Below are 53,528 nucleotides of genomic sequence, written 5' to 3'. Positions count from 1 at the left end.
AGTTTGTGCATGTGGGAGGCCTTTGGCTGCGCTTGCGAAACCTCGCATTCTAAAATCCCCGGTTTGCCATTCAAGGAACCCCCGTGAAATTGATCGAATTCGTCACCGCGAACTGGATGCTGATCCTGATCGCGCTCAGCTCGGGAGCCATGCTGGCCTGGCCGCTGGTGCGGGGGGCGAGCGGCGGAACGCTCACGGCGCAGGGTGCCGTGCAGCTCATCAACCGCGAGCGCGCGGTGCTTGTCGATGTGCGCGAGGCGGAAGAATTCGCCACCGGCCACATGATCGGCGCCAAGAACATTCCCCTGAACCAGCTCGAGGAAAAGCTCACCGGCGCGGTCAAGAACAAGACCGTGCCGCTGCTGCTGGTATGCGCCACCGGCGCCCGCGCCCAGCGCGCCGTGGCCATGGCCAAGAAGCTGGGCTACGAGCAGGCCCAAGCCGTGGCCGGCGGGCTGAAAGCCTGGAAAGACGCTAACCTGCCCGTTGAAAAGGCCTGAAATCTCCCCGAGATAGAGCGTATGCAAGCAGTCAAGATGTACACCACCGCCGTTTGCCCCTATTGCACGCGTGCGAAGCAAATCCTGAAGTCCAAGGGCGTCGAGCAGATCGAAGAGATCCGCATCGACACCGACCCCCAGGCCCGCAACACCATGATGGAAATCACCCAGCGCCGCACGGTGCCGCAGATCTTCATCGGCGATACCCACGTGGGTGGCTGCGACGACCTGATGGCCCTCGACAGCCGCGGCGGCCTCGTGCCCCTGCTGCAGAGCGCCTGAAACACAAAGCAACCGGCGTCACGGAAGTGGCGCGGTCGCCGGGCGATAATCGTTCGCTCATCCATCTGCAGCCCGCTGCGGGAACCTCTCCCCGGCGGGCATTGTTTTGATCCTCGAAAGTTCAGCCATGGCCGACCAGCAAGCCCAAGATCCCGTTTTCCAGATCCAGCGCGTCTACCTCAAGGACCTGTCGCTCGAACAGCCCAATTCGCCCGCGATCCTGCTGGAGCAGGAGCAGCCCACCGTCGACATCCAGCTCGGCGTGGACGCCCAGCCCGTGACCGACGGCATCTTCGAGATCACCGTGTCGGCCACCGTGCAGACCAAGATCGGCGACAAGACCGTGTTCCTGGTCGAAGCCAAGCAGGCCGGCATCTTCGAAATCCGCCACCTGCCGGAAGAGCAGATGGGTGCCATCCTGGGCATCGCCTGCCCGCAGATCGTCTACCCGTACCTGCGCGGCAACGTGGCCGACGTGATCCAGCGCGGCGGCTTCCCGCCCGTGCACCTGGCTGAAATCAACTTCCAGGCGATGTACGAGCAGCAGCAGGCGCAGGCCGCTGGCCAAGCTGCGCCGACCCTGGCGCAGTAAACAGCGCCCAACGCCCTCGATGTCGCCAACGCCGATGAAGATCTGCGTTCATGGCGCCGGTGCCTGGGGCACGGCAGTCGCTGTCAACGCGGCGGCTCGCCACGAGGTCACGCTCTGGGCGCGCGATGCCGCCCAGGCCGACGCCATGTCGGCCGCGCGTGAAAACACCCGCTACCTGCCCGGGCTGGCACTGCCGGCCTCGCTTGCCGTGCGCGCGGGCGACATCGGCCAGGCGCAGGCCGGCGCCGACCTCGTCATCGTGGCCACCCCCATGGCTGCCCTGCGTGAACAGCTCATTGCACTGCGTGGCACCACTGCGGCGGTGGCGTGGCTGTGCAAGGGCGTTGAGCCCGCACTTGACGCCTCACCCGCATCCTTCGGCCTGCTCGCCCATGAAATCTGGGCGCAGGTTGCTCCTGATTTGAGAGCGGGCGTGCTCAGCGGCCCCAGCTTCGCGCAGGAGGTTGCCGAAGGGCGCCCGACCGCGCTGGTGGCCGCCAGCCCGCATGCCGCCGTGCGCGACACGCTGGTCGACGCCTTCCACGGCCCCGCGCTGCGCGTCTACGCCAACGAGGACATCGTGGGCGTGGAAGTGGGCGGCGCGGTGAAGAACGTGCTGGCCATCGCCACCGGCCTGTGCGACGGCCTCGCGCTCGGGCTCAACGCCCGCGCGGCGCTCATCACCCGGGGCCTCGCAGAAATGACGCGCTTCGGCCTCGCGCTGGGCGCCCGCGCCGAAACCTTCATGGGCCTTTCGGGCCTGGGCGACCTGGTGCTGACCTCCACCGGAGACCTGTCGCGCAATCGCAAGGTCGGCCTGCTGCTGGCCCAGGGCCGCACGCTGGCGCAGGCCGTCGATTCGCTGGGCCATGTGGCCGAAGGCGTGTACTGCGCCCGCACCGTGGTGCAGCGCGCGCGTGGCCTCGGCATCGAGATGCCGATCGCCGAAGGCGTGGTCGCGCTGCTCGACGGCCGCGTGAGCCCGCAAGACGCGGTGGCCGCCCTGACCGGCCGCGACCCGGTGCCGGAATCCGTGCCGCCCGGCGCTGCGGCTTCTCCTCGCCATTCCTCTTAATAAAAAAACGCAGAGACAAAGAGCCATGAGCCTTCGCTTTGATTTTTCAGCGTCGGCCGTGGCCGCGCTGGCCCTGTCCGATGCCATCCGCGCATTGCAGGAAGACGTCGCCGACGGCGACCTCACCGCGTCGCTGGTCGACCCGGCCCGCACCGCCCGCGCCCGCGTGCTGGCGCGCGAATCCGCCGTCGTGTGCGGCGCGCCCTGGGTCGAGGCCACGCTGCGGCAGCTCGATCCGCAAGTGCGCATCCACTGGCTGTGTGCCGAAGGCGAGCGCTGCGCGGCCGACCAGACCGTGCTCGAAATCGAAGGCGCCGCCCGCGCGCTGCTGACGGCCGAGCGCACCTCGCTCAACTTCCTGCAGTTGCTGAGCGCGGTCGCCACCAAGACCGCCCTCTACGCCGACGCCGTGCGCGGCACGCGCGCCCGCATCGTCGACACCCGCAAGACCATTCCGGGCCTGCGCCTCGCGCAGAAGTACGCGGTGCGCACCGGCGGTGGCCTGAACCACCGCATCGGCCTGTACGACGCGGTGCTCATCAAGGAAAACCATATCGCCGCAGCCGGTGGCGTGGCCGCGGCCCTGCGCGCGGTGGCGCCGGTGGCCTCGCAGGCCGCCTTCGTCGAAGTCGAGGTCGAAACGCTGACCCAACTGCGCGAAGCGCTGGAAGCAGGCGCGCGCATGGTGCTGCTCGACAACATGGACCTGCCCACGCTGCGCGAGGCCGTGCGCATCAACGACGAAGCCGGCGAAGACCGCAAGGCCGTGCTGGAGATATCCGGTGGCGTCACACTGGACGGTCTGCGCGCACTGGCCGAAACCGGTGTAGACCGTATTTCGGTCGGCGCATTGACCAAGGATGTCAAAGCCATCGACTACTCGATGCGTTTCCAGGAAGGCTGATCCGCCCATGTCGTCTCCGGTCATCGACGTCGACTACGAGCAGCCCGCCGCAAAGGCCGGCGCCGTCTGCGACACGCGCCACGCCTGGGCCCGAGTGCCGGCCGAGCCTTCGCCCGATGAGCGCATCGCGCTGAAGGAGCGCATCCGCCGCCTGCTGCGCGAACGCAACGCGGTGATGGTGTCGCACTTCTACGTGCACCCCGACCTGCAGGACCTTGCCGAGGAAACCGGCGGCATCGTGAGCGATTCGCTCGAAATGGCGCGCTTCGGCCGCGACCACGCCGCGCAGACGCTGGTGGTGTCGGGCGTGCGCTTCATGGGCGAGACCTCGAAGATCCTCTCGCCCGAAAAGCGCGTGCTGATGCCCGACCTCGATGCGAACTGCTCGCTCGACCTGGGCTGCCCGGTCGAGCAGTTCAGCGCCTTCTGCGACCAGCACCCCGACCGCACCGTGGTCGTCTACGCCAACACCAGCGCGGCCGTGAAGGCGCGCGCCGACTGGCTGGTCACCTCCAGCTGCGCGCTCGACGTGGTGAACGCGCTGCACGCGGCGGGGCAGAAGATTCTCTGGGGCCCCGACCGCCACCTGGGCGACTACATCCAGCGCCAGACCGGCGCGGACATGGTCAGCTGGAACGGCGCCTGCATCGTGCACGACGAGTTCAAGGCGCTGGAGCTCGAACTGCTCATGAAGGAGCATCCGAAGGCGAAGGTGCTGGTGCACCCCGAGTCCCCGTCTGACGTGATTGCGCTGGCAGACGCGGTGGGCTCCACCTCGGCCATCCTGAACGCGGCGCAGCGTATGGATGCCAGCGAATTCATCGTTGCCACCGACAGCGGCATGCTGCACAAGCTGCGCACGCTGAACCCCGGCAAGACCTTCATCGAGGCGCCCACGGCCGGCAACGGCGGCACCTGCAAGAGCTGCGCTCATTGCCCGTGGATGGCGATGAACGGGCTGGTCGAGCTGGCGAATGCGCTGGAAACGGGCGCGGGCGAGATCCATGTCGACCCGGCGCTGGGCCTGCGGGCGCGCGTGCCGATCGACCGGATGCTGGCGTTTACTGCCGGGCTGAAGAACGGGCAGGCGCCCGGCAGCTTGGTAGCAGGCATCGGCGCCGCCTGACCCTGTCTTGCTCCTTCCCCCTCTGGGGGAGGGAGAAAAACCTAGAAGTCCACGGTGCAGCTGTCGCCCAGCGCCTCGCGCCACACACGCACGCGGGCCAGCGAGGGCCGCAAGTCCGGCAGCGCATCCGCAATGAACACGCACAGGTTCTCCAGTGTCGGCGGATGCAGTCCGGCCACGTCGTCCAGCAGGTGATGATCGAGCTGCTCGCGCACATCTTCCAATCGCCGGCGCAGTAGCCCCAGGTCGATCACCATCCCCGTCACTGGATCGCGCTCCCCTGCAAGCCACACCTCCGCGTGGTACGTGTGGCCGTGGATACGGCGGCTGCCTTCGACTTCGATCTCGCGCTTCAGTGTGTGGGCGGCGTCGAAGAAAAAGCGTTGGCTGATGGTGAATCGCATCGTCAAAAAAGAAACTCAGAGGAAAAAGGGCTGCAGTGTCAGCGGATCCCGGTGATCTTGTGCGTCTGCACGCTCAGGCGCCAAACCGGCTGCTTCATGCATTCGGCAATGCAAAGCTCGGTGTTCGCGACCCGATCGGGCCCGTCCATCGGCTGCAGGAAGCGGTGCGTGAACTCGCCCGTGCGCGCCATCGTGTCGAGGTCGAACTCGGTCTGCGGCCACACCAGCTTCAGCTCCTGGCCGCGCTGCTGCACCCATGGCGCGCCGGCCTTGGGGCTGATGCACAGCCAGTCGATGCCTTCGGGCGCCTCGACCGTGCCGTTGCTCTCGACTGCGATGCGGAAGCTCCGCGCGTGCAGCGCGTCGACCAGCGCGGCGTCTACCTGCAGCAACGGCTCGCCGCCGGTCAGAACCACGAGGCGATGGTCGGCATCTGCGGCTGGCCATTGCGCGGCGATGGTGTCGGCAAGCAGGTCGGCGGTCTTGAACTTGCCGCCCAGCGTGCCGTCGGTGCCCACGAAGTCGGTGTCGCAGAAACGGCAGACGGCGGAGGCTCGATCTTCCTCGCGGCCCGTCCAGAGGTTGCAGCCTGCAAAGCGACAGAACACGGCCGGCATGCCCGCCTGGCCGCCTTCGCCTTGCAGGGTGTAGAAGATTTCTTTGACGCTGTAAGTCATGAGGCCGGTGTGTCGATCTCGAGGTTGTCGATCAGCCGCGTGCTGCCCAGGCGTGCAGCAGCCAGCGCCACGAGCGGTTCACCCGCGGCCGGTGCCTGCAGGTCGGCGCGGCGCCGCAGCACAAGATAGTCCGGCTGCCAGCCGCGTTGCGTGAGCATCTGCATGGCCCGCGCTTCGATCGCGGCCAGGTCGCGCTCGCCCGCGCGCACCGCCGCGGCCATTGCCTTCAGCGCCTTCGACAGCTGCACGGCCTCGGCGCGTTCGCTCTCGCTCAGGTAGCCGTTGCGCGACGACAGCGCGAGGCCGTCGTCGGCGCGGAAGGTCTCGCCGCCCACGATCTCGATGGGCAGCGCGAACTGCCGCACCATGTGCCGGATCATCATCAGCTGCTGGTAGTCCTTCTTGCCGAACACGGCCACGCGCGGCTGCACGCACTGAAAGAGCTTCATCACCACCGTGCACACGCCGATGAAGAAGCCGGGGCGGAAATGCCCTTCGAGGATGTCGGCCAGCGCCGGGTCGGGGTGCACCTTGCAGGTCTGCGGCTCGGGGTAGAGCGCTTTCTCATCCGGCGCGAACAGCACGTCGCAGCCGGCGGTGCGCAGCTTCTCGCAGTCGCTGTCCCAGGTGCGCGGGTAGGTGTCGAAGTCTTCGTGCGGCAGGAACTGCAGGCGGTTCACGAAGATGCTGGCCACCGTCACGTCGCCCAGTGGCTTGGCCTGCTTCACCAGGGCCAGGTGGCCGTCGTGCAGGTTGCCCATGGTGGGGACGAAGGCGGGGCGCTTGAAGGCGGCCAGGTGGTCGCGAAGTTCGGCGATGGTGTGTGCGATGTACATGAGGGTTTCCTTCCTTACCAGGCGTGGAGTCGGTCGTCGGGGAAGCTGCCGTCCTTGACGGCCTGCACGTAGGCCTTGAGGGCGGGCAGCACGCCCGGCGCGTCGGCCATGAAGTTGCGCACGAACTTCGGCATCTTCCCGAGGTTGATGCCAAGCATGTCGTGCAACACCAGCACCTGCCCGGCGGTGGCCTTGCCGGCGCCGATGCCGATGGTGGCGCAGTGCTTCAGTTCGGCCGTGAGCTCGGCGGCCAGCGCGGCCGGCACCATTTCGAGCACCAGCATTGCGGCGCCCGCGTCCTGCAGCGCGTGGGCCTGCTGCTTCAGCAGCGCGCCGGCGGCGTCGCCCTTGCCCTGCACGCGGTAGCCGCCCAGTGCATGCACCGTCTGCGGCGTCAGGCCGAGGTGGGCGCACACCGGGATGCCGCGCTCGACCAGGAAGCGCACCGTGTCGGTGGTCCAGCCGCCGCCTTCGAGCTTGACCATGTGTGCGCCGGCCTGCATCAGCACGGTGGCGCTGCGCAGCGCCTGCTCGCGCGATTCCTGGTAGCTGCCGAAGGGCAGGTCGGCAATCAGCCAGGTCGTGCCCTGCACGCGGCGCAGGCCGCGCGAGACGCTGTCGGTGTGATAGCGCATGGTGTCCAGGCTCACGCCCACCGTGCTGTTCAGGCCCTGGCAGACCATGCCGAGCGAGTCGCCGACCAGCAGGCAGTCGATGCCCGCGGCGTCGGCCATGGCCGCGAAGGTGGCGTCGTAGGCTGTGAGCATCGCGATCTTCTCGCCGCGCGCATGCATGTCGGCCAGGCGCGGCAGGCTCACGGGCTTGCGCGATGCAGGCGGGGAGGCCGGCGGCAGCGTGCCGTAGGGCGAAGCGGGCGGCGTGTCGGTGATTGGGGGCGTGATGTTCGACATGGTTGGGTTTCTCCCTGCGGGCGTCGGTGGCCGGGCATCCTTGAGTGAAGAAAACGAAGCGGGTAGGGCTATCGGCCGTCCGGCGGCACCAGCACCGTGGGTGCGGTGGGCTCGGCGAGCGAAGGATAGTCGCGGCTGAAATGCAGGCCACGGCTCTCGTGGCGGGCCTGCGCGGAACGAACGATCAGCTCGGCCACCTGCACCAGGTTGCGCAGTTCGAGCAGGTCGCGCGTGACGTGGAAGTTCGCATAGAACTCCTGGATCTCGGCCTGCAGCAGCGCGATGCGGTGGCTCGCGCGCTCCAGGCGCTTGTTGGTGCGCACGATGCCGACGTAGTCCCACATGAAGCGGCGCAGCTCGTCCCAGTTGTGCGAGATGACCACGGCTTCATCGGCGTCGGTGACGCGGCTGTCGTCCCAGGCGGGCAGCTCGGCGAGCTCGCGCACCGGCGCCGATGCGATGGCGCTGGCCGCGGCGCGCGCGAACACCATGCACTCGACCAGCGAGTTGCTGGCCAGGCGGTTGGCGCCGTGCAGGCCGGTGCAGGCGGTCTCGCCGATGGCGTAGAGGCCCGGGATGTCGGTGCGCCCGCTCAGGTCGCTGAGCACGCCGCCGCAGGTGTAGTGCGCGGCCGGCACCACGGGAATGGGCTCGCGCGTGATGTCGATGCCCAGCTCCAGGCAGCGCGCGAGGATGTTGGGAAAGTGCTCCTTCAGGAACGCGGCCGGCTGGTGCGAGATGTCGAGGTGCACGCAGTTGAGGCCATGCTTCTTCATCTCGAAGTCGATCGCGCGGGCCACCACGTCGCGCGGCGCGAGTTCGGCGCGCTCGTCGTGCTTCGGCATGAAGCGGGTTCCGTCGGGAAGTTTGAGCAGCCCGCCTTCGCCGCGCACCGCTTCGCTGATCAGGAAAGACTTTGCATGCGGGTGATACAGGCAAGTCGGGTGGAACTGGATGAACTCCATGTTCGACACCCGACAGCCCGCGCGCCACGCGGCGGCAATGCCGTCGCCGGTGGCGGTGTCGGGGTTGGTGGTGTACAGGTACACCTTGCCCGCGCCGCCGGTGGCCAGGATGGTGTGCGGGGCGCGGAAGGCCAGCACCTCGTCGGTCTCGTCGTCGAGTGCGTAGAGGCCCAGGCAGGCCGGGTCATCGAGCCCGATCTTGGGCCCGGTGATCAAGTCGACCAGCGTGTGGTGCTCGAACAGCGTGATGTTCGGCGTGCGCCGCACCCGCTCGATCAGCACCTGCTGCACGGCCGCGCCGGTGGCGTCGGTCACGTGCACGATGCGGCGCTGGCTGTGGCCGCCCTCGCGCGTCAGGTGCAGGCCGCCGTCTTCCTCGGAAAAGGGCACGCCCAGCTCGCGCAGCCAGCCGATGGCCTCGGGTGCGTGCTCGACCACGAAGCGCGTGGCCTCGGGGTCGCACAGGCCGGCGCCGGCCACCAGCGTGTCTTCCACGTGCGCATCGAAGCTGTCGCCCGCCGCCAGCACGGCCGCGATGCCGCCCTGCGCCCAGGCGCTGGAGCCGTCGTTCAGCGCGCGCTTGGTCAGCACGGCCACGCGGTGCGTGGGCGCCAGGTGCAGCGCGGCCGAGAGGCCGGCCAGGCCGCTGCCGACGATGAGGACGTCGAAGTCGCGCACGGCGGAAGTCACTGGGTATGGGGACCGGTTGGGTCAGGCTGGCGAATAAGCCAATCTGACGTAGATAGGGGCGAAGGCCTCGGCCTGCGTGATTTCGATCAGCGTTTCCTTCGCGAGCTCCAGCATCGCGATGAAGGTGACGATGAGCACGGGCGTACCGCGCGACACGTCGAACAGCTTCTCGAATTCGACGAAGCGCTGTCCCTGCAGGTGGCGCAGCACGATGCTCATGTGCTCGCGCACGTTGAGCTCTTCGCGCGAGATCTTGTGGTGCTGCACGAGCTTGGCGCGCTTCATGATGTCGGCCCACGCATCGCGCAGCTCGACCACGTCCACGTCGGGGAAGCGCGGCTTCAGCGACTGCTCGATGTAGACCTGCGCCTTCCAGAAGTCGCGTCCGTACGTGGGCGTGGCGCTGAGGGCGGCGGCCTGCAGCTTGGTCTGCTCGTATTCGAGCAGGCGGCGCACGAGCTCGGCGCGCGGATCTTCGGCCTCTTCGCCGTCGGCCACCTTCTTGGGCGGCAGCAGCATGCGCGACTTGATCTCGATCAGCATCGCGGCCATCAGCAGATATTCGGCCGCGAGTTCGAGGTTGGTCTGGCGGATCTCGTCGACGTAGCTCAGGTACTGCCGCGTGAGCCCCGCCATCGGGATGTCGAGGATGTTGAAGTTCTGCTTGCGGATCAGGTAGAGCAGCAAGTCCAGCGGGCCTTCGAAGGCCTCCAGGAACACCTGCAGCGCCTCGGGCGGGATGTACAGGTCCTTCGGCATCGCGAACAGCGGCTCGCCATAGAGCCTCGCGAGCGCGACCTGGTCGACCACGTCGGGCATGTCGACCACCAGCGTGCCGTTGTCCTCGTCGCTCTTCATCGGGTCATTGCTATCGTTTCAATAGCGACCAGCGCAATGCGGACGGGAGCGTGCTGCCAATTCGGCATCGGGAAATCGGCATCGGGGAATTACTTGGCCTGGGTCTGGTAGACGTACGGCTGCATCGGTACGCGGGCTTCGCTGTACTCCTCCAGCAGGCTGCGGTCGAGGTGCTTGTCCCAGAGGAGGGCGCGGCCGGCGCGCTGTTCGGCTTCCAGCGTTGGCTTCTTTTCCTTCATCTCCTCGATGAAGTTCGTGATCTCGGAGGTGTAGTGGGGGCGGCGGAAGATGGACATAGACTGGACCTTTATGACGCGAATTTTACCGGGGACGGCATGAAGCAACGGCGAGGATGGCAGATCGGCATGGCAACAGGGTTTCTGGCGGCGGTGATGGCTCTCGTGGGATGCGACTCGAAGAACATCTCCGAGCTTGAAGAGGGCGTGTCCACAGAGGCCGACGTGCGGGCCCGTTTCGGCCAGCCCGAGAACGTCTGGGACGCCCCAGGCGGTGGCCGGGTGTTCGAGTACAACCGCCAGCCGGCGGGCCAGAAGAACTACATGATCACCATCGGTGCCGACGGCAAGATGAGCGCGCTGCGCCAGGTGCTCACGCCCGAAAACTTCGCCAAAGTGCAGCCCGGCATGATGATGGAAGACCTGCGCAAGATGCTGGGCAAGCCCGCCAAGGTCACGCCCTATGCGCTCAAGCGCGAGACCGAATGGGAATGGCGCTGGGTGCAGCCGCCGAACTCGGCCATGGTCTTCACCGCCACGCTGAACGACGACCAGCGCGTGGTGCGCAGCGGCTCTTCGCCTGACCGGGGTACCGAAGCCCCGTAGTCTCCATGGCGGCTACGCGCCGTGCGACGCGCCGGGCTGGCCCGTCGTCAATTCCTCGGCAAAGCCCGAACGCACCAGCACCTCGAGCGGCTGCGGCTGCAACGACTCGATGCGCAGCAACCCGTCGCGCGCCAGCACCGCCCGGTGCAGTTGCCGCAGCGCATCGACACCGGTGGCGTCGATGTAGATCAGGTGCGTGGCGTCCAGCACCACCGTCATGCCGCGCGGCGCGCGCTCGGCGGCGTTCACCGCCTCGTCGAGCTTGGCCGCCGCGCCGAAGAACAGCGCGCCGTATAGGCTGTAGGTGAGCACCGGCGGCTGCAGCGTGACCAGTTCGACGCTGAACAGCCCGTTCATGCGCCGGATGAAGAGGGCGCAGGCCAGCACGATGCCCACCTGCACCGCCACCGTCAGGTCGAACACCACGGTGAGGAAGAAGGTGCCCAGCATCAGAAGCCGGTAATGCCGGCTGAAATGCCGCAGCTGCGTGGGCGTGAACTCGCGCCATTCGCCCATGTTCAGGCCCACGAACACCAGGATGCCTGCCAGCACCGCGAGCGGCACGTGGCGCGCCAGCGGCGCGGCCAGCAGCACCACCGCCAGCAGCGTGATCGCATGCACGATGCCCGCGATCGGCGAGGTGCCGCCCGAGCGGATGTTGGTGACCGTGCGCGCGATGGTGCCGGTGGCCGGCATGCCGCCGAAGAAGGGCGTGACGATGTTCGCGATGCCCTGCGCCATCAACTCCTGGTTGGGGTCGTGGCGCGGCTGGCCGCTGAGCTGGTCGGACACGCGCGCGCACAGCAGCGACTCGATGGCGCCGAGCAGCGCGATGGTCAGCGTGGGCGTCACGAGCTGCTTCACCGTCTCCCACGAGAAATCGGGCAGCGCGAAGGCCGGCACGCCTTCGGGAATGCCGCCGAAGCGCGTGCCGATGGTTTCCACCGGCAGCTCGAAGCCCCATGACACCAGCGTGAGCGTGACCAGCGCCACGATGGGCCCCGGCATGCGCGCGCCCACCTGCACGGCGCGCGTGCGCGCCACCCGGCCAGCGACGCGCAGCACCGCGGTGCCCACCTTCGAGTCGCTGCTCAGCAGCAACGGCCACAGCAGCAGCCCGGCCACGCAGGCAATGCCGAGCCCGAAGGCATAGGGGTTGAAAGTGCTGATTTGCAGCGCCATCGCATGCAGCTGCGAGAACACGTCGGCCGGCATCTTCGCCACCGTCAGCCCGAGCAGGTCTTTGAGCTGCGACAGCAATATCAACACCGCGATGCCATTGGTGAAGCCCACCACGATCGACAGCGGCACGAAGCGCACCAGCCGCCCCAGCCCGAACAACCCCGCCATGAACAGCAGCACGCCCGCGCACGCGGTGGCAATCAGCAGGTTCGCCACACCATAGCGCTCGACGATGCCGTAGACGATCACGATGAACGCCCCCGCCGGCCCGCCGATCTGCACCGCCGAGCCGCCCAGCAGCGAGATCAGGAAGCCCGCGATGATCGCCGTCCAGATGCCCGCCTCGGGCTTGAGCCCCGAGGCGATGGCAAAGGCCATGGCCAGCGGCAGCGCGACGATGCCGACCGTGGCGCCCGCGCCCAGGTCCTTGAAGAAGCGCTCGCGGTCGTATCCCGCGAGCGCGTCCATCAGGCGTGGGCGGAAGCGGGTGAGGTTCAGCGGGGAATGCATGAGTCGTTCATTGTGGACTGCCCCCTGCCGTGCGGCAGGCCGCAGACGGGTGGGTCATGCCGATGCGAACTTTCGCTCAACTTATCCGGAACAAAGGATCCCGATACATTTTTGACATTCATTGACATTTGGTCACCGAAATTACCGAGGTCCGTCCGATGCACATCCTGCTTGTCGCAAGCGCGTTCAACAGCCTGACGCAACGGGTTCTCGCCGAACTCCAGGATCGCGGCCACACCGTCGGGGTGGAGCTGGCCCTCGGCAATGACGAGGCCCTGCGCGAAGCCGTGCGGCTGCATTCGCCCCAGCTCATCGTGGCGCCGATGCTGACCACCGCCATTCCCCAGGACATCTGGACCGCCCACACCTGCCTGATCGTGCATCCCGGCCCGCCGGGCGACCGGGGGCCCTCGTCGCTCGACTGGACGCTGCAGGGCGGCGTCGAAAGCTGGGGCGTCACCGTGCTCGAGGCCGTGGCCGAAATGGATGCGGGCGATGTCTGGGCATGGTCGCCGCTGAAGGTGCCGCCGCTGGCCGGCAAGAGCGACCTCTACCGCGGCGAGGTGGCCGACGCCGCGCTCGATGCGGTGCTGCTGGCGGTGGAGCGCTTCGCCTCGGGCAAGTACAAGCCTCAGAAGCAGAAGACCGCAGCCCTTGCCGCCGGCTGGCGGCCCTTCATGAAGCAGGCGCAGCGCCGCATCGACTGGGCGACCGACACGACCGAGTTTGTGCTGCGCCAGTTGCGCGCGGCCGATTCGCAGCCCGGCGTGCTCGACGAATTGCTGGGCGCGCAGTGGTACCTGCACGGCGGCCATCCCGAAGACGAGCTGCGCGGCAACACGCCCGGCGAGCTGATCGCCACCCGCGCCGGTGCCGTCTGCCGAGCCACTGTCGACGGTGCGGTATGGATCGCGCAACTGCGCCCCTGGCGCGAGTCCGGCTCACGGCTGCCCAGCTACAAGCTGCCGGCCGTGCAGGCGCTCGGCGAGCTGCTGCCCTTCGAAGTGCCGGAGGTGCCAGCACCGCTGCAGTTGCCGGCCGGACGCCGCACCTGGTCCGACATCCGCTACAGCGAGCATGGCGCGGTCGGCGTGCTGAACTTTTCATTCCCAGGTGGCGCGATGAGCACCGTGCAGTGCCGCCGGCTGCTGCAGGCCTATCGCTTCGCCTGCACCCGTCCGACCTCGGTGCTGCTGCTCGGCGGCCTGCGCGATTTTTTCTCCAACGGCATCCACCTCAACGTGATCGAGGCGGCCGACGACCCGGCCGAGGAGTCGTGGGCCAACATCCACGCAATGAACGACCTGGTCGAGGCGGTGCTGAGCACCACCGACCGCCTCACCGTGTCGGCACTCGGCGGCAATGCGGCGGCTGGCGGCGTGATGCTCGCGCTGGCGGCCGACGAAGTGTGGTGCCGCGACGGCGCCGTGCTCAACCCGCACTACACGCTGATGGGCCTGCACGGCTCCGAATACTGGACTTACACCCTGCCGCGCCGCGTCGGCGCCGCCGAGGCGCAGCGTTTGACCCAATCGGCCCTGCCCGTGAGCGCCAGGCGCGCCGTCGAACTCGGCATGGCCGAGCGCGTGCTGCAGGCCGCGCCGGAAGAGTTGGGCGATGAAGTGACGCGGCTGGCCGCGCAACTGGCCGCCTCGCCGGACCTGGCCGCGCGCATCGCGAAGAAGCAGGCGGCGCGCGCGCAAGACGAAGCCGCAAAGCCGCTGCAGCAGTACCGCGATGAAGAACTGGCGCACATGCGCCGCAATTTCTTCGATGCCAGCGAGCCGCACCGCGCATTGCGGTCCGCGTTCGTGCGCAAGGAGAAGGCGCTGCACACGCCGCCGCATGTCGCCCGATTGGGGCTCGCCGCGGACTGAGCGGGCGCAGGCCGCGGCCTTCCGTCGTCAGGGTTGCGCCAGCTCCGCAAGAATCGCTTCGCGGTCCTGGTCCAGCCGTGGCGGCTGCCGCAGCACCTGCGTGCGGTGGCCACCCACGTGCACCGGGTTGCCCGCCACCGTGAGCGGCCGGCCGCTCTGCGTGCGCACCTGCACCAGCATCTCGCGCGCCTGCACCTGCGGGTCGTTCACCACCGCGGCCACGTCGTTGTAGCCGCCCGTGGGAATGTTGTGCTGCATCAGCAGCGCCTGCCAGTGCGCGCAAGTCGCCGACGCCAGGCGCTCTTCGAGCAACTGCTTCAGCACCTCGTGGTGCTGGCAGCGCCCGGGGTTGGTGGCAAAGCGCTCGTCGTCCTGCAGTGCCGGCAATTCCAGCACCGTGCACAGGCGCTGGAACAGCGCGTCGTTGCCCGCCGCGATCACGAACCAGCCGTCGGAAGCACGGAACACGTCGAAGGGCGTGATCGACGGGTGCCGCGAGCCGATGGGCCCCGGCGCGCGGCCATCGGCCTCCATGCGCGAGATCGCGTTCTCGAGCAGCGCGACCTGGCAGTCGAGCATCGCCACGTCGACCCTGTCTCCCAGGCCGGTGCGCCCGCGCTGCAGCAATGCGGCCTGCGTGCCGATGGCCGCATACAGGCCCGCGCCCAGGTCGCCGATCGAGACGCCCACGCGCGTCGGCGGCGCGCCGGGGTGGCCGGTCAGGCTCATGATTCCGCCCATCGCCTGCACCACCATGTCGTAGGCGGGGCGCCTGCTGTAAGGCCCCGTCTGTCCGAAGCCCGAGACCGAGGTGAACACCAGTTTCGGAAAGCGCGCATGCAGCGTCGGCCAGTCGTAGCCTAGCTTTTCCATCGTGCCGGGTCGGAAGTTTTCGACCAGCACGTCGGCCGTGGCCAGCAACGACTCGAAAACCGCCCGGTCGGCCGGCGCCTTCAGGTCCAGCGCAATCGACTCCTTGTTGCGGTTGACCGACATGAAGTAGGCCGAGTCGCCCTCGACGAACGGGCCGATCTGGCGGGCATCGTCGCCCAGCCCCGGCTGCTCCACCTTGATGACGCGCGCGCCCAGGTCGGCAAGCAGCAGCGTGCAGTACGGGCCCGCGAGCACGCGCGTCAGGTCGATGACGGTAAAGCCGTGCAGCGGGCCCGCCGTGGCTGCGGCTGTGGCTGCGGACGCGTTGGAAGAAGTGCCCGGCATCATTCGACGGTCGCGCCCGAGCGCTCGGTGAGTTCCTTCGATTTCGCGCCTTCGGCCGTGGCCCAACTGCGGAACTCGGCGAGCGATTTCGATGGCGCCGATTCGTTGCCCGACTTTTCCATCCGCGCCTTCACGTCGGGGTCGTTCAGTGCCGCCACGCTGGCGTCGAACAGCTTCTGCGCCATTTCAGGCGGCAGGCCGGCCGGTGCGAACAGGCCGAACCAGAAGGTGTAGTCGTAGCCCTTCACGCCGGCCTCGGCAATGCTCGGCACATCGGGAAAGAGCGGCGAGCGCTGGCCTGAGGTCACGGCCAGCACGCGCAGCTTCTGGCCCTGGGCCATCGGCAATACCGACGGCGGCGTGCCGAAGGTCAGTTGCACATCACCCGCGGCAACTGCCTGGATCGACGGGGCGCCGCCCTTGTAGGGCACATGCAGCATCGTCACGCCGGCCGCCTTTTCGAACGACAGGCCCGCAAGGTGGGTCACCACGCCGGTGCCCGACGACGAATAGGCCAGCTTGCCCGGGTTCTGCCGCGCTTCGGCAATCAGTGCCTGCACGGTCTTTGCGCTCACGTCCTTGTTGACGGCGAGCAGCATCGGGGCCGAGCTCCAGCGCGAGATGGGCACGAAGCTCTTCGCGCCGTCGTACTTCACGGCTTTGTAGAGCAGCTTGTCGCTGCCGTATAGGTTGGCGCTGCCCAGCAGCAGCGTGTAGCCGTCGGGCGCCGCGCGCGCCACCTGGTCCGACGCGATGGTGGTGCCCGCGCCGGGCTTGTTGTCGATGATCACCGGCTGCCCCAGCAGCTTGGCCATCTTGTCGCTGACGATGCGTGCCACCGTGTCGGCCCCGCCGCCGGCGGGAAAGCCCACCACCAGCGTGATCGGCCGCGTGGGGTAGCTGTCCGCCAGGGCGCCGGCCGAAGCCAGCAGCGCCGCGGCGGCGAATGAAATGGCGCGAAGTTGTTGCTTCATGTCTTTGTCTCCGGTTTCTTGTCGTATCGATGGAGAGGGCGGCGCCCGGTCAGCGGCCCTTGAAGACCGGCAGGCGCTTCTCGCGCCAGGCACGGCCGCCCTCGGCCAGGTCTTCGGAAGCGACGGTGCGCTGCACTTCGCGCTGGATCGAAGCGGCGTCGGCACTGCCGCGCGCAATCTGGTTCAGGTGCTTCTTCATGCCGAGCAGCGCCAGCGGCGCCATGCCGGCGAGCGTGGTGCGCAGGCGCAGTACTTCGGCGTCGAGCGCCTGTGCGTCGTCGACCAGTTGCGTGAGAAAGCCGCAGTCGCGCATGGCGGGACCGTCGAGCTTTTCGGCGGTCAAAAAGAGCCGCTTGGCCGTGTCCAGCCCGAGCCGCGACACATAGCGCTCCATGCCGCTCTGGTAGTAGTGCAGGCCGAGCCGGGCGGCGGGCATGAATGTCTCGGCGCCGCGCACGCCCACGCGGAAGTCGCAGGCCAGCACCAGGTCGGTGGCGCCGCCGAAGACGCCGCCATGCACCGCCGCGATGGTGACGGCGCGGCAGTTTTCGAGCGCATCGACCATGTCGCCGAAGCTGCGCCCCTCGGTCTGGCTGCTGGAGGCCACCTCTGATATATCGTAGCCGCTGCAAAAGTACTTGCCCTCGGACCGGAGGACCAGCACCAGCACTTCAGGTGAGCGATTCACCGTCTCCACGAGGCGAACCAGCTCGGGCAGGTCCTCCGGCACGAGCTTGTTCGCGGCCTGCGGGCGGCGCAGCGTCAGGAAGGCGACCGGGCCTTCGATGTGGAGTGTTGGGAGCATTGATGTACCAAATGACTGAATTGATATATCTGTAAGGTTAGCTAATATCGCGATTCCCATGCAACCCGCGAAAACCCTCGACACCCCCAGCCTGCAGGACCAGATCCGTGGCCGGCTCGAAAAAGACATCCAGCAAGGCACGCTGTCGCCCGGCATGCCCATCGACGAAAAGGCGCTGGCGCTGAGCTTCAACACCTCGCGCACGCCGGTGCGCGAGGCGCTGCTGCTGCTGAGTGCGCGCGGCCTGGTCGACATCGTTCCGCGCACCGGCATCTACGTGCGCCAGCTGCGGGCGAACGAACTGGTCGCGATGATGGAAGCGCTGGGCGAGCTTGAAGGCGTGCTGGCGCGGCTGGCGGCGTTGCGCATCGGCCCGGCGTTGCGCGACGAGTTGCTGCGCGCGCTGGCCGGCACCGCCGCGCAGGCGGAGGCGAACGACGCGGAGGCCTACCAGCAGGCCAACGCCGTGCTGCACGACGTGATCTACCGTGCCAGCGGCAATCCGTTCATCGTCGAGCAGGCGCAGACGGTGCGCCTGCGCATCGCGGCTTACAGGGGGCGGATGTTCGAGAAACCCGGGCGCCTGGCCGCTTCACAGCGGGAGCACGAACGGGTGGTGGAGTGGATCCTGAAGGGCCACGCGGACAACGCCGCGGAGGCGATGCGCGACCACATCTCGGTGGGCGGCAAGGTGTTTGCCGACCTCGTGCTGAACAACAAGTTCGGCTAGCCCGGCCAGTCGCCCGGCCGGACCTGTTTTTCTTTTTCTTCTTCTCTTTCAGCGAACGCGCATGCCCGGCGTCGCGCCCGGCCACGGCTCGAGCACATGGATGCCCGGGTGGGCCTTTTCGTCGCCATGGCTCGCAGCCAGAACCATGCCTTCGCTGACGCCGAACTTCATCTTGCGCGGCGCGAGGTTGGCGACCAGCACCGTGAGCTTGCCCACGAGTTGCTCGGGCTGGTAGGCCGATGCGATGCCGCTGAACACGTTGCGGGTCTTGCCCTCGCCGGCGTCGAGCGTCAGGCGCAGCAGCTTGGTCGAGCCTTCGACCTTCTCGCAGGCCACGATCTTCGCGATGCGCAGGTCGATCTTCGCGAAGTCGTCGATGGTGATGGTGGGCGCGATGGCTTCGCCGCCCGGCAGCGCTTCTTCCGCCGCGGCTGCAACCGGTGCGGGCTCGGGCGCGTCGAACAGCTTGTCGACCAGCTTGGCATCGGCACGCTGCATCAGGTGCTTGTACTCGCCGATGGCGTGGCCCGCGGGCAGTGACTGCGCCGCGTCCGTCCAGACCAGCGGCGAAATCTTCAGGAAGGCTTCGACGTTCACAGCCAGCGCCGGCAGCACCGGCTTCAGGTACAGCGTGAGCAGGCGGAAGGCCTCGATGCACACGGTGCACACGTCGTGCAGCCGCGCCTCGGCACCTTCCTTCTTGGCCAGCTCCCAGGGCTTGTTCTGGTCGACGTATTCGTTCACCTTGTCGGCCAGCGCCATCACCTCGCGCAGCGCGCGGGCGTAGTCGCGGCCGTCGTACAGAGAGTGCAGCTGCGGCGCTGCATCGCGCAGCGCGAACAGCAGTGCGTCGCCGTCGGCCGACACCTCGCCCAGCTTGCCGCCGAAGCGCTTGCCGATGAAGCCAGCGGCGCGGCTCGCGATGTTGATGTACTTGCCCACGAGGTCGCTGTTGACGCGCGCGACGAAGTCCTCGGGATTGAAGTCGATGTCCTCGTTGCGGCCGTTGAGCTTGGCGGCGATGTAGTAGCGCAGCCATTCGGGATCGAGTCCGATCGACAGGTACTTGAGCGGGTCGATGCCGGTGCCGCGGCTCTTGCTCATCTTCTCGCCGCTCACCGTGAGGTGGCCGTGCACGTACACGGCGTCGGGCGCCTTGCGGCCGCTGAAGTGCAGCATCGCGGGCCAGAACAACGTGTGGAAGGTGATGATGTCCTTGCCGATGAAGTGCACCTGCTCCAGGTCGGGGTCGGCCATGTACTCGGTGTACGAGATGCCGTCGCCGCCGAGTTCGATGCAGCGCTTGTCGAGCAGGTTCTTCAGCGAAGCCAGGTAGCCCACGGGCGCGTCGAGCCACACGTAGAAGTACTTGCCCGGCGCATCGGGAATCTCGATGCCGAAGTAGGGCGCGTCGCGGCTGATGTCCCAGTCGCCGAGGCCGCCCTTGCCTTCGTCGTCCTTGTAGAGCCATTCGCGGATCTTGTTCTGCACCTCGGGCTGCACGTGGCCCGCGGCGGCGGTCCATTCCTTCAGGTAGGCCTCGCAGCGCGGGTCGGAGAGCTTGAAGAAGAAGTGCTCCGAGCTGCGCAGTTCGGGCTTTGCACCCGACAGGGCCGAGTAGGGGTTGATCAGCTCGGTGGGCGCGTACACGGCGCCGCACACCTCGCAGTTGTCGCCGTACTGGTCCTTCGAATGGCAGTTGGGGCACTCGCCCTTGATGAAGCGGTCGGCCAGGAACATGCCCTTTGCGGGGTCGTAGAACTGCTCGACGCTCTTGGTGGCAATCAGGCCGTTGGCGCGCAGGTCGCGGTAGATGTCCTGCGCCAGTTGGTGGTTCTCGGGCGCATCGGTCGAGTGCCAGTTGTCGAAGGAGATGTAGTAGCCGTCGAGATACGGCTTGCGGCCCGCGGCGATCTCGGCCACGAAGGCCTGCGGCGTCACGCCGGCCTTGTCGGCCGCGATGGTGATGGCCGCGCCGTGCGCGTCGTCGGCACAGACGAAGTTGACGTCGGCGCCATTCATTCGCTGGTTCCGCACCCAGATGTCGGCCTGGATGTACTCCATCATGTGGCCGATATGGAACTTGCCGTTGGCATACGGCAGGGCGGTGGTGACGAAGAGCTTGCGCGGGGCGGACATCGGGAAGGGCGCTTTCGGGAGTGGCTGACTGGACTGACTGACGGGAACCGGGCATTTTAGGTGGCGGCGTCCCGGGAGGTGTTCGATGGCAGCATCGACCCCATGACGCATGCCATCGAACTCGCCGCCTACATCGCCGGATTCACCGGTTCGCCCCTGGCGCCATGGGCTGCCTCGCTGCCCTGGGAACTGCCGCCGCGCGCCCCTGAAATCGTGCGCCGGTTGCTGGCCGGGCTGCCCGCCGGCGACTACGTCGTCGAGGGCGAAGTCGCCGTTCACCGCAGCGCCCGGGTCGAGCCGGGCGCGGTGCTCAAGGGTCCGTTGATCCTCGGGGCGGACTGTTTCGTGGCCGCCGGCGCCTACCTGCGCGGCGGCAACTGGGTCGACGCCCGCTGCACCATCGGGCCGGGCGTGGAGCTGAAATCGTCCTTCGTTTTCGAGGGCACGGCGCTCGCGCACTTCAACTTCGTCGGCGACTCGGTGATCGGCGCGGGCGTCAACATGGAAGCCGGCAGCATCATCTGCAACCACCGCAACGAGCGTGCCGACAAGCAGATCCTCGTGCGAAGTGGCGAGGGCGGCTCGCTGCAGGGCACGGGCTGCGACAAGTTCGGTGCGCTCGTCGGAGATGGGGCGCGCATCGGCGCCAATGCGGTGATCGCGCCCGGTGCCCTGCTTGTGCCGGGCCGCGTCGTGGACCGCATGACGCTGGTGGACGAGGAATTGCCCGGCCGATAAAGTCGAGGCGACAAACAGGGAGGAAGAAGACCATGTCTGACGATCGCTTTGCCCCACCGACCGCGGAAGTGCTGATGCCTGTCGTCGCGCCGCAAGTGCCAGATGCCATACGCAAGAAGATCCGTCTTGCCTGGGGCGCCGGCCTGGTTTCGGCGGCGGTGACGCTCATCTTCGTTCTGATCGCGGTTTCGGGGACGAGCCTGCTCGGCTTCGGTCTCGCGCAACTGCTGGACGTCGCGGTGATCCTGGGGCTGTCCTTCGGGATCTACAGGAAGAGCCGTGTTTGCGCGGTACTGATGCTGCTCTACTTCATTTATTCCAAGTTCCTGATGATGCGCATCGGCGGTATCAGCGGTGGCAACGTGTTCACTTCGCTGCTCTTCCTCTATTTCTACGTACAGGGCGTCATCGGCACCTTCGCGTACCACAAACACCTCAAGCAGAAGGTGCCTTGAGCGTGGGGGCGCTCGGCACTGTCTCGCGCGCGACGTATGCTCCAGCCCCCGATACAGAAAGCGAGACGCAGCCGATGACCACCCCCTCCATTCCCGCAACCCTGATCCCCGGCGACGGCATCGGCCCCGAAATCGTCGACGCCACGCTGGCCGCGCTCGATGCGCTGAAGGCACCCTTCACCTGGGACACGCAGATCGCCGGCCTGGGCGGCGTCAAGGCGTCGGGCGATCCGCTGCCGCAAGCCACGCTGGACAGCATCCGCCGCACCCGCCTAGCCCTGAAGGGCCCGCTCGAAACCCCTTCGGGCGGTGGGTATCGCTCATCGAACGTGCGGCTGCGCGAGGAATTCCAGCTGTACGCCAACCTGCGCCCTGCGCGCACCATCATTCCCGGCGGCCGCTTCGACAAGATCGACCTGGTGGTCGTGCGCGAGAACCTCGAAGGCCTCTACATCGGCCACGAGCACTACGTGCCCATCGACGGCGACCCGCACGCCGTGGCCATGGCCACCGGCATCAACACCCGCCAGGGCAGCCGCCGCCTGCTCGAATACGCCTTCGAGACGGCAGTGGCCACGGGCCGCAAGAAGGTCACGATCGTGCACAAGGCCAACATCATGAAGGCGCTCACGGGCATCTTCCTGGAGACCGGCCTGGACCTCTACGAGAAGAAGTACAAGGGCAAGTTCGAGCTCGACACGGTCATCATCGACGCCTGCGCGATGAAGCTGGTGCTCAACCCCTGGCAGTTCGACATGCTGGTCACCACCAACCTGTTCGGCGACATCCTGTCCGACCTCGTGGCGGGCCTGGTCGGTGGCCTTGGCATGGCGCCCGGCGCCAACATCGGCGCCGACGCCGCGATCTTCGAGGCGGTGCACGGCTCCGCGCCCGACATCGCCGGCAAGGGCATCGCCAACCCCACCGCACTGCTGCTGGCGGCCGCGCTGATGCTCGACCACGTGAAGCTGCCCGAACTGGCCACGCGCCTGCGCACGGCCATCGACGAGACGCTGAACATCGACAAGGTGCGCACGGGCGACCTCGGCGGCACGGCGGGCACGGCGGCGTTCACGAAGGCGCTGGTCGGCCGCATCAACGGCGGTTGACCGGAGCGGGGCTCGCGGGCGCTGCATGAGAAGGCTTCTGCTGCTCCTGGGGGCTCTGCTGTTCGCAGGCTTCGCTGCGGCCGACCCGCGCTTCACCGTGGTGAAGGTCGACCTGCGTACCGAGCGGCTCGAACTGTTCCTGCGCGACGACGCGGGCGTGCCGTTCAAGCGTTTCGACCGGCTCGATGCCTGGCTGAAGGAGCGTCACCGCCAACTGGGCTTCGCGGTGAACGCCGGCATGTACCACGAGGATTTTTCCCCGGTCGGCCTGCTGGTGCGCAATGGCCGCGAAGAGGCGCCGCTCAACCTGGCCGACGGTGCCGGCAATTTCTTCCTCAAGCCCAACGGCGTATTCCTCGTGTCGGACACGGGGCCGCGCGTGGTCGAGTCGTCGGAATACCCGGCGCTGGCGCAGGGCGTACGCCTCGCCACGCAGTCGGGCCCGCTGCTGCTGCGCCGCGGCGTCGTGCACCCCGCTTTCATTCCCCATTCCGATTCGCGCAAGATCCGCAACGGCGTCGGTGTGATCGGTCACACGGCGATCTTCGTCATCAGCGAGACGCCGGTGAATTTCTACGAGTTCGCGCTCTACTTCCGCGATGTGCTCCACTGCCGGGACGCGCTGTATCTCGACGGCACGGTTTCGGCACTGCATTCGACGGCGCTGCACAGAAGCGATTTCGTGCGGGAACTGGGGCCTATCCTTGGCGTCGCGTCGCCCTGAGTGCGGCGCCTGCCTGCCTTCTGCGTTTCATCATCGATCCCCGAGCCATGTCCACCACACCGCTGCCCGTTCTGTCCCTTCTCGAAACCCGTGTCCTCGGCGTGCTGGCCGAAAAGCAGCGCACCGTGCCCGACAGCTACCCGCTCACGCTCAATTCCCTGCTGTCGGGCTGCAACCAGAAGACCAGCCGAAACCCCGTGCTCGAACTCGCCGAGTCGCAGGTGCAGGCCGCCATCGACAGCCTGAAGGGCTACAGCCTTGTCGCGGAAACCAGCGGCGGGCGCGCCTTCCGCTACGAGCACAACATCGACCGCGTGCTGCGCATCCCGTCGCAGTCGGTCATCCTGCTCACCGTGCTGATGCTGCGCGGGCCGCAGACGGCGGGCGAATTGCGCATCGCCTGCGACCGCATGCACAACTTCGCCGACATCTCGTCGGTCGAAGGTTTTCTGAATGAACTCGCTGAACGACAGGCCGGTGCGCTGGTGGTGAAGCTGGCGCGCCTGCCCGGTGCGCGCGAGAGCCGCTGGGCGCATCTGCTGAGCGGTGCGCCGGCGGAAGAGGTGGCTGGGCCCTCCGATGTGCCTTATGCCGCGCACGACGTGTCGCTGGGCGAGGTCGCGGCGCTGAAAGCCAATGTGGCGCGGCTCGAAGCCGAGGTAGCGTCGCTGAAGGCGCTGCTGGGGCGCGTGTGTTCCGAGCTGGGAATTTCCGAAGAGGGCTGATCGCACCACTTCACGCGGGCTTCACGCGGCCCGCACATTCGGTGTCTAACTTCGGCCTCCATTGCACACATCAATGGAGCACCGGCCATGGACAACGGACCCATCGGACACACCGCAGCGTGGCGCGACCACATGCCCTTCGACGACATCACCCGGCGCGCACTCGCGTGTCTTGCCCTCCTGGCGGGCGTCGCGAGCCTCTATGCGTTTTTCTGCTGGGCCGCTTCAGCCACCGGCTTCTTCTTTTTCGAGGGCTATCGCCATACCTGGGAGGGCCTGGGCACGGCACTCGCGTTCCGGGACATGGACACGGCGTATTACCTGCTCAGCTGGGTCTTCTCTGTGTTCGGCGGGCTGTTGGGCTGGGCCGCGCTGATCGGGTTTGCCGTGACGCATCGGCGTGGCTGGGATGCGGTCTCGCGCTGGATCAAGATCGGCTGCGCGGTCGGCGCGGCGGCTGGGCTGGCGTTCGAGCCCGGCCGGCTGCTGGCGCTGGGGCCCATCGTCTGCGTGATGGCGCTGCTGTTGCGGTCGATGCTGATGCCGGCAAGGATTGCGATCAGCCCGAGGCAACAGGTACATCAAGGCTGAGCTTCACCGCATCCATCGTGACCAGCGTGCGAAAGCGCTTCACGTTGTTGCTCTGGAAGAAAAGCTGCCGCGTCAGCGCCGTGTATTGCGCCATGTCGCGCACCACGAAGACGAGGATGAAGTCCCACTCGCCCGTCACGTAGTAGCACTGCTGTACCTGCGGGCAGTCCCTGAAGCTCTGCTTCATTGCGTCGAGCAGTTCGATCTGCTCGCTCTCCGTTTCCACCTCCGCCACGATGGTCAGCGGGTGGCCCAGCGCGGCGGGCGACAGCACCGCGCCGTAGCGCTGGATCACGCCCTCGTCGCGCATGCGCTTGAGCCGCCGGTTGACGGCCGCGGTCGACAGGTGCACGCGCTCGCCCAGTTCGCTCTGCGGCATGCGGCTGTCCGCCTGGATCAGCTCCAGCAGGCGAAGGTCGAGGGTGTCGAGCGGCGTCATGAAGTGGGAAGTGACGCAAAAACGTTGCGTCGAAGGCGATGATTTTGCGCGCCCATACCGCCGCATTGTCAATAGCATCTCGTCATGAACCTCACCGATGCACCCCTGCGCGAAACGCTCACCGGCTGGCGGCGGCAACTGCACGCCATTCCCGAAACCGGCTTCGAGGAAGCGAAAACCTCGGCCTTCGTCACTCGGGTGCTGAGGGCGCTGGGCCTCGAGGTGCATACCGGCATCGGCGGCACCGGCCTCGTGACCAACCTGAAGGTGGGCAGCGGCAAGGGCGTGATCGGCCTGCGCGCCGAGATGGACGCGCTCAACATCACCGAGCTGCCCACCGACCGCGCCTACGCTTCTGGCACGCCCGGCAAGATGCACGCCTGCGGCCACGACGGCCACATGTCGATCATCCTCGGCGCGGCGCAGCTGCTGCGCGAGCGGCAGGATTTCGACGGCACCGTGCGCTTCATCTTCCAGCCGGCAGAGGAGCACGGCCGCGGCGCGAAGGCGATGATGGACGACGGCCTGTTCGATCGCTTTCCGGTCGACGAGATCTACGGCCTGCACAACATGCCCGGCATGCGCGCCGGCACCATCGCCACGCGCACGGGCGGCCTCATGGCGAGCGAAGACAACTTCGTGATCCATGTGAAGGGCCGCGGCACGCATGCAGCGCGGCCGCACATGGGCATCGACCCGATCGTCATCGGTGCGCAGATCGTGCTGGCGTTGCAGAGCATCGTTTCGCGCACGCTCGACCCGGGTGCGCAGGCGGTGGTTTCGTGCACCGAGTTCATCACCGACGGCATCCGCAATGCAATTCCGTCGAACGTGGTGATCAAGGGCGACACGCGCAGCTACGACCCGGCGGTGCAGCAGATGCTGGCCAAGCGCATGCGCGAGATCAGCGAGGGCATCTGCCGCATGCATGGTGCCGAATGCGAATTCAGCTACACGCACGAGTTCGCGCCCACCGTGAACTGGGCCGAATGCGTGCCAACGGCGGTTGCCGCCGCCACGGCTATCGTGGGTGCCGAGAACGTCGATGCCAACGTGGCGCCGATGATGATTTCGGAAGACTTCGGCGCGTTCCTGAAAGTCGTGCCCGGCGCCTTCGTGTTCCTGGGCAACGGCGCCGAAGGCGAGCCGGGCGGCACGCCGCTGCACAACGGCAGCTACGACTTCAATGATGAGGTGCTCGCAACGGGCGCCCGCTATTTCGCGGAGATCGTTCGCCTGCGCCTTCCACTACACACTGAAACCAGAGGCTGACTGGCATGCTGTTCACCAACCCCCAGGCGCGGCGTAGCGCTTATGACGAATCGTTGAGCGAGGTGATGAACATCGCGCGCGGCCAGGAGAGCCGGCAGTGGCTGTCGCACTGGAACCGGCTCGCGCCGAACCCGACGCCGGCATGGCCGCTGCCCCGGCTGGCGGCGCAGCTGGGCATCGGCCAGGTGGTCGTCAAGGACGAATCCAAGCGCTCGGCGCTCGGCAGCTTCAAGGTGCTGGGCGCGCCCATTGCGCTGCTGCGGCTCGTGCTGCGCCGATGGCCCGACCGCGGATGGACGCCCGCGGAGCTTCTGGCGGGCAGGCATGCAGCGGCGCTGCGCGACTTCGTGGTCGTCAGCGCCACCGACGGCAATCACGGCCGCGCGCTCGCTGCGGCCGCTCAAAGCATCGGCTGCCGCTGCGTCATCGTGCTGCATGCCCAGGTCAGCGAGGAGCGCGAAACGCCGATTGCCGCGCTCGGCGCGGAGATCGTGCGTATCGCCGGCAACTACGACGAGTCGGTGGAAGAGGCCGCGCGCCTTGCCCGCATCAACGGCTGGGAGGTGGTCTCGGACACCTCCTACGACGGCTACGAAGAGGTGCCGCGCGATGTGATGCAGGGCTACGGCATCCTGGCCGACGAGCTGCTCGAAGACGTTGCCGCCGGTGCGCCGTGCCCGTTCACCCACGTCATCGTGCAGGGCGGCGTGGGTGGGCTGGCCGCGGGCGTCGTCAGCCATTTCTGGGAGCGCTACGGTGCGGCGCGGCCGACCTTCATCGTGGTGGAGCCCGAGCAGGCCGACTGCCTGCTGCAAAGCGCGCGCAGCGGCCGGCCCGATCGCGCAACGGGCTCGGTCGATTCGGTGATGGCGGGGCTGGCCTGCGGCGAAACCTCGCCGCTCGCGTGGCGCTTTCTTCAACCGGCCGTCGACCTGTTCATGACCGTGACCGACGCGCAGGCCGAGCAGGCGATGCACACGCTCGCGAGCGGCGAGGCGGGCGACGTACCCGTGCTGAGCGGTGAATCCGGCGCGGCCGGCCTGGCGGCGCTGCAGGTGCTGGCAGCCGACCCCGCGGCCCGAGATACCTCGGGATTGGGCCCCGATGCACGCGTGCTGCTGATCAGCACCGAAGGCGCAACCGCGCCCGGGGTGTATCGCGCATTGACGGGGCGATCAGGCGAGGAGGTCGTCGCGGCGCAGCGGCAGTGGATGGCGCGCGAGGGCATGGTCGAGCAGGCCGCCACCTGAGCGGCCAGACCTCTCAGGCCACGTTCCAGCCGAAGAAGCGCAGCACCTCGTCGCGCTGCTTCATCGCATCGGCGCGCCCCAGCGCCATCAGCTCGCGCGTGTAGCCCGACTCGAACAGCAGGTAGCTCGCGAGCGCGCCGCCCTTCACATCGGCCGCCACCTTCGAGCCGCCCAGCAGATGCCGCACCGCGCCGGGCAGGGCGTCGACGTGGCGCGCCGCGATCACGTCGAGGCGCTCCGACGGCGAGATCACCAGCAGGTCGAGCGGGCGCAGCGCGCTCGCCGCGCGCGCCTCTTCGGGAATCAGTCCCAGCGTGTGGTTGATGCGGCGCAAGCGCTCGATGTCCACCGCCAGCGCATCGAGAAAAATGCTCGACAGCGCATGGCCCGCGATCTGCGCCATCGTCGGATAGCCGCTGTGGGTGTTGGGCGCGTCGGCGTCGCGCGGCTCGTGCATGCGGCCCGCGCCGATCACCACGATGCGCTGCGCGCCCAGGTGAATGGCTGCCGCGATGGGCGCCGACTGGCGCATCGAGCCGTCGCCGAAGTACTCGGTGTGCCCCTGCATCGGCAAGGCCGTGGCCGGGAACACGAAGGGAATGGCCGACGACGCCAGCAGGTGGGTGTGCGTGATGCGGTCGCGCACCGACAGGCGCTGCGAGCGCACCCATGGCTCCATCGGCACGGCCGCCTCGAAGAAAGTGACGTGCTCGCCCGAGCTGTAGCTCGAAGCCGTCACGGCCAGCGCCTGCAGGTGGCCTTCCTTCATGAGCTGCGGCAGCCGGTCGAGCGGCACCATGCGTTGCAGCAGCTCGGCCAGCGGCGTGTTGTCGAGCAGCGACTTCGGCTTGATGCGCATCCAGTTGGCCGCGAAGCGCCCGAGCCCGAGCAGCATGCGCCAGCGCGCGCCGCTACCAATCACCGAAAGCGAATCGGCGCGGTACACCTGCTCGGCGCGGAACTGGCCCCAGACCTCGGCGATGTGTGCCACCACGTGGTCGAAGTTGTCGCAGCCGCAGGCCAGCACGGCTGCGTTGATGGCTCCGGCCGAGGTGCCGGTGATGACCTGAAAGGGGTTGCCCGTGCCGGCGGCAGGGCCGACAGAGCGCCGGATCTCGGCAATGGCCTCCAGCACGCCCACCTGGTAGGCAGCCCGGGCGCCGCCCCCGGTGAGCAGGAGGCCGGTGGCGACAGGGCTTGTCTCTGGCATTTTTGGTTATTGGGAGGCTGTTCGATGCTGGCTCGGAGAGCGCACTAGACTACCCGCCATTCAGGAGTTAGATCAATGGCACTCACCCCAGATGGGCTCATGGACGCGCTCAAGGCCGTCGCGGACCCTAACACCGGCAAGCAATTCGTGGCGACCCGGTCGCTCAAAAACCTCCAGGTCTCGGAGGGCGACGTCTCGTTCGACCTCGAACTCGGCTACCCGGCGAAGAGCCAGCACGCGGCCATCCGCAAGGCGCTGGTGGCTGCCGCCAAGGCGGTGCCGGGCGTGGAGAACGTGTCGGTCAACATCGTCACCAAGGTCATCAGCCATGCGGTGCAGCGCGGCGTGCAGCTGATGCCCAACGTCAAGAACATCATCGCGGTGGCCTCGGGCAAGGGCGGCGTGGGCAAGAGCACCACGGCGGCCAACCTGGCGCTGGCGCTGGCGTCCGAGGGCGCCACGGTCGGCCTGCTCGACGCCGACATCTACGGCCCGAGCCAGCCCATGATGATGGGCATCGAAGGCCGCCCCGACAGCGCCGACGGCAAGACCATGGAGCCCATGGAGCGCCACGGTGTGCAGGTGATGTCCATCGGCTTCCTGGTCGACCAGGACCAGGCCATGATCTGGCGCGGTCCCATGGCCACACAGGCGCTGGAGCAGCTGCTGCGCCAGACCAACTGGAAAGACCTCGACTACCTCATCGTCGACATGCCCCCGGGCACCGGCGATATTCAGCTCACCCTGAGCCAGCGCGTACCGATGACGGGCGCGGTGATCGTCACCACGCCGCAGGACATCGCGCTGCTCGACGCAAAGAAGGGCATCAAGATGTTCGAGAAGGTCGGCGTGCCGATCCTGGGCATCGTCGAGAACATGGCGGTGCACATCTGCTCGAACTGCGGCCATGCCGAACACATCTTCGGCGCGGACGGCGGCAAGAAGATGGCGGCTGAATATCAGATGGAATACCTCGGCGCGCTGCCGCTGGACATCAAGATCCGTCTGCAGGCCGACAGTGGGGCGCCGACTGTGGTGTCCGATCCTGAAGGGGACGTGGCAGGCATCTACAAGGCGGTTGCACGTCGAGTGGCCGTCGGCATTGCGGAGAAGGCCAAGGACTTTTCGGCGAAGTTTCCGACGATCTCGATCAGCAAGAACACCTGAGGAACGGCGTCTCGATGAACCTGCTCGCCTCGATGCGCTATCTGGTAGCGCTGAACGAGCACAAGCACTTCGGCCGCGCGGCGCAGGCCTGCCACATCACGCAGCCTGCGCTGTCGAATGCACTGCGTGCGCTGGAGACCGAGTTCGGCGTCGTCATCGTCAAGCGCGCCCGCGTGTATGTCGGCCTCACGCACGAGGGCGAGCGCGTGCTCGCCACGGCGCAACGCATGCTGCGCGACAACGAAGTGCTGCTGCAGGAACTGCGCAGCGACGTGGACAACCCGCACGGCCGCCTGCGCATGGCCGCAGTGCCCACGGCGATACCGATGCTCTCGCGCTTTGCGGCCATGCTGCAGCAGCGGCACCCGGGCATCGTGCCGGCCGTGCTGTCGATGAGTTCGCAGGACCTGGAGACGGGGCTCGAAAGCCTGTCGATCGACCTCGCGCTGGGCTACACCGAGCGCATGCACCTGCCCGGCATCAAGCTCACGGCCTGGCCGCAGAGCATCGAGCACTACTTCCTGCTGCGCCGCGCTAAAAAGGCTTCGACCGATGAACTGCGCATCGGCGAGCCCATTTCGTGGGCCGAGGCGGGCAAGCTGCCGCTGTGCCTGCTCACGTCCGACATGCACAACCGCGCCATCGTCGACCAGGCGCTGCGCGAAGCCGGCGTGCCTGTGATGCCCGCCATCGAGACCAATTCGGTGCTCGCGCTGGCGCTGGCGGTGAGCGCGGGCACGGTCAACAGCGTGCTGCCCGGCGGCATGGTCGCGGCCGTGCGAAGCCATCGTGAGCTGGAAGCGCTGCCGCTGATGGCGCCGGACGTGCGTACGCCCATCGGCTTCATGACGCAGGACGGCGTGCGCGCTTCGCGTGCGCTCGAAGCGGCGCTGGCTTTCCTGCAGACGCCCGAGTGGCAGGAGCAGTTGCAGCAGCACAGCGGTGCGCTCGGCGAATGACAGGAACCAAAGGCCTAATCATTTAGTTATTGAATCAGGCCATGCCCTGATCGAATTTGACGGAGATTTAACCGTTAGCTCACACTCCGCGACCCGGATTAGCAATAACTTACACATCCGGCGAACAAGGAGAAATATGGCAGGTTCATCTGCAGGCGTTCTCGATGGAGAACGCGTCGTTGGGGGAGGGGCGCAGACGCAACCCGGCTTCCTGGAAAAAGAACGCATCATCGCGGGCCCCGGCTTCAATCGCTGGCTGGTTCCGCCGGCTGCATTGGCCATTCATCTGTGCATTGGCATGGCGTACGGCTTCTCGGTGTTCTGGCTGCCGCTGTCGAAGGCGCTCGGCACTGCCGGCACCGGCGCACAAGCTTGCGCCAAGGACATGAGCTTCTTCGCCGAGCTCTTCGCCACCAATTGCGACTGGCGCGTGGCCACGCTCGGCTGGATGTACACCCTGTTCTTCGTCTTCCTCGGCTGCTCGGCAGCCCTGTGGGGCGGCTGGCTCGAACGCGCGGGCCCGCGCAAGGCCGGCGTGGTGTCGGCGCTGTGCTGGTGCGGCGGCATGCTGCTGTCGGCGGTGGGCATCTACCTGCACCAGTTCTGGCTGATGATCCTCGGCTCGGGCGTGATCGGCGGCATCGGCCTGGGGCTGGGCTACATCTCGCCGGTGAGCACGCTGATCAAGTGGTTCCCCGACCGCCGCGGCATGGCGACCGGCATGGCCATCATGGGCTTCGGCGGCGGCGCGATGATCGGCTCGCCGCTGGCGGTCGACCTGATGAAGCGCTTCAGCACCGCCACTGACGTGGGCGTGATGCAGACCTTCGTGGTCATGGCGCTGGGCTACTTCGTATTCATGATGGCCGGCGCATTGGGCTACCGTGTGCCGCCCTCGGGCTGGAAGCCCGAAGGCTGGACGCCGCCCCCGGCACAGACCACCAACACCATGATCACGCAGCGCCACGTGCATGTGAAAAAGGTCTGGGGCATTCCGCAGTTCTGGCTCGTGTGGCTGGTGCTGTGCATGAACGTGAGCGCCGGCATCGGCGTGATCGGCATGGCCTCGCCCATGCTGCAGGAAGTGTTCGGCGGTGCGCTGATCGACCTGCCGGCCAAGTACGGCCAGCTCGACAAGACCCAGCTCGCGGCCATCGCGGTGGTGGCGGGCGGCTTCACGGCGCTGCTGTCGCTGTTCAACATCGGCGGGCGCTTCGTGTGGGCCAGCCTGTCGGACAAGCTGGGCCGCAAGCTCACCTACACGGTGTTCTTCGTGCTCGGCGGCATCCTGTACGCGAGCATTCCTTCGTCGGCCGGCGCGGGCAGCAAGCTGCTGTTCGTGGGTGCCTGCTGCGTGATCGTGTCGATGTACGGCGGCGGCTTTGCCACGGTGCCGGCCTACCTGGCCGACCTGTTCGGCACGCAGTTCGTGGGCGCCATCCACGGCCGCCTGCTCACGGCGTGGGCCACGGCCGGCATCCTCGGCCCGGTGGTCGTGAACTACATGCGCGAGTACCAACTGGGCCTGGGCCTGCCGCGCGAGCAGGTCTACAACCAGACCATGTACATCCTTGTGGGCATGCTGGTGATCGGCTTCATCGCCAACCTGCTGGTGCGTCCGGTGGCCGACAAGCACTTCATGACCGACGACGAACTGGCCGTCGAGAAGAAGCTGGCGCACGAGAAGGCCTCGGCAGCCGAAGTGGGCAGCGGCTCGGGCCGTGCCGATACGGTGAGCCCGGCGGTGGTGGCGCTGGCCTGGGTGGCGGTGGGCATTCCGCTGGCCTGGGGCGTCTACAAGACCCTGATCAGCGCGGCCAAGTTCTTCGGCTGATCCTCCGAGCGATCAGCGGCCCGAGGGCTGTGCGGCGAACACTTCGATCGCCGCCAGCCGGGCCACCGAACGGCCCGGCTTCACATCGCCGGCCACCACCAGCCGCGCCATGCCGTTGCGACCCAGCGGCGTGCCGTTCAGGCTGTAGGCAACCAGCGCCATGCGGTTGCCGGATTCGGGTGCGATCTCCGCGAGCGAGACCACCGCACGGTAGCCGTCGCTGCCGACCACCACCGCATACATCGAGAGCACCGGGTTGCGCACCGCGGTGTCCGGCTTGAGGCCGACCGACGCATCGTTCAGCAGGGTCCACAGGCTCACGCCGGTGTAGGTGTTGCTGCCGACAGTCAGCGTGACGGCGGGCTGAGCCTGCAGGGCTGCGAGGTCGAAGGTGGCGCGCTTGCCGACGATGCCCGAGACGGTGAAGGAGGGCGAGATGCCTTCGTTGGTGGCGGCCGTAACGTGCGGCGTCATGGCGCCTGTCTGTGGGCTGCCGCCGGCACAACCTGCGAGCACGGTCAACAGGGACAACAGGAACAGGGTGCGGTCTTTCACTGGAACTCCTCGTTTCCCCAGGACGGGTAGCGTCGTATTCATTCTTGCATAGCGACGGCCGCCCACCGCGGGCGGACAATGGCGGCCCGCATTGGTTTACGCTTGGCGCCAACATGAAATCCAAAGTCCAGTTCCGTCTGCGCGTCTACCGGGACGACACCATCGCCATCGGCCCCGGCAAGATCGCCGTGCTCGAAGCCGTGGCCGAGACCGGCTCGATCTCGGCGGCCGCCCGGCTGCTGGGCATGTCGTATCGCCGGGCCTGGATGCTGATCGACGAGATGAACCAGTCGCTGGCCTCGCCGGCCGTGAACACCGCCGCCGGCGGCTCGCGCGGCGGCGGCACGGCGCTGACGCCGGTGGGCGAGGAAATCGTCAAGCACTACCGGGCCATCGAGAACGCGGCGCGCCTTGCCACGGCGGCCGACATTCGTGCGCTGACGCGCCTGCTGGCGCCATGAGCTCCGAGGCCGCCGATGTCGTCTGCCGCCCGGTCGGCCTGGTGCGCAGCCGCTTCACGGAGGCCACCGGCATGCCGATCCAGACGGCCGGCGCACCCGAAGAAACGGGGCGCGTCGAAGTGTTCGCCGAGTTCGCGCCGGGCCTGCGCGACATCGAAGGCTTCGACTACCTGATCCTCATCACCCACCTGCACCAGTGCGCACACGAGCGCCTGGAGGTGGTGCCCTTTCTGGACAACGCATCGCACGGCGTCTTCGCCACGCGCGCGCCCGCAAGGCCGAACCGGCTGGGCCTGTCGATCGTGCGGCTCACCTCGGTGGAGGGCACCACGCTGCACTTCAGCGGCAACGACATGATGGACGGCACGCCCGTGCTCGACATCAAGCCCTATGTGCCGAAGTTCGACGTGCGCGAGACCGACCGCATCGGCTGGTTCGGCGCCAGGCTCGATCAGCTGCCGCGCACCCGCTCCGACGGCAGGATGGGCTGATTGGGCGGGGCGTTTTCCGGTGGGTCCTGCCAGCCTTGCCAGCACGACCACACGCTCTGCGACAGCACCTCGCGCGCCTGCGGCGGTGCTTCGCCGATGCTGCCCATGCTGATGAAGCCCGCGAGGTATTCGCCCGGCTGTACGCCCACCTGCCGCGCCAGCGTCTCGTCGAAGCAGCGTTCGCCGCTCAGCACGATGGCGCCGTAGCCCAGCTGGTGCGCGGCGCTCAGCAGATTGCCGAGCGCCGCGCCCGCGCTCAGCCACTGTTCGCGCGCCGGGATCTTGCTGCGCTCGCGCGGCGACACCACGAAGCCCAGCAGCAGCGGCGGCCGAGTGGCATGTTCGCGTGCGCGCTTCAGGTCGGCGGAGCTGGCCAGTGGATCGCGCCGTAGTTTTTCCTGCTCGAAGCACCAGGCCAGCGCTTCGCGGTTCTGCGGGCGGAACTCGATCACGCGCCACGGATGCAGGCCGCCATGGTCGGGCGCGCGCAGGCCGGCCTGGAGGATCGCGTCGAGTTCATCGGGGTTGGGGCCGGGCGGCTGCAGGCGACGCGGCGACACCGAGCGCCGCGTCAGCAAAACTTCGAGGATGCGCTCCGCACCCGTCATGTGCCGCCACATGCGCGTCACTGCTCCCGGTGGTCGACCCACACCGCCTGGCGGCGCAGCACCTCGCCGATGTCGCCGGCGTCGGCCGTTGCCACGAAGAAGGACTGGCTCGCGCCATCGGGGCCGGTGATGGACAGCACGAAGCCCTCTGCATCCATGGCGCGCTCGATGCGCCATTCCTGCACCTGCGTCACATGGTGGCGAAGCTCCGGCCGGCCGGAGATCGAGCGAACAACGGTGTCGTGGATGGAAGGGCGCATGGGTGGTATGTCTCCTACGCTGTATTCCTCAGTATATGAAGACTCATGGCTTTGCGCACCCCCCGTGAGAACCTTAGGGCTCATCGTGTAACAATCTCGCCGTATTTTCATGAACACGACGAACTCGCTCATCGCTTCGACCGACTGGTTTCCGCTGGTGCTGTCGCTCAAGGTCGCCGCCGTGGCGACCCTGCTGGCACTGATCGTCGGCGTGGCGCTGGGCTGGGTGTTCGCACGCAGGAAGTTCTTCGGCGCCACAGTGCTCGAGGCCGTGTTCATGTTGCCGCTGGTGCTGCCGCCCACGGTGATCGGCTACGCGATTCTTGTGGCGGCCGGGCGCCGCAGCCCGCTGGGCGCGTGGCTGCGCGAGCACCTCGACTACACCATCATCTTCAGCTGGCACGGCGCCGTGGTGGCCTCGGCCGTGGTTGCGCTGCCGCTGGTGCTCAAGTCGGCCAGCGCGGCGTTTTCGGGCGTCGACCGCTCGCTCGAAGCCGCGGCCAGCACGCTGCGGCAGTCGCCGTTTTCGGTTTTCCTGCGCGTCACGCTGCCGCTTGCCTGGCCCGGCATCCTGGCCGGCACGCTGCTCGCGTTTGCGCGCGCCATGGGCGAATTCGGCGCGTCGCTGATGGTGGCCGGCTCCATCCCCAAGCAGACGCAGACGCTTTCGATGGCCATCTATGACGCGGTGCAGGCAGGGCACGACGACCTTGCGCTGCTGCTGGTCATCGTGACTTCGCTGCTGTCGATCACCGTGCTGGTGCTGTCGAACCGCTTCTTTTCTCTTCGCTGATTTCATTTTCAATAATCTGGAGTTGCCCATGCGTCCGTTCCGCCTTCTGTCGTTGGTTCTTGCACTCGCCCTGCCGCTGGCCGCTAGCGCGCAGCAGATCACCGTGTCTGCCGCTGCCAGCCTGACCGACGCATTCAAGGAAATCGGCCCCAAGTTCGAGGCTGCCAAGACGGGTGCCACGGTGCGCTTCAATTTCGCGGCCTCGGGTGTGCTGCTGCAGCAGATCGGCCAGGGCGCACCGGTGGACGTGTTCGCCAGCGCCGACCAGGAAACGATGAACCGCGGCGTCGAGCAAAAGGCGATCGACGCCGCCACGCGCAAGGACTTCGTCACCAACAGCCTGGTGCTCATCGAACCGGCCAAGGAAGGCGTGGGCCTCAAGACGCTGCAGGACCTGGGCGGCGCCAACGTGAAGAAGATCGCCGTCGGCAAGGTCGCCACCGTGCCGGTCGGCCGCTACACCAAGCAGGTGCTGGACAACGCCAACCTCTGGACCACGCTCGAACCCAAGTTCGTGCAGGCCGACAGCGTGCGCCAGGTGCTCGACTACGTGAGCCGTGGCGAAGTCGAGGCCGGTTTCGTCTACCGCACCGACGCAGCCGTGGCCGGCGACAAGGTGAAGATCGCCTTCACGCCCACTGGCCACACACCCGTGACCTACCCCATCGCCGTGGTCGCCGAGAGCAAGCAGAAAGCGCCGGCCGGCGACTTCATCGCCTTCCTCTCGACGCCTGCCGCGCAGGAAGTGCTCACGCGCTACGGATTCGGCAAGCCATGATCGACGTAGATCTGAAGCTCACGGTGGCCGACGGCCGCCGGCGCTTCGATCTGGCGGTGCGTTTCGCGACGGACGTGCCCTTTGCCGCGCTCTACGGCCCGTCGGGCGCGGGCAAGTCGCTGACCTTGCAGGCCATTGCCGGCCTGCTGCATCCTTCGTCGGGCCACGTGCGGCTCGACGGCCGCACGCTGTACGACTCGGCCCAGGGCATCGACGTGCCCGCGCCGGCGCGGCGCACCGGCTATCTGTTCCAGGATTACGCGCTGTTCCCGCACCTGAGCGTGCGCGAGAACGTGGCCTTCGGGCTGACCGCATGGCACCGCCGCAAGCCGGCCGCGAAAGACGCCGAACGCGTGCACGCCCTGCTCGAAAGCTTCGGCCTCGCGGCATTGGCCGACAGCCGGCCGCAGAACCTGTCAGGCGGCCAGCAGCAGCGCGTGGCACTCGCGCGCGCGCTGGCCTGCGAGCCGCAGGTGCTGCTGCTCGACGAGCCCTTTGCCGCGCTCAACCCCATGCTGCGCGCGGAATTGCGCAACGAGCTCGCGCAGGTGCGCAGGCAGTGGGGCATTCCGGTGCTGATGATCACGCACGACATCGAGGACGTGCTCGCGCTGGCCGACGTGGCCTTCGTCTACAAGGACGGGCAGGTGGTGCGCGAGATCGACCTGCACAACGCAGAAAGCCGCGATTTCGCGCTGCGCGATATCGCTGGCGTGCAGGCTGTCGAAGAGACGCCGCTGCGCAGCAAGCTGCGTGGGCTGCTGATGCAGGACACGCGAGGCGCCTGAGACCCCGCTTCATTTCCTTTTTGAATCGCCGCATGTCCCGATTCAATTTGACGCTCCGCAGGCCCACGGCGAACACTCGCCGGCATGAGCAGTGAGCAGAAGATCGAGTTTTACAAGGGCCCTGCGGGCGGTTGGGGCGCACTGCGCAGCGTGACGACCGCGCTGCTGCGGCAGGACATTCCCATCAAGGGCGCGAAGACGCTGCTGTCGGCCAACCAGCCCGACGGTTTCGACTGCCCCGGCTGCGCCTGGCCTGACCGCAACCATGCCTCGACCTTCGAGTTCTGCGAGAACGGCGTCAAGGCCGTGGCCGCCGAAGCCACCGCGCGCCGCGCCGGCCCCGAGCTGTTCGCAAAGCACACCGTGGCCGAACTCGCCGAGCAAAGCGACTTCTGGCTCGAAGACCAAGGCCGCCTCACGCACCCCATGGCCTACGACGCGGCCAGCGACAAGTACGTGCCGATCGAATGGGACGATGCCTTCGCGCGCATCGCGAAGCATCTGAACGCGCTGCCCGACCCGAACCAGGCCATCTTCTACACCTCGGGCCGTGCGAGCAACGAAGCGGCCTTTCTGTACCAGCTGTTCGTGCGCGAGTACGGCACCAACAATTTTCCCGATTGCTCGAACATGTGCCACGAGCCCAGCGGCAGCGGCATGCGTCCGCAGTTCGGCGTGGGCAAGGGCACGGTCACGCTCGACGACTTCGAGAAGGCCGACGCGATCTTCATCTTCGGCCAGAATCCCGGCACCAACCATCCGCGCATGCTCGGCGAGTTGCGCGCGGCTTCCAAACGCGGCGCGCGCATCGTGAGCTTCAACCCACTGCGCGAGCGCGGCCTGGAGCGCTTTGCCGATCCGCAAGACAAGCTCGAGATGGCGACCATGGGCTCCACGCCCATCAGCACGCACTACTTCCAGCTGCGCGTGGGCGGCGACTTCTCCGTCATCAAGGGGATGATGAAGCACGTCATCGAGCGCGAAGACGAAGCCGTCGCGCGCGGCGAGCCTTCGGTGCTCGACCATGAATTCATTGCCACGCACACCACTGGCTTCGAGGCGCTGGCGGCTGACCTGCGCGCCGAGTCGTGGGACATCCTGGTGCAGGAGTCGGGCCTGAGCGAAGCGCAGATCCGCGCCGCAGCCGACGTGTACCTGGGGGCCAAGCGGGTCATTGCCTGCTGGGGCATGGGCATCACGCAGCACCAGCATTCGGTCGCCACCATCCAGATGATCGGCAACTGGCTCATGCTGTGCGGCCACATGGGCCGCGAAGGCGCGGGTGCATGCCCGGTGCGCGGCCACAGCAACGTGCAGGGCGACCGCACCATGGGTATCTGGGAAAAGCCGCCGACAGCGCTGCTCGACCGCCTGCAGAAGGTGTTCGACTTCGAGCCGCCGCGGCAGAACGGCGTCGACACGGTCGAGGCCATCCGGCTCATGCTCGAAGGCAAGGGCAAGGTGTTCTTCGCGCTCGGCGGCAACTTTGCGGCCGCCACGCCCGACACCTACCAGACCTGGAAGGCGCTTCAGCAGTGCGACCTGACAGTGCACGTGACCACCAAGCTCAACCGCAGCCACGTGGTCCACGGACGCGAGGCGCTGATACTGCCTTGCCTGGGCCGCACCGAGATCGACATGCAGGCCGCCGGCCCGCAGGGCGTGACGGTGGAAGACTCCATGAGCATGGTGCACATCTCGATGGGCATCAACCCGCCTGCGTCGCAGCACCTGCTGTCGGAGCCGGCCATCGTGGCGCGGCTCGCGGCCGCCACCATCGGCGCGCGCAGCAAGACACCGTGGCTGTGGCTCGTCGAAGACTACGCGCGCATCCGCGACAAGATCGAAGCCGTGTTCGACGACTTCAAGGACTTCAACACGCGCGTGGCGCACCCCGGCGGCTTCCGCCTGCGCAACACCGCAAGCGAGCGCGTGTGGAACACCGCGTCGAAGAAGGCCGTGTTCTTCACGCACGCCGTGCCGCTGGACACCCATTCGCACCGCGCCCGCGCGCGCTTCGCGAAGAAGGGCGACATCATCGTCTTCACGCTGCTGACCACGCGTTCGCACGACCAGTACAACACCACCATCTACGGCATGGACGACCGCTACCGCGGCGTGTTCGGCCAGCGCCGCGTGGTGTTCATCAACAAGGAAGACATCCACAAGCTCGGCATGAAGGACGGCGACTGGGTCGACATCCAGACCGTGTGGAACGACGGCCAGGAGCGCCGCGCCGACCGCTTCAAGCTGGTGGCCTACGACATCCCGCGCGGCAACATCGCAGCCTACTACCCCGAGACCAATCCGCTGGTGCCGCTGTCGTCGGTGGCCGAGAACGCGGGCACGCCGACCTCCAAGTCGATTCCCGTGGTGCTGGTGCCGCACGAGCTGCCGATCCAGAAGCTGGCGGAGGACCAGGCGGACGGGATGGTGGCTGCATGAGCCACCGGGCCGCTGCGCAGGCGATCAGATGAGCGCCTTGCTCCAGGACGACCTTTCCGTGGCGATCCTGCGCATGCTCGCGCAGGCACCGGATGATGCCGGCGTTTCGCTGCCGCGCCTCGGCAAGCGGCTAGGGCAGGGCGCAAGTGTGCTGATGCGCCGGCTCACGCTGATGGGCGATGCGGCCATTGGCGGCGTGCGCGGCCCCGGCTGGGTGCGCGTGGAGCAGCAGGACGGCCGCTGGGTCGCACACCTCCAGGAGCCCGGACGGGCGCAGGTGCAAACGCTGCCCCCTGAAGACGAAATGGGCGACTGAGCCGACAATGGCAGGCCCACCCGGAGCCACCATGTCGCAGCCAGACCTCGCCGATTCCGAAGACACCCTGCCGCCGCTCTCTCGGCATGCCGTGCATGTCTTCGGCGAGCGCGGCGTTGGGCCCGAAGGCGTGGTGCGCGACGACACCCTGGCGGCCGAGGTGCCGGTCGCGCTGGTGTTCAACGGCGTCTCGCACGCGGTGATGATGGCCACGCCGCAAGACCTCGAAGCCTTTGCGCTCGGCTTCGCGCTGAGCGAAGGCATCCTCGATACCGCCGCCGACTGCCGCGGCATCGAAGTGCAGACGGTCGATGCCTCCGATGCCGGCCTGCCCGAAGGCATGCCCGGCATCGAGGTGCAGCTTGAAATTTCCACCCGCAGCTTCGAACGCCTGAAAGACCGCCGCCGCAGCCTTGCCGGCCGTACCGGCTGCGGAGTGTGCGGCGTCGAGAGCTTCGCGGGGCTCGATCTCTCACCGCAGCGCGTGGCACAGCGCGACTGGATCGAACGCGTCGACCTGGTGACAGTGCTGCGCGCCTTCGCAGCCATGTCGCCGCGCCAAGTCCTCAACGCCGAAGCCGGCGCGATCCATGCCGCAGCATGGGCCACGGTCGACGGCGAACTCACCGACCTGATGGAAGACGTCGGCCGTCACAACGCGCTCGACAAGCTGCTCGGCAAGCTCGCGCTGGCAGGGCGCCTCGAAGAACCGGGCTTCGTGCTGATGTCCAGCCGAGGCAGTCACGAGCTCGTGCGCAAGTGCGCGCGCCTGGGCATCGCTGCGATGGCGACCATTTCTGCGCCAACCTCGATGGGGGTGCGCATGGCCGAGCTCTGCGGCCTTCGCTTCTGGGGGCTGTGCCGCGCGCCGCGCGGTGTGCTCTATGCCGATGGACTCGCACCCTTTTCGAGCGACAGCACGGCATCAGCCACCGCCTCGATCCCCTGATCCGACAAGTCCTCCGCCACCACGCTCCGGCGCTGCACCCAGGCCTTGAAGTGCAGCTCCTGCGACTTCTGGTAATGCGGGTCATAGTGCAGCGCCATCAGCTCCGCAAACAGATGCGGTAGATCCGCCTCATGCGCCCACTGCTGCCAGCGCGCCACCGTTTCCTTCCCCTGCATTTCCTTCAGCACGCCCATCTTGTCGGCCAGTGCCTCGCGGTCGTCGCCGAGGTAGGCGTAGTCGCGCAGCAGATAAGCCAGCCGTGCCTCGGGCGTGGCCGCCACCTCGATGCACGGCGCAGCGCGCATCCGCGCCACCAGCGACAAGGGCAGCGACAGCCGCCCGATGCGGATGCTCTCGCCCTCTACATACAGCGGGCGCGAAAGATCGACGGTTTCGAGTACCGCCGCGATCAGCGTTTCGAAGTGCTTCTGCGAAGGCTGCGCCACGCCCGGCAGCGAGCCGAGCAGCGAGCCCTTGTGGCTGGCGAAGTCTTCCAGGTCGAGCACCTGCGCGCCGCGCGCGGCCAGCGCGTGCAGCACGCGCGTCTTTGCGCTGCCGGTAGCGCCGCAGATCACGCGCAGGTCGAGCTTCGGGGTCAGCGTGTCGATCTGCGAGATCACGTGCCGGCGAAAGCTCTTGTAGCCGCCAGCGAGCTGCTGCGCGTCCCAGCCGACCAGGCGCAGCCAGGTGACCATCGAGCCGCTGCGCATGCCGCCGCGCCAGCAGTAGACCAGCGGCTTCCAGTTCTCGGGCCGGTCGGCCAGCGTGTCGCGCAGATGCTTCGCGATGTTGGCCGCGACCATCGCGCCGCCGATGCGCCGGGCTTCGAAGGCGCCGGTCTGAACGTAGACAGTGCCGACGATGCGGCGCTCCTCGTCGTCGAGCACGGGGCAGTTGATGGCGCCGGGAATGTGGTCGAGCGCGAACTCGGCCGGGGAGCGGGCGTCGATCAGCGTATCGAAGGCGTGGCGGTCGCCGACCCGCACGGGCTGGCGATGACTCATGGCAGGAACCTCATGCCCCGATTGTCGGGTACTCAGGCGTATGCAGGTCCAAGGCCACGGCGCAAGCGAGCGCTCGCAAAGTCCACCAGCGTGACCAGCACGAACATCGCGATCAGCACCGTCATCGCCTGCTGCTGCTGGAAGATCGACAAGTGGAAGTACAGCAGCTGCCCCAGCCCGCCGCCGCCCACGAAGCCCAGCACGGCTGCCATGCGGATGTTCATCTCCCAGCGGTAGAGCGCGTAGGCCACCCACTGCGGCAGCACGATGGGCAGGCTGGCGTAGCTGAAGGCGGTGACGGGGTTGGCGCCTGAGAGCGTCAGCGCGTGCTCGGGTTCGCGCGGGGCGTTTTCCAGCGCTTCGGCAAACAGGCGGCCCAGCACGCCCGTGGTGTGCAGCGACAGTGCCAGCGCGCCAGCGAAAGGGCCGATGCCGGCGGCGAGCACCATCAGCGCGGCCCACACGAGTTCGGGCACGCTGCGCAAGAAGTTCAGAACGAAGCGCGCCACGTGGCGCGGCAGCCAGCCGGCGCGGCCCGAGGCCGGCAACGCGAGCACCGCGCCCGCGATGGCCGCCAGCACCGTGCCAAGGGCAGACACGGCCAGCGTCTGCAACGCGCCATTGCCGACCTTGGAGAGAAACTCGGGCGACACATCGGGCGGGAAGAACTCGGCGATGAACTTGCCCATGAGCCGCAGCGACTCCGACGAGCCCAGCGCGCGGTAATCGATGCCCAGGTAGACAAAGCTCGCAATCACCGCCACACCGATCAGCAGCAGGGCAATGCGGCAACGCCAGCAGGGCGGCGGGCGTGGGGGCAGCATCGTCGTCATGCCAGCAGCCTCCGCAACGCATTGCTCAGCAGGTCGGCCAGCAGCACGAGCGCCAGGAACACCAGCAGGATGCTGCTGGCCTCGCCGCCGTTGAGCATCTTCATCGACTGGTCCATCAACTGCCCCAGTCCGCCTGCGCCGACGAAGCCCATCACCACCGACGCACGCACCGCGCATTCCCAGCGGTACACGGTGTACGAGGCCAGTTCCTGCGCCGTGTTCGGCAGCAGCCCATAGCAAAGCGCCGCGAGCCGGCCGCTGCCGCTTTCGAGCAGGGCTCGCGCGGGGCGTGTGTCGGTCGATTCGAGGATCTCGGCGTAGACCTTGCCCAGCATGCCGCCGTAGGTGATGGCCAGCGCCAGCACGCCCGCGGCGGGACCGAGCCCGAGCGCGCGCACGAAGAGCAGCGCCCAGACAATTTCGGGAATCGCCCGCAGCACCATCAGCAGCCAGCGCGCGGCCTGCCGCACGATGCCCGCCTGCACGCGGCCGGGGCCTGGGCCAATGCGCGAGATGGAGAGAGCGCGTGTCGTCACGAAGCCCAGCGGCGCGCCGATCAGCAACGCCAGCGCGGTGCCGGCCGTGGCCATCGCCAGCGTTTCGAGCGTGGCCTTGAAGAGCAGCGCGAGAAAGGCGGCTGAGCCGTCGGGTGGAAAGAAGCCCGCCAGGAAGCCGCCGATGACCGCGAGGTTGCCGCCGGCGAACAGCGCCCACGGCTTGAATTCGGACAGCGCCAGCATCGGCCATGCGATGACGAGCGCGGCGACGCACCCGGCCAGCCGGCGCGCGGCGTGCGGGTCGCGTTGGGCGATGGCGGTGCTCGTCAAGGGCAGTCCGGCCGATGGAAAGCCGCTTCCATTGCCGCACTTGCCGGCTGCGGCCGCTGCGTTGCGATGCCGCCTTCGCTCGCATAGAGCGCGTCGAGCATCGCGGCTGTTACTTGCGCGGCGGGCAGATCGAACATCACCTGCCCGTTGCGCATGCCGACGATGCGCGGAAACCAGCGCAGCGCGAGGTCCACCGCATGCAGCGAGGCCATCAGCGTGGCGCCCGTCGATTCGCTTTGCGCGACAAGCTGGCCGATGGCGGCGTCGGCCAGTGTGGGGTCGAGTGCGGACACAGGCTCATCGGCCAGCAGCAGGGCGGGGCGCTGATACAGGGCCCGCGCAATGCCCACGCGCTGCAGCTGGCCGCCCGAAAGGCGGTCGCAGCGGTCGAACAGGCGGTCTTCCAGCGACAGGCGCGACAGCACTTCGTGCGCACCGGCAATGTCCGAGGGATGGAAGAGCGAGCCCAGCGCGCGCAGTGTCGACCACTCGCCGAGCCGACCCGCGAGCACGGCTGTGACCACGCGCAGGCGCGGCGCAATCGGCGGCGACTGGTGCACGGTGCCGATGCGGGCGCGCAGCTTCTTCAGTGCCGCGGCTGGCAATTGCCAAGGCCTGGCGCCCAAGGCTTGAACCTCGCCCTCCGTGGGCCGCAGCGCCGCGCCGAGCACGCGCAGCAGCGTGGTCTTGCCGGCGCCCGAGGGCCCGATGACGGCGATGCGTTCGCCGTCGTGCGCGGCCAGCGTCACCCCGGCCAGCGCTCGCTGGCCATTGGGGTGCACGACACCCGCGCCTTCCAGCGAAAAACTCATCCGCGCAAACTCACTTGATCAGGCCAGCCGACTTGCCCGCCGTCTCGATGCCGTCGTAGTTCGACGACTTGGTCGGAATGAACTTGCTAGCCCGCTGCAGCGCCATGATTTCCTTCTGCGCCGGGTTGGCCGGGTCGAGCTTCAGGAACGCGTCGGTCAGCTTCTTGGTAATGGCCGCATCGAGCCCCGGGCGCACCGTCCAGTTGTAGTCGTAGTAGGTCGGCGTGGTTGCCAACACGCGCACCTTGGCGGCGTTGGGGTTCTTCGACTCGACCAGCTTGTCCCACACCGATGCGTTGAGCACGCCTGCCTCGGCGCGCGATGCGGCCACGAAGGCCACCGTGGCGTCATGCGCGCCCGAGAAGGCGACCGTCTTGAAGTCCTTCTCGGGGTTGATGCCGGCCTGCAGCAGGAAGTAGCGCGGCATCAGGCTGCCCGAGGTGGACGAGGGCGCGCCGAAGGCGAATGTCTTGCCCTTCAGGTCGGCCAGCGTCTTGGCGGTGCTGTCGACCGGCACGATGAACTTGCTGGTGAACACCTCGTCTTCCGCGCGCTGCACGATCGGTACCGCGCCGCCGTTGGTGCGAATGCGTGCCTGCACGAAGGTGAAGCCTCCGAGCCAGGCCAGGTCGATCTTGTTGGTGGCCAGGCCTTCGACAACGGCGGCGTAGTCGGTCACGGGCGTGAACTGCACGTCCATGCCGGTTTCCTTCTTGAGGTAGTCGCCCAGCGGTGTGAACTTGCGCTGCAGCTCGGTGGGGGCTTCGTCGGGAATGGCCGAGACGCGCAGCACGCCCTGGGCGAGAGCGCCGAAGCTGGCGGCGGAAAAGGCCAGCGCGAGCGCCACCTGGGTGAGAGTCTTCTTCATGGATGTGCCTCGAAAACGTGCAGCGGGTGTGGGAAAGGAAAGGACGGGATTGTAGAAAGCAGGGCCGCTTCGATAATCGGCCCATGAACCCAACGCTCATGAATCCGCTCGCGCCTTTGCGCCTCACGAGTTTTTCGCATGGTGGCGGCTGCGGCTGCAAGATCGCGCCCGGCGTGCTGTCGCAGATCCTCAAGAACCATGCGGGCGGCATGATCCCGCCCGAGCTCATGGTGGGCATCGAGACCGCCGACGACGCGGCGGTCTACAGGCTCAACGACCAGCAGGCGCTGATCGCCACCACCGACTTCTTCATGCCCATCGTGGACGACCCCTACGAGTTCGGCCGCATCGCCGCGACCAACGCGATCAGCGACGTGTACGCGATGGGCGGGCGCCCGATCATGGCGTTGGCCCTGGTGGCCATGCCGATCAACCAGCTGCCGGTGGAAGTGATCGCCGAGATCGTGCGCGGCGGGCAGGACGTGTGCCGCGCAGCCGGCATCCCGATTGCCGGCGGCCACACCATCGATTCGGTCGAACCGATCTACGGGCTCGTCGCCATGGGCCTCGTGCACCCCGACCGCGTGCGGCGCAATGCCGATGCGAAGGCGGGCGACGTGCTGGTGCTGGGCAAGCCGCTGGGCGTTGGCGTGCTGTCGGCCGCGCTCAAGAAAGAACAGCTCTCCGAGACCGGCTATCGCCAGCTGATCGAGAACACGACGAAGCTCAACACGCCCGGCATCGCGCTGTCGGCCCTGGGCGGCGTGCATGCGTTGACCGACGTCACAGGCTTCGGCCTGGCCGGCCACACGCTCGAACTGGCGCGCGGCGCCGGGCTCACCGCGGTGGTCGAATGGTCGAAGGTGCCATTGCTGGAGAACGTGCTGGCGATGGCGGCCGAAGGCTTCGTCACCGGCGCTTCGGGGCGCAACTGGGCGGGCTACGGTGCCAACGTGGAGCTCGCAGCCGGATTGCACGCCACCACGCAAAACCTGCTGAGCGATCCGCAGACCTCGGGCGGCCTGCTCGTGAGCTGCGCGCCTGAAGCGGTCGATGCCGTGCTGAAGATCTTCCGCGACGAAGGCTTTGCGCAAGCGGCGGTCATTGGTCGTGTAGAGGCCGGTGAGCCCTCGCTGCGCGTGGTGCCCTGACAGAGCGGTCCTATGCCGACTCGTCGAGTGGGCAGTCGCCGTCGCGAGCGGTTCGAGCTTGCGCCGAGAAGCGCAGACGTACATGGGTACGTCGAGCATCGCAAGTGCAAGATCGGACCGCGCAGCAGGCGAATGCCCGCTCGACGGCGGAAGGGGGAAGGAGTCGAACCTTCCCGGCGACGACTGGCGCCACCCACTGGGTTTGAAGCCCAGCCGCCCCACCAGGGACGATCCCCTCCCATGACTCTTGTCGTTCACGGCCTCGCCCCGAACAACGTCGTATCGGGCCGCAGCAGGTGCGTGTCCTTCACGCGCCGCGTATAGCCCACACGGTCAAAGAATTCGAGCAACTGGATTGCGCGCTTGCGTCCCAGCCCCGTTGCATCGCGAAAACTCGCAGCCTGCAAGCCTTCAGGGCCATCGAGGCAATCGCGCGCCAACGCCGCCAACCGCTCGATGGTCGCCAACGGATAGTACAAGTCCTTCACCACCTGAAAGGTCTCGCCACGCCGCGCGAGACTCGCGAGCGTCTGCCGCACCATCGGCTCGCTCACCGCGCAGTCCTTCGCAAGATCGCGCACCCATGGCGGATCGAAGCCGCCGTCGGCCAGCCTGGGCAATAGCTTCTGTGCGAGCTTCTGTTCTGCTTCGCCGAGGCGTGCCGCATGGTCCGGCAGATGCAGCCAGGTGCCGCTGCGCACCAGCGCACCGCGCGCGACCAGATCGTCGAGCGCGTGACGCCACAGCGAGTCGTCCGCGCGTGGCCCGGCCAGCCGCTTGAGGCGGCGCGCATCGGGTCCGACTTCGTCTGGCGCGGTGCGATGGAAGTCTGCGAGGCGCCCGGTGATCTGTTCTTCAAGCATGTCCAGATGCGTCTGCGCGATGGCCGTGTGGTCGATGCGCACGGCGTCGCCGGGCAGCGGCATCGCACCTTCATCGGCCAGCGAGAGAGCGCGCGCCATCCGTGCGATGTCGATGCCCAGCGGCGCGTTGTGCAGCAGCGCGGCCACGCGCGCATCGCGGTCGTCGATGGCCCAGGCCGCCAGCGTGCGCAGGCGCTCGGGCGTGCGGCGATAGCGCACCGGCGCGAACGGATCGAGCACGCGCACGCCGGCCACGGTGCGCGTGGCAGAGGCATCGCGCAACACACCGCGGTCGCCATGCCATGCGCCGACTGCTTCCCGCAGCACCAGCTGTGCAAATGCCGTCTCGCCGGGCGCGAGCGCATCGCGGTCGAGCAGCGCGACAGACGCCATCACATCGCTCGCGCCGAGGTGCGCGTGCACCGTCGCGCCTGAGCGCAGAGGCTTGGCCTCGTCGGGCCACAGCGTGAGGAGCACGTCGATGCGGTCGGTGGCAAGCGCGATGGACGGTGTGCAGATCCAGTCGCCGCGATGCATCTCGTCCTTGGTGACGCCGGCCAACGCCAGCGCACAGCGCTGGCCCGCGCGCGCCGATTCGGCCTTCTGGTTCTGCGCATGGATGCCGCGCACGCGCACCGTGCGGTCGCCGGGCACCACGCGCAGTTCGTCGCCGATGCGCACCGTGCCGCTGAAGACCGTGCCTGTGACCACGGTGCCGACGCCCGACAGCGTGAAGGCGCGGTCGACGGCGAGGCGAAACGCCAGGTCGTCTTCGCGCGCGTGCTCCTGGCGCGCCACGTCGAGCAGCCGCTCCCGCAACGCATCGATGCCTTCGCCGGTCGTCGCCGACACCGCCAGCATGGGCGCCTGCGCAAGCGGCGTGGGCGCGAGCAGCGTGGCGATGTCCGCGCGTACCTCGGCGAGCCGCGCTTCGCGTACGGCCTCGTCAATGCGGTCGATCTTGGTGATGGCCACAGTCGCCTCGCGAACGCCCAGCAGCGCCACCACCGCCAGATGCTCGCGCGTCTGTGGCATCACACCGTCGTCGGCAGCCACCACCAGCAGTGCGTGGTCGATGCCCGTGGCACCGGCCAGCATGGTGTGCAGCAGGCGCTCGTGGCCGGGCACGTCGACGAAGCCGAGCGACACGCCATCGGGCGCATGCAGGTAGGCGTAGCCCAGCTCGATGGAAATGCCGCGGCGCTTTTCCTCGGGCAGCCGGTCGGTGTCGACGCCGGTGAGCGCGCGCACCAGCGTGGTCTTGCCGTGGTCGATGTGGCCTGCGGTGCCGATGATCATCGTGGGGGCGTCGTCACATGAAGTTGCGGGTGTGCAGCTCGGACAGCCGCTGCGCCTCGTCACGGTCGAAGCCCAGCCGCGCGAGGCGCGAACGCCGTCCGGCTGCCATGTCGCGCTGCAGTTGCTGCACGGCCGCGTGACCGCGTGCGACGGAAGCGGGCGAGAGTTCGCCGGCCGCCAGCAGCACCAGCGCGTCGAACACCTCCTCGTTGAGGCCCGCCGTGCTGGCCAGCGTGTCGTAGCGCACCTCGATGGCGTTGCGCAGCCGCGCCTGGTAGTCGGGCTGCACTGAGAGCCGGTATTCGAGATGCGCCATGCCGAAGGCGACGTGGCGTGCCTCGTCGCGCGCCGTCAGCCGTGCGATCTGCCGCGTCACCGGGTCTGGCGCGTGCGCCTGCAGAAAGTTGAGCAGGTTCACGAAGCTGCCCTCGCCGAGCACGGCCAGCAGGAAGGTGGCGACGGAGAAATCGGGCGCATCGAACAGCGTGCGCAGCGAGGCCTGCCCGCCGGCCGTCGACAGCGCGGGCTGGTGGCCGCGCAGCGTGGCGCGGCGCGTGAAGACTTCGACGTGCCGCGCTTCGTCCGAGCATTGCAGCGCGAGCAACTGCAGCACCTCGCGGAAATGCGGATGGATCTGCCCGAGGTGGCGCGCCGGCACCAGCAGCGCGGCATTCTCGTTTTCGATGAGATAGGTCATCACCTGCACGACCGCTGCTTCCACGGCGGGCGACAGGTCGAAGGGCGCGTCCCACTCGATGGCCGTGCCCGGGTCCCATTGGGCTGCTGCTGCCTGCCGGTAGAGCTCGCCCGCCGTCGCGGCCCACACTTCGTCGCGGCGATGCAGGGCGAAGAAGAAGGGCGGGCTGCCGGCCTCCACCGTGGCACCGCGCGCGGCCAGGCCCCAGCCGGGCGCGGCGTCTTCGGCGGGCGAGCCGTTGGCGTCGCCCTGCGCAGCGCCGGTCGATTGCGCGCCGAGCCAGCGGCCTTCGGCATGCGGGCCGCGCGTGACCAAAGCCTCCTCCGCCGTCTCGAAGCGCAGCGGATGCCCCTGGCTGCGGCACCAGGCTTCCAGGTGCATCTGCCAGTCCGGCGATTGCCCGCGCACGCGCAGCTCGCCGCCCACCGGCCTTTCAGCCAGCGCGCGGCGAATGAGCAGCAGGGCACCCTGGTCGAGGCCGAGCGACTCAATATCGATAGTCGGGGTTGCTGATGCGGCCATCGCCGTCATAGAAATGCTCGTCGTCCACCGCGCGCTCGAGCAGCGCGTAGCCGCTGGTGCGTCCGGCGCGCCATTCGCGCAGGCCTTCGAGTTCGAGCAATGGGCGCACCTGCGGGTCGTCCCAGCGCATCGCCATCAGCAGCGACACGAAGCGGTCGATCAACGCGGCCGGCGCGCCGGGGCTGGTGGTGAAGTTGCAGTGGTCGTACGCACCGGTGCGCGCGAGCACGCGCGTGCTGCCTGAAGGCAGCGTGCCGTCGAGGCCGAAGGCCAGGTGGTTGCCGTCGATCAGGCAGCAGGCGTCGACTTCGCCGGCCATCAGCGCGATGGCCGCATCGCGTTCACCGCCGATGTGGTCGCCATGCTTGCCGCCCAGCACATCGAAGTAGCGCACCTGGAAGTCGCGCGACTTCACCAGGCCTTCGGTGCGCAGGTGGTCGAGCGGGATCAGCGTGGCCTGCGGCGAATCGAGCGCACCCAGCCCGACGGTCTTGCCGCGCAGATCGGCCAGCGACTGCACCGGGCTGTCGGCACGCACGACGATGGCCGAGCGCAGGTCGCAGTCGGTGTCGCGCATCGCCACGGCCTGCACCTGCTGGCCGCGGCTGCGCGCGATGCGGTCGGCCCGCACCCAGGCCAGCGGCGAATTCCACGCCAGGTGCAGCGTGCCGTCGAACTGCGCCTCGACCTGGCTTTCGTAGTTCGAATACAGCACGTAGTCGAAGGGCAGGCCGTTCTTCACGAAGAAGGTCTTGAAGCCCTCCCAGATGGTGACGACCTTGGGCGCGTAGGCCACAGCGCCCATGATCAGTGTCGGTTCCGGCATGAGGAGGCTCCTTCAGAACAGCGGCAGGCCGGTGATGGCCTTGCCGATGAAGTCGTACAGCACGTCGGAGGTCGGTGCCATCACGCTCGATGCGCGCGCATCGCGGAACAGCCGCTCGATGCCTGCCTCCTTGCGGAATGCCGCGCCGCCGCACACGCGCATGGCGATGTCGGTGACTTCGAGCGCGGCTTCGGCGGCGGCCGCCTTCACTTCGAGCACGCGCAGCATGGTGTCGGGGCGGCTCGCGCCGATGGCGGCCACGGTGTCGTCGAGCAGCGCCTGCACCATGTCGGTCTTGATGCGCGCACGTGCCAGGTAGGCGCGAATGGTCGGCAGGTCGGCCAGCGACGAATCGAGGTGCACGTGCTTCGTCTGGCTCACATGGCCGATGGCACGGCTCAGGGCGCCTTCCATCAGGCCCGTCGAGCAGGCGGCGCTGAGCACCGAGAACCACGGCAGCACCACGCCCATCATGGCGTCGAAGCCCTTGCCGTCTTCACCGAGCCGGGCACTGGCCGCGATGCGCACATCCTTCGCAGTGATCGGCGTGGAGGCGTTGCCGCGCAGCCCCAGTCCGTCGAAGCGGCCGGGCTGGCTCAGGCCGTCGGACTTCGCATCGACCAGCCACAGCGTGCTGGCGCCTTCGGCCGCGAGCGGCTTGCTCGACCACACGTAGCTGTCGGCCTCGAAGGCGGAGGTGACCCAGCTCTTGCGGGCGTCGAGCACCACGTTCGCGCCGTCCGCGCGGGCAGTGCCGGTGGGCGCCCAGAAGTGGCTGCGCGAATCGGCTTCCGAAAAGGCCAGCGTGCTCAGGTGCTTACCCTCGGCAATCGCGCGGCGCGTGGCCTCGGGGCCGAACTGTTCGAGCACGGCGGTGGCGCAGTAGTGCATGCACACGACCATCGCGGTGGACGGGCAGGTCTGCGCGATGCGCGACACCACCTGCGCGGCTTCCTTCAGGCCCAGGCCCTGGCCCCCGACCGACGTGGCCGAGACAAGCCCAAGCAGGCCGGCCTGGCCCAGCGCCTGGATCGTCTCTCGTGGAAAGCGTCCCTCGCTGTCGGTGCGCTGGGCCGAGGGCTGCAGCGTTTGCGTTTCGATACCGGCGAGCACTTCGAGGGGATTCATCGCTTTCTCCAGACAGGTGGTGGGTTGAGTGAGGGATCGGTCTACTGAAGCCGCTCGCGCAGTGCGCCGAGCTGGGCCGTGAAGGGCGCGCTGTCTTCCAGGCAGCGCAGGTCGAGCAGCAGGCGGTCTTCCGCGATGCGGCCAATCACCGGCAGCGGCAGGCCACGCAGCGCGGTGGCGAGGGCGTCGAGCGCGGTGCCCGTGCCCTTCTTCGAGGTGCCGGCCGGCGCGAGCGCAAGGCCGGCCGAGGGCAGCCGCTCGACAGGTAGAGAGCCGGAGCCGATCTGCCCGAGCAGCGGCACGACTTCGACGGTGAAGCGCGGTGACACCGCTGCCTGCACGGGCGCCTTCAACGCCTCGGCCATTTCGCGGATCGCATCGGCGGGCCGTGTGAGCAGCCGCAGCGTCGGCAGGTCTTGCGCAAGACGCTCGGGCCGCAGGTACAGCGACAGCGTGGCTTCGAGCGCGGCCAGCGGCAGCTTGCTCATGCGCAGCGCGCGCTTCATCGGGAACTTGCGGATGCGGCCCACGGCGGCCTTGCTGCCGACGATCAGCCCGGCCTGCGGACCGCCCAGCAGCTTGTCGCCCGAGAAGGTGACCACGTCGCAGCCGGCTGCAAGCATCTCCTGCGGCAGCGGCTCGCGCGGCAGGCCGTAGTGCGCGAGGTCGACCAGCGAGCCGCTGCCCAGGTCGGTCGCCAGCGGCACGCCGCGTGCATGCGCGATGCCGGCGAGCGTGGCTTCGTCGACTGCGGCGGTAAAGCCCTGCACGGCGTAGTTGCTGGTGTGCACCTTCATCACCAGCGCGGTGTGTTCGTTGATGGCGCGCTCGTAGTCCTGCGGATGCGTGCGGTTGGTGGTGCCGACCTCGACCATGCGCGCGCCCGCGCTGGCCATCACGTCGGGCATGCGGAAGGCGCCGCCGATCTCGACGAGCTCGCCGCGCGAGACGATCACTTCGCGATCGCGTGCCAGTGCCGCGATGGTGAGCAGCACGGCGGCCGCGTTGTTGTTGACCACCGTGGCGGCCTCGGCGCCGGTGATGCTGCACAGCAGCTCTTCCACCAGCGAGTCGCGATCGCCGCGGCTGCCGGTGGCGAGGTCGTATTCGAGGTTGTTGGGCGATGTCATCACCGCCAGCAGCCGCTGCAGCGCCGCGTCGGCCAGCAGTGCGCGGCCGAGGTTGGTGTGGATGACGGTGCCGGTGAGGTTGAGCACGGCGCGCATGCGCGGCGCGAGGCGGGCCTGGATGCGCGCCGCAAGCGCATCGCCGAGTGCGTCGTGCCGCACCTCGGCGGCCATCAGCTTGCCCGCCACAGCCCGCGCGCGAAGCCCTTCGAGCAGCGCACGGGCCTCTTTCACCACCAGCGTATGGCCGTGCTCGGCCAGCAATGCGCCCGGCACGGCGAGGCGCAGCAGTTGATCGACAGAAGGCAGATCCTGGGGCCTTGCCGTCGAGCCGTGGACCACGGACTCTTCGGGCGCTGCCATCAGCCGCCTCCGCCGTCGTCGGGGATTTCGGGGTCGCCGAACAGCAGCATCAAATTGTGGCCGCTGCGTTGATGGCCGGCTTCGGACACCAGCAGGTCGAGCGTGACACTGGCGAGGTCGTCGGCGACGGGCTCGACCTCGGGGTCTTTCTCCATCGCTATCTGCTTGAGGTAGTGGCCGCAGCTGTCGCAGCA

The 53,528-nt window shown here is 67.8% G+C and carries 58 protein-coding genes and 1 tRNA gene (2 of these 59 cut by a window edge); 29 read left to right on the top strand and 30 right to left on the bottom strand.

All coding sequences use genetic code 11. From position 1 onward, the window contains the following. Positions 1-11, bottom strand: the 5' portion of a protein-coding gene (gene gpmA / locus ACZYSP_RS21850) for a 2,3-diphosphoglycerate-dependent phosphoglycerate mutase (RefSeq protein ID WP_093178714.1). 733 nt of this gene lie to the left of the window's left edge; 11 of the gene's 744 nt are visible here — the first part of the coding sequence; the start codon lies at positions 9-11; its stop codon lies beyond the left edge, outside the window. A gap of 105 nt (positions 12-116) precedes the next feature. Here gpmA and ACZYSP_RS21845 point away from each other — a divergent pair, with 105 nt between their 5' ends. The 6 genes from ACZYSP_RS21845 to nadA all read left to right on the top strand — a co-directional run bounded on the left by ACZYSP_RS21845 (position 117) and on the right by nadA (position 4,479). Further along, entirely contained in the window at positions 117-500 is a 384-nt protein-coding gene (locus ACZYSP_RS21845; RefSeq protein ID WP_489016695.1) for a rhodanese-like domain-containing protein, read from the top strand. A 21-nt stretch (positions 501-521) separates the two neighbouring features. Then, entirely contained in the window at positions 522-782 is a 261-nt protein-coding gene (gene grxC / locus ACZYSP_RS21840) for a glutaredoxin 3 (protein ID WP_093058047.1), read from the top strand. 127 nt (positions 783-909) lie between these two features. Continuing rightward, positions 910-1,374, top strand: a complete 465-nt coding sequence (secB, locus tag ACZYSP_RS21835) for a protein-export chaperone SecB (RefSeq protein ID WP_093058046.1) — start codon at positions 910-912, stop codon at positions 1,372-1,374. A gap of 34 nt (positions 1,375-1,408) precedes the next feature. After that, positions 1,409-2,449: an NAD(P)H-dependent glycerol-3-phosphate dehydrogenase gene (locus ACZYSP_RS21830; protein ID WP_307616255.1), complete on the top strand. Its 1,041-nt coding sequence runs from the start codon at positions 1,409-1,411 to the stop codon at positions 2,447-2,449. 25 nt (positions 2,450-2,474) lie between these two features. Further along, positions 2,475-3,353, top strand: coding sequence for a carboxylating nicotinate-nucleotide diphosphorylase (nadC, locus tag ACZYSP_RS21825; RefSeq protein ID WP_489016508.1), 879 nt, complete (start codon positions 2,475-2,477; stop codon positions 3,351-3,353). Between the two features lie 7 nt (positions 3,354-3,360). Next, positions 3,361-4,479, top strand: a complete 1,119-nt coding sequence (gene nadA / locus ACZYSP_RS21820; protein WP_489016506.1) for a quinolinate synthase NadA — start codon at positions 3,361-3,363, stop codon at positions 4,477-4,479. Between the two features lie 41 nt (positions 4,480-4,520). Here nadA and ACZYSP_RS21815 read toward each other — a convergent pair whose 3' ends face one another. From ACZYSP_RS21815 to ACZYSP_RS21785, 7 genes are all read right to left on the bottom strand, one after another. Beyond that, positions 4,521-4,883 carry a 6-carboxytetrahydropterin synthase gene (locus tag ACZYSP_RS21815; RefSeq protein ID WP_093058042.1) on the bottom strand — a complete coding sequence of 121 codons (363 nt, stop codon included), beginning with the start codon at positions 4,881-4,883 and terminating at the stop codon, positions 4,521-4,523. 38 nt (positions 4,884-4,921) lie between these two features. Next, positions 4,922-5,560 (bottom strand): 7-carboxy-7-deazaguanine synthase, encoded by a 639-nt coding sequence (gene queE / locus ACZYSP_RS21810; RefSeq protein ID WP_489016503.1) that lies wholly within the window; start codon positions 5,558-5,560, stop codon positions 4,922-4,924. Next, positions 5,557-6,396: a pantoate--beta-alanine ligase gene (gene panC / locus ACZYSP_RS21805; protein ID WP_489016501.1), complete on the bottom strand. Its 840-nt coding sequence runs from the start codon at positions 6,394-6,396 to the stop codon at positions 5,557-5,559. Before panC ends, queE begins: the two co-directional genes overlap by 4 nt. 14 nt (positions 6,397-6,410) lie before the next feature. Continuing rightward, positions 6,411-7,307: a 3-methyl-2-oxobutanoate hydroxymethyltransferase gene (gene panB / locus ACZYSP_RS21800; RefSeq protein ID WP_354337691.1), complete on the bottom strand. Its 897-nt coding sequence runs from the start codon at positions 7,305-7,307 to the stop codon at positions 6,411-6,413. Between the two features lie 68 nt (positions 7,308-7,375). Then, entirely contained in the window at positions 7,376-8,950 is a 1,575-nt protein-coding gene (nadB, locus tag ACZYSP_RS21795) for an L-aspartate oxidase (protein ID WP_489016693.1), read from the bottom strand. 33 nt (positions 8,951-8,983) lie between these two features. Continuing rightward, positions 8,984-9,820, bottom strand: coding sequence for a segregation and condensation protein A (locus tag ACZYSP_RS21790; RefSeq protein ID WP_093058037.1), 837 nt, complete (start codon positions 9,818-9,820; stop codon positions 8,984-8,986). 89 nt (positions 9,821-9,909) lie between these two features. Then, positions 9,910-10,116, bottom strand: coding sequence for a DUF3460 family protein (locus ACZYSP_RS21785; RefSeq protein WP_093058036.1), 207 nt, complete (start codon positions 10,114-10,116; stop codon positions 9,910-9,912). A gap of 69 nt (positions 10,117-10,185) precedes the next feature. On the opposite strand from ACZYSP_RS21785, the gene ACZYSP_RS21780 reads away from it, so the two are divergent. Further along, positions 10,186-10,662, top strand: coding sequence for an outer membrane protein assembly factor BamE (locus ACZYSP_RS21780; protein ID WP_093178701.1), 477 nt, complete (start codon positions 10,186-10,188; stop codon positions 10,660-10,662). Between the two features lie 12 nt (positions 10,663-10,674). Here ACZYSP_RS21780 and ACZYSP_RS21775 read toward each other — a convergent pair whose 3' ends face one another. Beyond that, a complete protein-coding gene (locus ACZYSP_RS21775; RefSeq protein ID WP_354337692.1) occupies positions 10,675-12,354 on the bottom strand; it encodes a SulP family inorganic anion transporter in 1,680 nt (559 codons plus the stop codon). Between the two features lie 158 nt (positions 12,355-12,512). Between ACZYSP_RS21775 and ACZYSP_RS21770 the strand changes: the two genes are divergently transcribed. After that, a complete protein-coding gene (locus ACZYSP_RS21770) occupies positions 12,513-14,231 on the top strand; it encodes an enoyl-CoA hydratase-related protein (protein WP_489016497.1) in 1,719 nt (572 codons plus the stop codon). A 27-nt stretch (positions 14,232-14,258) separates the two neighbouring features. Here the strand turns inward: ACZYSP_RS21770 and ACZYSP_RS21765 are convergent, their stop codons facing one another. The 3 genes from ACZYSP_RS21765 to ACZYSP_RS21755 are packed head-to-tail and all read right to left on the bottom strand — an operon-like array spanning position 14,259 to position 17,228. Next, complete coding sequence (locus ACZYSP_RS21765; RefSeq protein WP_093058067.1) at positions 14,259-15,449, bottom strand: CaiB/BaiF CoA transferase family protein; 1,191 nt, start codon at positions 15,447-15,449, stop codon at positions 14,259-14,261. After that, the gene (locus ACZYSP_RS21760) at positions 15,449-16,423 is read right to left on the bottom strand and encodes a Bug family tripartite tricarboxylate transporter substrate binding protein (RefSeq protein ID WP_093058033.1); all 975 of its coding nucleotides are present in this window, start codon (positions 16,421-16,423) and stop codon (positions 15,449-15,451) included. The genes ACZYSP_RS21765 and ACZYSP_RS21760 overlap by 1 nt, the downstream gene beginning before the upstream one ends. Before the next feature lie 49 nt (positions 16,424-16,472). Beyond that, entirely contained in the window at positions 16,473-17,228 is a 756-nt protein-coding gene (locus tag ACZYSP_RS21755) for an enoyl-CoA hydratase/isomerase family protein (RefSeq protein WP_440532438.1), read from the bottom strand. A gap of 58 nt (positions 17,229-17,286) precedes the next feature. Between ACZYSP_RS21755 and ACZYSP_RS21750 the strand changes: the two genes are divergently transcribed. After that, positions 17,287-17,958, top strand: coding sequence for a GntR family transcriptional regulator (locus ACZYSP_RS21750; protein ID WP_093058031.1), 672 nt, complete (start codon positions 17,287-17,289; stop codon positions 17,956-17,958). 48 nt (positions 17,959-18,006) lie between these two features. Here the strand turns inward: ACZYSP_RS21750 and metG are convergent, their stop codons facing one another. Further along, positions 18,007-20,097: a methionine--tRNA ligase gene (metG, locus tag ACZYSP_RS21745; RefSeq protein WP_440532437.1), complete on the bottom strand. Its 2,091-nt coding sequence runs from the start codon at positions 20,095-20,097 to the stop codon at positions 18,007-18,009. Between the two features lie 102 nt (positions 20,098-20,199). Here metG and ACZYSP_RS21740 point away from each other — a divergent pair, with 102 nt between their 5' ends. The 6 genes from ACZYSP_RS21740 to ACZYSP_RS21715 all read left to right on the top strand — a co-directional run bounded on the left by ACZYSP_RS21740 (position 20,200) and on the right by ACZYSP_RS21715 (position 24,439). Further along, a complete protein-coding gene (locus tag ACZYSP_RS21740) occupies positions 20,200-20,835 on the top strand; it encodes an LbetaH domain-containing protein (RefSeq protein ID WP_489016494.1) in 636 nt (211 codons plus the stop codon). 32 nt (positions 20,836-20,867) lie between these two features. Continuing rightward, positions 20,868-21,290, top strand: a complete 423-nt coding sequence (locus ACZYSP_RS21735; protein ID WP_093077415.1) for a hypothetical protein — start codon at positions 20,868-20,870, stop codon at positions 21,288-21,290. Positions 21,291-21,364: 74 nt separating this feature from the next. Then, the gene (locus tag ACZYSP_RS21730; RefSeq protein WP_093178690.1) at positions 21,365-22,399 is read left to right on the top strand and encodes an isocitrate/isopropylmalate dehydrogenase family protein; all 1,035 of its coding nucleotides are present in this window, start codon (positions 21,365-21,367) and stop codon (positions 22,397-22,399) included. 25 nt (positions 22,400-22,424) lie between these two features. Further along, a complete protein-coding gene (locus tag ACZYSP_RS21725) occupies positions 22,425-23,123 on the top strand; it encodes a phosphodiester glycosidase family protein (RefSeq protein WP_093058027.1) in 699 nt (232 codons plus the stop codon). 47 nt (positions 23,124-23,170) lie between these two features. Next, a complete protein-coding gene (locus ACZYSP_RS21720; protein ID WP_307616243.1) occupies positions 23,171-23,848 on the top strand; it encodes a YceH family protein in 678 nt (225 codons plus the stop codon). An 87-nt stretch (positions 23,849-23,935) separates the two neighbouring features. After that, positions 23,936-24,439 carry a hypothetical protein gene (locus ACZYSP_RS21715; protein WP_489016491.1) on the top strand — a complete coding sequence of 168 codons (504 nt, stop codon included), beginning with the start codon at positions 23,936-23,938 and terminating at the stop codon, positions 24,437-24,439. Here ACZYSP_RS21715 and ACZYSP_RS21710 read toward each other — a convergent pair. Further along, positions 24,408-24,878, bottom strand: a complete 471-nt coding sequence (locus ACZYSP_RS21710) for an Lrp/AsnC family transcriptional regulator (RefSeq protein ID WP_093077408.1) — start codon at positions 24,876-24,878, stop codon at positions 24,408-24,410. The genes ACZYSP_RS21715 and ACZYSP_RS21710 overlap by 32 nt on opposite strands. Before the next feature lie 84 nt (positions 24,879-24,962). Between ACZYSP_RS21710 and ACZYSP_RS21705 the strand changes: the two genes are divergently transcribed. Beyond that, entirely contained in the window at positions 24,963-26,150 is a 1,188-nt protein-coding gene (locus ACZYSP_RS21705) for a M20 aminoacylase family protein (protein WP_489016489.1), read from the top strand. A 5-nt stretch (positions 26,151-26,155) separates the two neighbouring features. Next, the gene (locus ACZYSP_RS21700) at positions 26,156-27,400 is read left to right on the top strand and encodes a diaminopropionate ammonia-lyase (protein ID WP_489016487.1); all 1,245 of its coding nucleotides are present in this window, start codon (positions 26,156-26,158) and stop codon (positions 27,398-27,400) included. A gap of 13 nt (positions 27,401-27,413) precedes the next feature. Here the strand turns inward: ACZYSP_RS21700 and ACZYSP_RS21695 are convergent, their stop codons facing one another. After that, positions 27,414-28,610 (bottom strand): patatin-like phospholipase family protein, encoded by a 1,197-nt coding sequence (locus tag ACZYSP_RS21695; protein WP_097198231.1) that lies wholly within the window; start codon positions 28,608-28,610, stop codon positions 27,414-27,416. Between the two features lie 75 nt (positions 28,611-28,685). Here ACZYSP_RS21695 and apbC point away from each other — a divergent pair, with 75 nt between their 5' ends. From apbC to ACZYSP_RS21680, 3 genes are all read left to right on the top strand, one after another. Next, positions 28,686-29,777, top strand: a complete 1,092-nt coding sequence (apbC, locus tag ACZYSP_RS21690) for an iron-sulfur cluster carrier protein ApbC (protein WP_093077402.1) — start codon at positions 28,686-28,688, stop codon at positions 29,775-29,777. A gap of 14 nt (positions 29,778-29,791) precedes the next feature. After that, positions 29,792-30,736, top strand: a complete 945-nt coding sequence (locus tag ACZYSP_RS21685) for a LysR family transcriptional regulator (protein ID WP_307616237.1) — start codon at positions 29,792-29,794, stop codon at positions 30,734-30,736. Positions 30,737-30,872: 136 nt separating this feature from the next. After that, complete coding sequence (locus ACZYSP_RS21680; protein WP_489016484.1) at positions 30,873-32,570, top strand: OFA family MFS transporter; 1,698 nt, start codon at positions 30,873-30,875, stop codon at positions 32,568-32,570. Positions 32,571-32,582: 12 nt separating this feature from the next. On the opposite strand, the gene ACZYSP_RS21675 is transcribed toward ACZYSP_RS21680, so the two are convergent. Beyond that, the gene (locus ACZYSP_RS21675; RefSeq protein ID WP_143042636.1) at positions 32,583-33,125 is read right to left on the bottom strand and encodes a molybdopterin-dependent oxidoreductase; all 543 of its coding nucleotides are present in this window, start codon (positions 33,123-33,125) and stop codon (positions 32,583-32,585) included. A gap of 113 nt (positions 33,126-33,238) precedes the next feature. Here ACZYSP_RS21675 and ACZYSP_RS21670 point away from each other — a divergent pair, with 113 nt between their 5' ends. Continuing rightward, the gene (locus tag ACZYSP_RS21670) at positions 33,239-33,586 is read left to right on the top strand and encodes a winged helix-turn-helix domain-containing protein (protein ID WP_093058016.1); all 348 of its coding nucleotides are present in this window, start codon (positions 33,239-33,241) and stop codon (positions 33,584-33,586) included. Then, positions 33,583-34,077 carry a tRNA (N6-threonylcarbamoyladenosine(37)-N6)-methyltransferase TrmO gene (gene tsaA, locus ACZYSP_RS21665; RefSeq protein ID WP_440532426.1) on the top strand — a complete coding sequence of 165 codons (495 nt, stop codon included), beginning with the start codon at positions 33,583-33,585 and terminating at the stop codon, positions 34,075-34,077. Before ACZYSP_RS21670 ends, tsaA begins: the two co-directional genes overlap by 4 nt. On the opposite strand, the gene ACZYSP_RS21660 is transcribed toward tsaA, so the two are convergent. Both ACZYSP_RS21660 and ACZYSP_RS21655 read right to left on the bottom strand, forming a co-directional pair. Next, on the bottom strand, positions 34,038-34,697 hold the full coding sequence (locus ACZYSP_RS21660) for a nitroreductase family protein (RefSeq protein WP_307616234.1): 660 nt from the start codon (positions 34,695-34,697) through the stop codon (positions 34,038-34,040). The genes tsaA and ACZYSP_RS21660 overlap by 40 nt on opposite strands. Positions 34,698-34,702: 5 nt before the next feature. Further along, positions 34,703-34,945: a hypothetical protein gene (locus ACZYSP_RS21655; RefSeq protein ID WP_093077393.1), complete on the bottom strand. Its 243-nt coding sequence runs from the start codon at positions 34,943-34,945 to the stop codon at positions 34,703-34,705. 109 nt (positions 34,946-35,054) lie between these two features. On the opposite strand from ACZYSP_RS21655, the gene modB reads away from it, so the two are divergent. The 6 genes from modB (at position 35,055) to fdhD (ending at position 41,014) form a co-directional block, all read left to right on the top strand. Next, positions 35,055-35,738, top strand: coding sequence for a molybdate ABC transporter permease subunit (modB, locus tag ACZYSP_RS21650; RefSeq protein ID WP_354337702.1), 684 nt, complete (start codon positions 35,055-35,057; stop codon positions 35,736-35,738). 28 nt (positions 35,739-35,766) lie between these two features. Beyond that, positions 35,767-36,516, top strand: a complete 750-nt coding sequence (gene modA, locus ACZYSP_RS21645) for a molybdate ABC transporter substrate-binding protein (protein ID WP_489016479.1) — start codon at positions 35,767-35,769, stop codon at positions 36,514-36,516. After that, a complete protein-coding gene (locus ACZYSP_RS21640) occupies positions 36,513-37,304 on the top strand; it encodes an ABC transporter ATP-binding protein (RefSeq protein ID WP_489016477.1) in 792 nt (263 codons plus the stop codon). Before modA ends, ACZYSP_RS21640 begins: the two co-directional genes overlap by 4 nt. An 84-nt stretch (positions 37,305-37,388) precedes the next feature. Next, on the top strand, positions 37,389-39,749 hold the full coding sequence (locus ACZYSP_RS21635) for an FdhF/YdeP family oxidoreductase (protein ID WP_489016475.1): 2,361 nt from the start codon (positions 37,389-37,391) through the stop codon (positions 39,747-39,749). A 28-nt stretch (positions 39,750-39,777) separates the two neighbouring features. Further along, complete coding sequence (locus tag ACZYSP_RS21630; protein WP_093058009.1) at positions 39,778-40,065, top strand: hypothetical protein; 288 nt, start codon at positions 39,778-39,780, stop codon at positions 40,063-40,065. 31 nt (positions 40,066-40,096) lie between these two features. Beyond that, complete coding sequence (fdhD, locus tag ACZYSP_RS21625; RefSeq protein WP_489016473.1) at positions 40,097-41,014, top strand: formate dehydrogenase accessory sulfurtransferase FdhD; 918 nt, start codon at positions 40,097-40,099, stop codon at positions 41,012-41,014. On the opposite strand, the gene mnmH is transcribed toward fdhD, so the two are convergent. From mnmH to ACZYSP_RS21600, 5 genes are read right to left on the bottom strand one after another with little or no spacing between them, the layout of a single operon-like run. Then, complete coding sequence (gene mnmH / locus ACZYSP_RS21620; protein ID WP_093077385.1) at positions 40,948-42,018, bottom strand: tRNA 2-selenouridine(34) synthase MnmH; 1,071 nt, start codon at positions 42,016-42,018, stop codon at positions 40,948-40,950. The two genes, fdhD and mnmH, sit on opposite strands and share 67 nt — an antisense overlap. A gap of 32 nt (positions 42,019-42,050) precedes the next feature. Then, a complete protein-coding gene (phnE, locus tag ACZYSP_RS21615) occupies positions 42,051-42,851 on the bottom strand; it encodes a phosphonate ABC transporter, permease protein PhnE (protein ID WP_093077384.1) in 801 nt (266 codons plus the stop codon). After that, complete coding sequence (locus tag ACZYSP_RS21610) at positions 42,848-43,678, bottom strand: PhnE/PtxC family ABC transporter permease (RefSeq protein ID WP_489016470.1); 831 nt, start codon at positions 43,676-43,678, stop codon at positions 42,848-42,850. The genes phnE and ACZYSP_RS21610 overlap by 4 nt, the downstream gene beginning before the upstream one ends. Beyond that, positions 43,675-44,490 (bottom strand): phosphonate ABC transporter ATP-binding protein, encoded by an 816-nt coding sequence (locus ACZYSP_RS21605; RefSeq protein ID WP_440532419.1) that lies wholly within the window; start codon positions 44,488-44,490, stop codon positions 43,675-43,677. Before ACZYSP_RS21605 ends, ACZYSP_RS21610 begins: the two co-directional genes overlap by 4 nt. Before the next feature lie 10 nt (positions 44,491-44,500). Further along, positions 44,501-45,358: a putative selenate ABC transporter substrate-binding protein gene (locus ACZYSP_RS21600; RefSeq protein WP_489016467.1), complete on the bottom strand. Its 858-nt coding sequence runs from the start codon at positions 45,356-45,358 to the stop codon at positions 44,501-44,503. A gap of 83 nt (positions 45,359-45,441) precedes the next feature. Here ACZYSP_RS21600 and selD point away from each other — a divergent pair, with 83 nt between their 5' ends. Next, positions 45,442-46,509 carry a selenide, water dikinase SelD gene (gene selD, locus ACZYSP_RS21595; protein WP_489016465.1) on the top strand — a complete coding sequence of 356 codons (1,068 nt, stop codon included), beginning with the start codon at positions 45,442-45,444 and terminating at the stop codon, positions 46,507-46,509. A gap of 147 nt (positions 46,510-46,656) precedes the next feature. Here selD and ACZYSP_RS21590 read toward each other — a convergent pair. From ACZYSP_RS21590 to fdhE, 7 genes are all read right to left on the bottom strand, one after another. Continuing rightward, positions 46,657-46,749, bottom strand: a tRNA-Sec gene (locus ACZYSP_RS21590). Between the two features lie 14 nt (positions 46,750-46,763). Beyond that, complete coding sequence (gene selB / locus ACZYSP_RS21585; RefSeq protein WP_489016463.1) at positions 46,764-48,671, bottom strand: selenocysteine-specific translation elongation factor; 1,908 nt, start codon at positions 48,669-48,671, stop codon at positions 46,764-46,766. A gap of 13 nt (positions 48,672-48,684) precedes the next feature. After that, positions 48,685-49,890 carry a ferritin-like domain-containing protein gene (locus ACZYSP_RS21580; RefSeq protein ID WP_489016461.1) on the bottom strand — a complete coding sequence of 402 codons (1,206 nt, stop codon included), beginning with the start codon at positions 49,888-49,890 and terminating at the stop codon, positions 48,685-48,687. Continuing rightward, positions 49,856-50,716, bottom strand: coding sequence for a phosphate/phosphite/phosphonate ABC transporter substrate-binding protein (locus ACZYSP_RS21575; RefSeq protein ID WP_489016459.1), 861 nt, complete (start codon positions 50,714-50,716; stop codon positions 49,856-49,858). The genes ACZYSP_RS21580 and ACZYSP_RS21575 overlap by 35 nt, the downstream gene beginning before the upstream one ends. Positions 50,717-50,728: 12 nt before the next feature. Beyond that, positions 50,729-51,844, bottom strand: a complete 1,116-nt coding sequence (locus tag ACZYSP_RS21570) for an acyl-CoA dehydrogenase family protein (RefSeq protein ID WP_093077371.1) — start codon at positions 51,842-51,844, stop codon at positions 50,729-50,731. A gap of 41 nt (positions 51,845-51,885) precedes the next feature. Beyond that, entirely contained in the window at positions 51,886-53,334 is a 1,449-nt protein-coding gene (gene selA, locus ACZYSP_RS21565) for an L-seryl-tRNA(Sec) selenium transferase (RefSeq protein ID WP_093077370.1), read from the bottom strand. Further along, positions 53,334-53,528, bottom strand: partial view of a formate dehydrogenase accessory protein FdhE gene (gene fdhE / locus ACZYSP_RS21560; RefSeq protein ID WP_489016456.1) — the final stretch only. The gene runs 834 nt beyond the window's last position; the window shows 195 of its 1,029 coding nt (coding positions 835-1,029); the start codon falls outside the window, past its right edge — the gene reads right to left on this strand; it ends in the stop codon at positions 53,334-53,336. Before fdhE ends, selA begins: the two co-directional genes overlap by 1 nt.

The sequence above is a fragment of the Variovorax sp. F042 genome (assembly GCF_057814215.1).
The sequence above is the reverse complement of the archived record's forward strand: the minus strand, read 5'-3'. Positions and strand labels throughout refer to the sequence as shown.

Bases quoted from the DNA above. Each gene is read 5' to 3' on its own strand.
- ACZYSP_RS21845 (WP_489016695.1), top strand. From the start codon at position 117: ATGCTGATCCTGATCGCGCTCAGCTCGGGAGCCATGCTGGCCTGGCCG.
- grxC (WP_093058047.1), top strand. From the start codon at position 522: ATGCAAGCAGTCAAGATGTACACCACCGCCGTTTGCCCCTATTGCACG.
- secB (WP_093058046.1), top strand. From the start codon at position 910: ATGGCCGACCAGCAAGCCCAAGATCCCGTTTTCCAGATCCAGCGCGTC.
- ACZYSP_RS21830 (WP_307616255.1), top strand. From the start codon at position 1,409: ATGAAGATCTGCGTTCATGGCGCCGGTGCCTGGGGCACGGCAGTCGCT.
- nadC (WP_489016508.1), top strand. From the start codon at position 2,475: ATGAGCCTTCGCTTTGATTTTTCAGCGTCGGCCGTGGCCGCGCTGGCC.
- nadA (WP_489016506.1), top strand. From the start codon at position 3,361: ATGTCGTCTCCGGTCATCGACGTCGACTACGAGCAGCCCGCCGCAAAG.
- ACZYSP_RS21815 (WP_093058042.1), bottom strand. From the start codon at position 4,883: ATGCGATTCACCATCAGCCAACGCTTTTTCTTCGACGCCGCCCACACA.
- queE (WP_489016503.1), bottom strand. From the start codon at position 5,560: ATGACTTACAGCGTCAAAGAAATCTTCTACACCCTGCAAGGCGAAGGC.
- panC (WP_489016501.1), bottom strand. From the start codon at position 6,396: ATGTACATCGCACACACCATCGCCGAACTTCGCGACCACCTGGCCGCC.
- panB (WP_354337691.1), bottom strand. From the start codon at position 7,307: ATGTCGAACATCACGCCCCCAATCACCGACACGCCGCCCGCTTCGCCC.
- ACZYSP_RS21790 (WP_093058037.1), bottom strand. From the start codon at position 9,820: ATGAAGAGCGACGAGGACAACGGCACGCTGGTGGTCGACATGCCCGAC.
- ACZYSP_RS21785 (WP_093058036.1), bottom strand. From the start codon at position 10,116: ATGTCCATCTTCCGCCGCCCCCACTACACCTCCGAGATCACGAACTTC.
- ACZYSP_RS21780 (WP_093178701.1), top strand. From the start codon at position 10,186: ATGGCAACAGGGTTTCTGGCGGCGGTGATGGCTCTCGTGGGATGCGAC.
- ACZYSP_RS21775 (WP_354337692.1), bottom strand. From the start codon at position 12,354: ATGCATTCCCCGCTGAACCTCACCCGCTTCCGCCCACGCCTGATGGAC.
- ACZYSP_RS21770 (WP_489016497.1), top strand. From the start codon at position 12,513: ATGCACATCCTGCTTGTCGCAAGCGCGTTCAACAGCCTGACGCAACGG.
- ACZYSP_RS21765 (WP_093058067.1), bottom strand. From the start codon at position 15,449: ATGCCGGGCACTTCTTCCAACGCGTCCGCAGCCACAGCCGCAGCCACG.
- ACZYSP_RS21760 (WP_093058033.1), bottom strand. From the start codon at position 16,423: ATGAAGCAACAACTTCGCGCCATTTCATTCGCCGCCGCGGCGCTGCTG.
- ACZYSP_RS21755 (WP_440532438.1), bottom strand. From the start codon at position 17,228: ATGCTCCCAACACTCCACATCGAAGGCCCGGTCGCCTTCCTGACGCTG.
- ACZYSP_RS21750 (WP_093058031.1), top strand. From the start codon at position 17,287: ATGCAACCCGCGAAAACCCTCGACACCCCCAGCCTGCAGGACCAGATC.
- metG (WP_440532437.1), bottom strand. From the start codon at position 20,097: ATGTCCGCCCCGCGCAAGCTCTTCGTCACCACCGCCCTGCCGTATGCC.
- ACZYSP_RS21740 (WP_489016494.1), top strand. From the start codon at position 20,200: ATGACGCATGCCATCGAACTCGCCGCCTACATCGCCGGATTCACCGGT.
- ACZYSP_RS21735 (WP_093077415.1), top strand. From the start codon at position 20,868: ATGTCTGACGATCGCTTTGCCCCACCGACCGCGGAAGTGCTGATGCCT.
- ACZYSP_RS21730 (WP_093178690.1), top strand. From the start codon at position 21,365: ATGACCACCCCCTCCATTCCCGCAACCCTGATCCCCGGCGACGGCATC.
- ACZYSP_RS21725 (WP_093058027.1), top strand. From the start codon at position 22,425: ATGAGAAGGCTTCTGCTGCTCCTGGGGGCTCTGCTGTTCGCAGGCTTC.
- ACZYSP_RS21720 (WP_307616243.1), top strand. From the start codon at position 23,171: ATGTCCACCACACCGCTGCCCGTTCTGTCCCTTCTCGAAACCCGTGTC.
- ACZYSP_RS21715 (WP_489016491.1), top strand. From the start codon at position 23,936: ATGGACAACGGACCCATCGGACACACCGCAGCGTGGCGCGACCACATG.
- ACZYSP_RS21710 (WP_093077408.1), bottom strand. From the start codon at position 24,878: ATGACGCCGCTCGACACCCTCGACCTTCGCCTGCTGGAGCTGATCCAG.
- ACZYSP_RS21705 (WP_489016489.1), top strand. From the start codon at position 24,963: ATGAACCTCACCGATGCACCCCTGCGCGAAACGCTCACCGGCTGGCGG.
- ACZYSP_RS21700 (WP_489016487.1), top strand. From the start codon at position 26,156: ATGCTGTTCACCAACCCCCAGGCGCGGCGTAGCGCTTATGACGAATCG.
- ACZYSP_RS21695 (WP_097198231.1), bottom strand. From the start codon at position 28,610: ATGCCAGAGACAAGCCCTGTCGCCACCGGCCTCCTGCTCACCGGGGGC.
- apbC (WP_093077402.1), top strand. From the start codon at position 28,686: ATGGCACTCACCCCAGATGGGCTCATGGACGCGCTCAAGGCCGTCGCG.
- ACZYSP_RS21685 (WP_307616237.1), top strand. From the start codon at position 29,792: ATGAACCTGCTCGCCTCGATGCGCTATCTGGTAGCGCTGAACGAGCAC.
- ACZYSP_RS21680 (WP_489016484.1), top strand. From the start codon at position 30,873: ATGGCAGGTTCATCTGCAGGCGTTCTCGATGGAGAACGCGTCGTTGGG.
- ACZYSP_RS21670 (WP_093058016.1), top strand. From the start codon at position 33,239: ATGAAATCCAAAGTCCAGTTCCGTCTGCGCGTCTACCGGGACGACACC.
- tsaA (WP_440532426.1), top strand. From the start codon at position 33,583: ATGAGCTCCGAGGCCGCCGATGTCGTCTGCCGCCCGGTCGGCCTGGTG.
- ACZYSP_RS21660 (WP_307616234.1), bottom strand. From the start codon at position 34,697: ATGTGGCGGCACATGACGGGTGCGGAGCGCATCCTCGAAGTTTTGCTG.
- ACZYSP_RS21655 (WP_093077393.1), bottom strand. From the start codon at position 34,945: ATGCGCCCTTCCATCCACGACACCGTTGTTCGCTCGATCTCCGGCCGG.
- modB (WP_354337702.1), top strand. From the start codon at position 35,055: ATGAACACGACGAACTCGCTCATCGCTTCGACCGACTGGTTTCCGCTG.
- modA (WP_489016479.1), top strand. From the start codon at position 35,767: ATGCGTCCGTTCCGCCTTCTGTCGTTGGTTCTTGCACTCGCCCTGCCG.
- ACZYSP_RS21640 (WP_489016477.1), top strand. From the start codon at position 36,513: ATGATCGACGTAGATCTGAAGCTCACGGTGGCCGACGGCCGCCGGCGC.
- ACZYSP_RS21635 (WP_489016475.1), top strand. From the start codon at position 37,389: ATGAGCAGTGAGCAGAAGATCGAGTTTTACAAGGGCCCTGCGGGCGGT.
- ACZYSP_RS21630 (WP_093058009.1), top strand. From the start codon at position 39,778: ATGAGCGCCTTGCTCCAGGACGACCTTTCCGTGGCGATCCTGCGCATG.
- fdhD (WP_489016473.1), top strand. From the start codon at position 40,097: ATGTCGCAGCCAGACCTCGCCGATTCCGAAGACACCCTGCCGCCGCTC.
- mnmH (WP_093077385.1), bottom strand. From the start codon at position 42,018: ATGAGTCATCGCCAGCCCGTGCGGGTCGGCGACCGCCACGCCTTCGAT.
- phnE (WP_093077384.1), bottom strand. From the start codon at position 42,851: ATGACGACGATGCTGCCCCCACGCCCGCCGCCCTGCTGGCGTTGCCGC.
- ACZYSP_RS21605 (WP_440532419.1), bottom strand. From the start codon at position 44,490: ATGAGTTTTTCGCTGGAAGGCGCGGGTGTCGTGCACCCCAATGGCCAG.
- ACZYSP_RS21600 (WP_489016467.1), bottom strand. From the start codon at position 45,358: ATGAAGAAGACTCTCACCCAGGTGGCGCTCGCGCTGGCCTTTTCCGCC.
- selD (WP_489016465.1), top strand. From the start codon at position 45,442: ATGAACCCAACGCTCATGAATCCGCTCGCGCCTTTGCGCCTCACGAGT.
- selB (WP_489016463.1), bottom strand. From the start codon at position 48,671: ATGATCATCGGCACCGCAGGCCACATCGACCACGGCAAGACCACGCTG.
- ACZYSP_RS21580 (WP_489016461.1), bottom strand. From the start codon at position 49,890: ATGGCCGCATCAGCAACCCCGACTATCGATATTGAGTCGCTCGGCCTC.
- ACZYSP_RS21575 (WP_489016459.1), bottom strand. From the start codon at position 50,716: ATGCCGGAACCGACACTGATCATGGGCGCTGTGGCCTACGCGCCCAAG.
- ACZYSP_RS21570 (WP_093077371.1), bottom strand. From the start codon at position 51,844: ATGAATCCCCTCGAAGTGCTCGCCGGTATCGAAACGCAAACGCTGCAG.
- selA (WP_093077370.1), bottom strand. From the start codon at position 53,334: ATGGCAGCGCCCGAAGAGTCCGTGGTCCACGGCTCGACGGCAAGGCCC.